The organism is Bifidobacterium choladohabitans, assembly GCF_016102005.1.
GTDB lineage: Bacteria > Actinomycetota > Actinomycetes > Actinomycetales > Bifidobacteriaceae > Bombiscardovia > Bombiscardovia choladohabitans.
In genome coordinates this window covers 806,767-864,437 of the sequence record NZ_JACFPL010000001.1, presented here as the reverse complement: position 1 = coordinate 864,437, position 57,671 = coordinate 806,767, and the positions used below count along the sequence as shown (strand labels likewise).

At 59.4% G+C, this 57,671-nt stretch carries 41 protein-coding genes, 1 tRNA gene and 1 pseudogene (2 of these 43 only partly in view); 18 read left to right on the top strand and 25 right to left on the bottom strand.

Annotated features, from left to right (window positions below):
* On the bottom strand, positions 1 to 1,771 hold the 5' portion of the coding sequence (locus H3S97_RS03560) for a glycoside hydrolase family 3 C-terminal domain-containing protein (RefSeq protein ID WP_332468258.1). The gene continues 1,259 nt to the left of window position 1, outside the view; only the first 1,771 of its 3,030 coding nucleotides appear in the window; it begins with the start codon at positions 1,769 to 1,771; the stop codon falls past the left edge of the window.
* Between the two features lie 601 nt (positions 1,772 to 2,372).
* Here H3S97_RS03560 and H3S97_RS03555 point away from each other — a divergent pair.
* From H3S97_RS03555 to H3S97_RS03540, 4 genes are all read left to right on the top strand, one after another.
* A complete protein-coding gene (locus H3S97_RS03555) occupies positions 2,373 to 2,585 on the top strand; it encodes a hypothetical protein (protein WP_198187675.1) in 213 nt (70 codons plus the stop codon).
* A 32-nt stretch (positions 2,586 to 2,617) separates the two neighbouring features.
* Entirely contained in the window at positions 2,618 to 5,047 is a 2,430-nt protein-coding gene (locus H3S97_RS03550) for a glycoside hydrolase family 3 C-terminal domain-containing protein (RefSeq protein ID WP_198219637.1), read from the top strand.
* Positions 5,040 to 5,711: a hypothetical protein gene (locus H3S97_RS03545; protein WP_198219636.1), complete on the top strand. Its 672-nt coding sequence runs from the start codon at positions 5,040 to 5,042 to the stop codon at positions 5,709 to 5,711. Before H3S97_RS03550 ends, H3S97_RS03545 begins: the two co-directional genes overlap by 8 nt.
* A 152-nt stretch (positions 5,712 to 5,863) precedes the next feature.
* Positions 5,864 to 6,913 carry a glycosyltransferase family 2 protein gene (locus tag H3S97_RS03540; RefSeq protein WP_198219635.1) on the top strand — a complete coding sequence of 350 codons (1,050 nt, stop codon included), beginning with the start codon at positions 5,864 to 5,866 and terminating at the stop codon, positions 6,911 to 6,913.
* On the opposite strand, the gene H3S97_RS03535 is transcribed toward H3S97_RS03540, so the two are convergent.
* From H3S97_RS03535 to H3S97_RS03525, 3 genes are all read right to left on the bottom strand, one after another.
* Positions 6,877 to 8,244, bottom strand: a complete 1,368-nt coding sequence (locus tag H3S97_RS03535; protein WP_198187683.1) for a sensor histidine kinase — start codon at positions 8,242 to 8,244, stop codon at positions 6,877 to 6,879. The two genes, H3S97_RS03540 and H3S97_RS03535, sit on opposite strands and share 37 nt — an antisense overlap.
* Positions 8,241 to 8,951 (bottom strand): LytR/AlgR family response regulator transcription factor, encoded by a 711-nt coding sequence (locus H3S97_RS03530; protein WP_198187685.1) that lies wholly within the window; start codon positions 8,949 to 8,951, stop codon positions 8,241 to 8,243. The genes H3S97_RS03535 and H3S97_RS03530 overlap by 4 nt, the downstream gene beginning before the upstream one ends.
* A gap of 119 nt (positions 8,952 to 9,070) precedes the next feature.
* Entirely contained in the window at positions 9,071 to 10,429 is a 1,359-nt protein-coding gene (locus tag H3S97_RS03525; protein ID WP_029678391.1) for an MFS transporter, read from the bottom strand.
* A 211-nt stretch (positions 10,430 to 10,640) separates the two neighbouring features.
* Here H3S97_RS03525 and H3S97_RS03520 point away from each other — a divergent pair, with 211 nt between their 5' ends.
* Positions 10,641 to 11,594, top strand: coding sequence for a DMT family transporter (locus tag H3S97_RS03520; RefSeq protein ID WP_198219634.1), 954 nt, complete (start codon positions 10,641 to 10,643; stop codon positions 11,592 to 11,594).
* Here H3S97_RS03520 and H3S97_RS03515 read toward each other — a convergent pair.
* The 8 genes from H3S97_RS03515 to dnaA form a co-directional block, all read right to left on the bottom strand.
* Positions 11,540 to 12,655 (bottom strand): VanZ family protein, encoded by a 1,116-nt coding sequence (locus H3S97_RS03515; protein WP_198219633.1) that lies wholly within the window; start codon positions 12,653 to 12,655, stop codon positions 11,540 to 11,542. The genes H3S97_RS03520 and H3S97_RS03515 overlap by 55 nt on opposite strands.
* Positions 12,656 to 12,713: 58 nt before the next feature.
* Positions 12,714 to 13,340, bottom strand: a complete 627-nt coding sequence (locus H3S97_RS03510) for a DUF3566 domain-containing protein (RefSeq protein WP_198219632.1) — start codon at positions 13,338 to 13,340, stop codon at positions 12,714 to 12,716.
* A 104-nt stretch (positions 13,341 to 13,444) separates the two neighbouring features.
* A complete protein-coding gene (gene gyrA / locus H3S97_RS03505; RefSeq protein ID WP_408610422.1) occupies positions 13,445 to 16,072 on the bottom strand; it encodes a DNA gyrase subunit A in 2,628 nt (875 codons plus the stop codon).
* A 134-nt stretch (positions 16,073 to 16,206) separates the two neighbouring features.
* Positions 16,207 to 18,246 carry a DNA topoisomerase (ATP-hydrolyzing) subunit B gene (gene gyrB, locus H3S97_RS03500; protein WP_232356261.1) on the bottom strand — a complete coding sequence of 680 codons (2,040 nt, stop codon included), beginning with the start codon at positions 18,244 to 18,246 and terminating at the stop codon, positions 16,207 to 16,209.
* 292 nt (positions 18,247 to 18,538) lie between these two features.
* Complete coding sequence (locus H3S97_RS03495) at positions 18,539 to 19,036, bottom strand: DUF721 domain-containing protein (protein ID WP_198177078.1); 498 nt, start codon at positions 19,034 to 19,036, stop codon at positions 18,539 to 18,541.
* Positions 19,033 to 20,295 carry a DNA replication/repair protein RecF gene (recF, locus tag H3S97_RS03490; RefSeq protein WP_198219629.1) on the bottom strand — a complete coding sequence of 421 codons (1,263 nt, stop codon included), beginning with the start codon at positions 20,293 to 20,295 and terminating at the stop codon, positions 19,033 to 19,035. Before recF ends, H3S97_RS03495 begins: the two co-directional genes overlap by 4 nt.
* A 29-nt stretch (positions 20,296 to 20,324) precedes the next feature.
* Positions 20,325 to 21,449 carry a DNA polymerase III subunit beta gene (gene dnaN, locus H3S97_RS03485; RefSeq protein WP_045934804.1) on the bottom strand — a complete coding sequence of 375 codons (1,125 nt, stop codon included), beginning with the start codon at positions 21,447 to 21,449 and terminating at the stop codon, positions 20,325 to 20,327.
* A gap of 414 nt (positions 21,450 to 21,863) precedes the next feature.
* Complete coding sequence (gene dnaA, locus H3S97_RS03480) at positions 21,864 to 23,606, bottom strand: chromosomal replication initiator protein DnaA (RefSeq protein ID WP_198219628.1); 1,743 nt, start codon at positions 23,604 to 23,606, stop codon at positions 21,864 to 21,866.
* A gap of 331 nt (positions 23,607 to 23,937) precedes the next feature.
* Here dnaA and rpmH point away from each other — a divergent pair, with 331 nt between their 5' ends.
* The 8 genes from rpmH to H3S97_RS03440 all read left to right on the top strand — a co-directional run bounded on the left by rpmH (position 23,938) and on the right by H3S97_RS03440 (position 32,700).
* Positions 23,938 to 24,072, top strand: a complete 135-nt coding sequence (gene rpmH / locus H3S97_RS03475; RefSeq protein ID WP_015022700.1) for a 50S ribosomal protein L34 — start codon at positions 23,938 to 23,940, stop codon at positions 24,070 to 24,072.
* A 26-nt stretch (positions 24,073 to 24,098) separates the two neighbouring features.
* A complete protein-coding gene (gene rnpA / locus H3S97_RS03470) occupies positions 24,099 to 24,605 on the top strand; it encodes a ribonuclease P protein component (protein ID WP_198219627.1) in 507 nt (168 codons plus the stop codon).
* Positions 24,602 to 24,913 (top strand): membrane protein insertion efficiency factor YidD, encoded by a 312-nt coding sequence (yidD, locus tag H3S97_RS03465; RefSeq protein ID WP_029678380.1) that lies wholly within the window; start codon positions 24,602 to 24,604, stop codon positions 24,911 to 24,913. The genes rnpA and yidD overlap by 4 nt, the downstream gene beginning before the upstream one ends.
* Before the next feature lie 2 nt (positions 24,914 to 24,915).
* Positions 24,916 to 25,938: a membrane protein insertase YidC gene (yidC, locus tag H3S97_RS03460; RefSeq protein WP_045935959.1), complete on the top strand. Its 1,023-nt coding sequence runs from the start codon at positions 24,916 to 24,918 to the stop codon at positions 25,936 to 25,938.
* A 189-nt stretch (positions 25,939 to 26,127) separates the two neighbouring features.
* The gene (locus tag H3S97_RS03455; protein WP_045935958.1) at positions 26,128 to 26,769 is read left to right on the top strand and encodes a Jag family protein; all 642 of its coding nucleotides are present in this window, start codon (positions 26,128 to 26,130) and stop codon (positions 26,767 to 26,769) included.
* Between the two features lie 462 nt (positions 26,770 to 27,231).
* Positions 27,232 to 28,116 carry a 16S rRNA (guanine(527)-N(7))-methyltransferase RsmG gene (locus tag H3S97_RS03450; RefSeq protein ID WP_198219626.1) on the top strand — a complete coding sequence of 295 codons (885 nt, stop codon included), beginning with the start codon at positions 27,232 to 27,234 and terminating at the stop codon, positions 28,114 to 28,116.
* A 2,039-nt stretch (positions 28,117 to 30,155) separates the two neighbouring features.
* Positions 30,156 to 31,103, top strand: a complete 948-nt coding sequence (locus H3S97_RS03445) for a ParA family protein (RefSeq protein WP_198219669.1) — start codon at positions 30,156 to 30,158, stop codon at positions 31,101 to 31,103.
* A 4-nt stretch (positions 31,104 to 31,107) separates the two neighbouring features.
* The gene (locus tag H3S97_RS03440) at positions 31,108 to 32,700 is read left to right on the top strand and encodes a ParB/RepB/Spo0J family partition protein (protein ID WP_198219625.1); all 1,593 of its coding nucleotides are present in this window, start codon (positions 31,108 to 31,110) and stop codon (positions 32,698 to 32,700) included.
* 850 nt (positions 32,701 to 33,550) lie between these two features.
* Here the strand turns inward: H3S97_RS03440 and trxB are convergent.
* A complete protein-coding gene (gene trxB, locus H3S97_RS03435; RefSeq protein WP_198219624.1) occupies positions 33,551 to 34,495 on the bottom strand; it encodes a thioredoxin-disulfide reductase in 945 nt (314 codons plus the stop codon).
* A 109-nt stretch (positions 34,496 to 34,604) separates the two neighbouring features.
* Between trxB and H3S97_RS03430 the strand changes: the two genes are divergently transcribed.
* Positions 34,605 to 34,955 (top strand): hypothetical protein, encoded by a 351-nt coding sequence (locus tag H3S97_RS03430; protein ID WP_198219623.1) that lies wholly within the window; start codon positions 34,605 to 34,607, stop codon positions 34,953 to 34,955.
* A 1,282-nt stretch (positions 34,956 to 36,237) separates the two neighbouring features.
* Here H3S97_RS03430 and H3S97_RS03425 read toward each other — a convergent pair.
* From H3S97_RS03425 to H3S97_RS03405, 5 genes are all read right to left on the bottom strand, one after another.
* Entirely contained in the window at positions 36,238 to 37,440 is a 1,203-nt protein-coding gene (locus H3S97_RS03425) for a D-alanine--D-alanine ligase family protein (protein WP_198219622.1), read from the bottom strand.
* A gap of 3 nt (positions 37,441 to 37,443) precedes the next feature.
* Positions 37,444 to 38,727 (bottom strand): aminotransferase-like domain-containing protein, encoded by a 1,284-nt coding sequence (locus H3S97_RS03420; protein WP_198177090.1) that lies wholly within the window; start codon positions 38,725 to 38,727, stop codon positions 37,444 to 37,446.
* A gap of 243 nt (positions 38,728 to 38,970) precedes the next feature.
* The gene (locus H3S97_RS03415) at positions 38,971 to 43,218 is read right to left on the bottom strand and encodes a murein biosynthesis integral membrane protein MurJ (protein WP_198219621.1); all 4,248 of its coding nucleotides are present in this window, start codon (positions 43,216 to 43,218) and stop codon (positions 38,971 to 38,973) included.
* On the bottom strand, positions 43,215 to 45,428 hold the full coding sequence (locus H3S97_RS03410; protein WP_198219620.1) for a DUF6049 family protein: 2,214 nt from the start codon (positions 45,426 to 45,428) through the stop codon (positions 43,215 to 43,217). The genes H3S97_RS03415 and H3S97_RS03410 overlap by 4 nt, the downstream gene beginning before the upstream one ends.
* A complete protein-coding gene (locus tag H3S97_RS03405; protein WP_198219619.1) occupies positions 45,425 to 46,093 on the bottom strand; it encodes an NUDIX hydrolase in 669 nt (222 codons plus the stop codon). The genes H3S97_RS03410 and H3S97_RS03405 overlap by 4 nt, the downstream gene beginning before the upstream one ends.
* Before the next feature lie 81 nt (positions 46,094 to 46,174).
* On the opposite strand from H3S97_RS03405, the gene H3S97_RS03400 reads away from it, so the two are divergent.
* Positions 46,175 to 47,599, top strand: coding sequence for a CCA tRNA nucleotidyltransferase (locus H3S97_RS03400; RefSeq protein ID WP_198219618.1), 1,425 nt, complete (start codon positions 46,175 to 46,177; stop codon positions 47,597 to 47,599).
* Between the two features lie 82 nt (positions 47,600 to 47,681).
* Here the strand turns inward: H3S97_RS03400 and H3S97_RS03395 are convergent, their stop codons facing one another.
* From H3S97_RS03395 to H3S97_RS03365, 7 genes are all read right to left on the bottom strand, one after another.
* Positions 47,682 to 48,293 (bottom strand): LytR C-terminal domain-containing protein, encoded by a 612-nt coding sequence (locus H3S97_RS03395; RefSeq protein ID WP_198219617.1) that lies wholly within the window; start codon positions 48,291 to 48,293, stop codon positions 47,682 to 47,684.
* 10 nt (positions 48,294 to 48,303) lie between these two features.
* Positions 48,304 to 49,224 carry a 4-(cytidine 5'-diphospho)-2-C-methyl-D-erythritol kinase gene (locus H3S97_RS03390; protein ID WP_198219616.1) on the bottom strand — a complete coding sequence of 307 codons (921 nt, stop codon included), beginning with the start codon at positions 49,222 to 49,224 and terminating at the stop codon, positions 48,304 to 48,306.
* Complete coding sequence (rsmA, locus tag H3S97_RS03385; RefSeq protein WP_198219615.1) at positions 49,221 to 50,102, bottom strand: 16S rRNA (adenine(1518)-N(6)/adenine(1519)-N(6))-dimethyltransferase RsmA; 882 nt, start codon at positions 50,100 to 50,102, stop codon at positions 49,221 to 49,223. The genes H3S97_RS03390 and rsmA overlap by 4 nt, the downstream gene beginning before the upstream one ends.
* A 32-nt stretch (positions 50,103 to 50,134) precedes the next feature.
* Complete coding sequence (locus H3S97_RS03380; protein WP_198219614.1) at positions 50,135 to 51,565, bottom strand: aggregation-promoting factor C-terminal-like domain-containing protein; 1,431 nt, start codon at positions 51,563 to 51,565, stop codon at positions 50,135 to 50,137.
* A 403-nt stretch (positions 51,566 to 51,968) separates the two neighbouring features.
* Positions 51,969 to 52,042 (bottom strand) — tRNA-Thr (locus tag H3S97_RS03375).
* 110 nt (positions 52,043 to 52,152) lie between these two features.
* Complete coding sequence (locus H3S97_RS03370; protein WP_198219613.1) at positions 52,153 to 53,076, bottom strand: DsbA family protein; 924 nt, start codon at positions 53,074 to 53,076, stop codon at positions 52,153 to 52,155.
* Positions 53,077 to 53,137: 61 nt separating this feature from the next.
* Complete coding sequence (locus H3S97_RS03365) at positions 53,138 to 55,090, bottom strand: serine/threonine-protein kinase (RefSeq protein WP_198219612.1); 1,953 nt, start codon at positions 55,088 to 55,090, stop codon at positions 53,138 to 53,140.
* Between the two features lie 154 nt (positions 55,091 to 55,244).
* Here H3S97_RS03365 and H3S97_RS03360 point away from each other — a divergent pair, with 154 nt between their 5' ends.
* The 3 genes and pseudogenes from H3S97_RS03360 to H3S97_RS03350 all read left to right on the top strand — a co-directional run.
* Positions 55,245 to 55,643 (top strand): carboxymuconolactone decarboxylase family protein, encoded by a 399-nt coding sequence (locus H3S97_RS03360; protein ID WP_198219611.1) that lies wholly within the window; start codon positions 55,245 to 55,247, stop codon positions 55,641 to 55,643.
* A gap of 202 nt (positions 55,644 to 55,845) precedes the next feature.
* Positions 55,846 to 56,973 (top strand): ABC transporter ATP-binding protein, encoded by a 1,128-nt coding sequence (locus tag H3S97_RS03355; RefSeq protein ID WP_045935944.1) that lies wholly within the window; start codon positions 55,846 to 55,848, stop codon positions 56,971 to 56,973.
* A 171-nt stretch (positions 56,974 to 57,144) separates the two neighbouring features.
* Positions 57,145 to 57,671: pseudogene (locus H3S97_RS03350) on the top strand (DUF4032 domain-containing protein); its annotated part runs 835 nt beyond the window's last position; the annotation flags it as partial.

Here is a 57,671-nt window from a genome sequence, read left to right as displayed (position 1 = left end):
CACCCTTACGTCCCTCTGGGGCTGTTGGGAAGGTTCCCTTCCAGTTGCTACGTGAAAGCTGGGTGACACCCTGTTCATCCATATAGGCGTTCATGGTCTGGAAACGGTTGCTGGGCGCCTTGAAACCGGCCTTCTGTTCAGGTTTGCCTGTCGGTTCACCCTTGTCGTTGAGCTTGGATTGTGCATCCTTGTCAGACTGCCGTGGATTGTTGCCTTCATAGAACTGGGTATTGGCAACAGTGAACTGGTAGGTGTCCAGGACATCATGGGAATTGTTCTTGAGTTGCAGCATGTAATTCCCGGCCTCCAGAAGATAGGCACCGGTGGAACCGTCATGATTCCTATGGTGGTAGTCGTAGGAAGCCATATCGTCCTCGGAGAACTTCAGTTTGATCTCCTGCCCAGCACCAGGCTGTAGAAGCTTGGTTTTGGCGAAGGCGCCCAGTTCGGTGGCAGACTTCTCCACATGATTGCTCCTGTCATAGTCGGTGTAGGGAGCTGTGTAGTACAGCTGGACGGTATCCTTGCCAGCGACCTTGCCGGTATTCTTTACTTCGACGGTGGCTTCCACCTTCCCGCCGGACACCTGAACATCCTTGAGTTTCCGGTCAAAAGAGGTGTAGCTCATTCCGTAGCCGAAAGGATAGGCCACAGCGCCAGGTTGGACGATGCCGCCGTTCTTATTCAGCCTGCCATAGATGAAATCAGGATCTTCGACACTGGCCGTCTCATAATAGCGGTAGCCAACGTATATACCTTCTTCATATTCGACATAAGGACGATCGATGGTGCCGCGGTTAGCTCCAGGCATGAAATCGCCCAAGACTGATTGATCTTTGACCTTGGTGTTGGTGTAGTGGTATTCACCAAAATTGGCAAAAGTTGGGTCTTTGGTGAAATCGGTCGGATAGGTATCTGTCAAGCGACCGGAAGGATTAACCTTTCCGCTCAGTATCCTGCCAAGTGATTCAAACCCGCGAGAGCCAGTGGTGCCGGTCCATACAATGGCATCAGCCTCAAATTCTCCACCCATAATTGGGGTCAGCTCCATAGGATTTGCACTGTTGAGCACCACAATCACCGATGCGCAGTGATCCTTGGCAAACTTGATTGTGTTCTTCTCCGCTGCAGTCAAAGCCAGATAATGTGGAGTTCCATCGTCATACCCCTGCGTGCGCTTGTCGATTCCTTCGGAACCTGAACGCTTGATGAAAACTATGCCCGTTGTGTCCTTGACCTTGTCAGCAAGAGGCGTATAGATGCTGGGATCATACTCATCGATATGAGCTGACTTCCCCTTGTCCATGATGGCTTGGACCGAGTTCTTGTCAGCATTCAGTGCCTTGGTGCCTGGCGCAGCACCTGGCGACGAAGTCTTAGCTCCCTTCATGGCTTGGACTGTTGCATCATTCACTTTGAAATAATGCTTGAGCCCCTGCTCGGAGGTAATCATCTCCTTGTCCGTCGTAGCCGCTGCCCCACTACCGGAATAGGCTGGGTCCATGTATCCCGCTCCGAAGGGCGAAACTATACTTTGCTCCTTCAAAGGGAGTACACCGTCATTCTTCAACATGACGATGCCCTCATCGGTTACCCTCTGGGAGACGGCATCGCTTTTCGTCTTGGCCTCCTGCATAGAATTGGTGGCCTTGGCGTTGTAAGTGGTGTTCCAGGCTGAAGTTCCCGGGGCTTTCTTAACGACCACGTGGCCCCCACCCAGGTAACTGTCAAGCACACTGGCAAAAGAATTGCCAGCCACGGTCAAAGCCACAGCCAGAGCCAGGATGACCACGATAACGGTGATCCATATCCGCTTGAACGTCCGTCCGCTCATCTTCAGTTTCTTTGGTTTTTCCGATTCCACGATTTCTCCTTGCAGTCTCTTCATTGACACTTGGGGAAAGCACCGACGACGGTCATCAGCGATGAGGAATCGCCCAGTACGTTCCCTAACATCTCAGTTGTTTCGAACACGGTCAGAATATCCATCACTTTTCAAGCAATCTTCGGAAAAAGCACAACCTGTCGCTTTGACACCCTAATCTGCTGGCACCTATCGGGGATTCACATAACGATTCTGCCGGTGTAGTAGTTTCTTACAGCAAGCTTCCATGATTAGGCACGAAAACAAATATTGCGGTCTTAGAGCTTGTAATGAGCCGTATCGTAAACAATCAAAATCCGTATAGGGTTGGACTCCAAAAGCGAAGCATTCCCAGACAATACTGGCAACTCGCGTTCTTACTTAACCTGGTCAATGGTCGCTTGCAAATGGCTTGCTCAATTCCGAAACCCAATTACTCAAACAGTGCACGGGATTGCATGTCTGCGTACCTGGCAAAACCAGCAAAAACAGCTGAAAATTTCTCTCTATGGAACAGCATTTCATGTTGGAGAAGGCGCTGCCAACAACCATTTATGCGCTCAATCGAACAGGTTGGTCTCAAAGTGCTGCACATGGAGGTGTAAACACCGATAATACAAACGAAGCAGAACCGAGCCTTTACCAGAAAACTTCGGTGTTTTCTGAACCTGAAGAGAATTTCGACACGGGTCTTGACCTCTCTGGGAGACTGGCCGGTTAACCACCGAAGGAGTCGTGGAGAGAGGGAACACTATGGAAGTCAAGGATCTGACAGTTCTGGAACGGGCATCGCTGCTCTCCGGAAAATCCACCTGGGCGACCCGAGCCTTGAAGAGGGCAGGCATCCCGAGCATGGTCCTAAGCGACGGCCCGCACGGCCTGCGCCGCCAGACCGGATCAGGGGACAACCTGGGCATGGGCAAGTCCAAGCCCGCCACCTGCTTCCCCACAGCGGGCACCGTGGCCTGCTCATGGGACCCGGAGTTGGCAAAGACCATGGGCCAGGCGCTGGGTAGAGAGGCCAGAAGCCTAGGCGTCAACATGGTTCTGGGTCCGGGCATGAACATCAAACGCAACCCCCTGTGCGGCAGAAACTTTGAATACTATTCCGAAGACCCCCAGGTGGCCGGTCGTATGGCTGCAGGCCTGATCGAAGGCATCCAGTCCCAGGGCGTGGCCGCCACCCCCAAACACTTCGCCATGAACAGCCAGGAGCTGCGGCGCCAGGCATCCGATTCCGTGGTGGACGAGCGCACCATGCGCGAGCTCTATCTGACCGGATTCGAGATCGCCGTGCGCCAGGCCCATCCCTGGGCCATCATGACCTCATACAACATGGTCAACGGCACCTATGCCAACGAGAATCCCCACCTGCTCAAGGACATCCTGCGCAAGGAGTGGGGCTTCGACGGAATGGTGGTCTCGGATTGGGGCGGCTCCAACAGTGCGGTCGCCGCAGCCGCCAATGGCTCCTCCCTGGAGATGCCCCAGGCAGGATACGACTCCGTGCGACAGGTTGCCAAGGCCGTGCAGGAGGGCCGCCTGGACGAAGCCGACCTGAATGCCCGGGCCGAAGAGGTGGCACGGCTGGCCAAGCTGACCTACCACTCTGGCATGGATCCTGATGGGAACCTGACCGCGGACCAGATACGGGACCATCATCAGGTGGCGAGGAGCATCGCCGAGGGATCCGCCGTCCTTCTGATCAATCGGAAGGGACGCCTGCCACTGGCCGCCGGCACCCGGGTCGCCCTGGTCGGGGATATGGCCGAAACCCCAAGATTCCAAGGATCCGGATCCTCAAAGGTCAACGCAGCCAAGCAGGAGAGCATGCTGGACCTGCTCAGGCAGGGCAACGGCGACGGCCTGGAGCTGGCCTCCTACAGCCAGGGCTACGAACGCCATGGCGAGAAGAACCAATCTTTGATCGACCAGGCCGTGGCTGCGGCTGGCCAGGCTGACGTGATCGTCGCCTGCGTGGGCCTGGATGAGCGCAGTGAATCCGAGGGCCTGGACCGCTCACACATGGACATTCCCGGCAACCAGGTCGACCTGATCAAGGCCCTGGGCGCGACGGACAAGCCCCTGGTGGTCGTCCTGGTGGCGGGCTCCCCCGTCACCACCGACTGGATCGACCAGTGCGATGCCGTTCTCTATATAGGACTGTCCGGGCAGGCTGGAGCCTCAGCCACCCTGAACATCCTGACGGGCCGGGTCAACCCCTCCGGCCACCTTGCGGAAACCTGGCCCAAGTCCTATGCCGACTGCCCCAGCGCCGACTGGTACCCCGATCCAGCGCATGAGTCGATCTACCTGGAGGGTCCCTTCGTCGGCTACCGCTACTACCTGACCGCCGAGGTGGAGGAACGCTTCCCCTTCGGCTACGGCCTGTCTTACGCACACTTCGCCTACGCCGATCTGACCGTGGACGACAAGGGGGTCACCTTCACCCTGACCAATGATTCGGACAGGCAGGGGGCCACCGTTCCCCAGCTCTACGTCCAGGCGCCCAAGGGTGGCGTGCTCAGACCAGTCCGCGAGCTGAAGGGCTTCAAGAAGGTCAGCCTGGAGGCCGGCCAGTCAACCCAGGTCCGCATCGACTTCGACCAGACGACCTTCCGGCACTTCGATACGGCCAGCAACTCCTGGCAGGTCGAGTCCGGCGACTGGACCATCATGATCGGCTCCAACGCGCGCAAGATGGAACTAAGTGGACATCTGAGAGTCCAAGGCACCGTCGATCCGCAGGGTCCCGACCCTGCCCTCGGCGCCTATCTGACCGGCCGGGTCAAGGAGGTCGACGATGCCGCTGTGACAGCACTCTTCGGCCACCCGGTGGTCCGACAGGGCGCCGTCAGCACCTTCGGCGTCAACGATCCGCTCTCGTCCTGGAAGGACTCCAGAAGCGCCGTGGCCAGGTTCGTGGCCAACTTCCTGGCCAAGAGCGAGAGCCGCCACGAGGCCAAGACCGGCAACCCCGACCTGAACACCCTCTTCCTGCTCAACATGCCCCCCAGGGCCATGGCCAAGATGACCAACGGGCTGATCGACACGGCCATGGTCGAGGCCATCGTGCGCATTCCCAATGGCCACCTATGGCGGGGGCTGGGCGGATTCATCGCCGGATTCTTCAGGAACATGTCCGCCAACCGCAAGACCGGAAAGGAGCTCAATCATGAGTGATCAGCACAGCCAGCAGGCCGGACAGCCGGCCCAGGGGAAGGCGACGACGGCCTCGCAGTGGGCGATTGTCCGCTGGTGGCGGCGGTTCAGCGACCGGCACACCACCCTGGCCCAGTTCATCGTCTTCTTCATCCTGTCCAACGGGGTCACCGTACTGCAGCTGGTGCTCATGCCCGTGCTCAAGGCCATCTTCAACGGCACCTCCCTGGTCGGCACCAACTTCCAGATCTGGCGCATGGGGACCGTCGGCGGCAAGCCCTACTACCTGTTCGACTACGCGGCCGGATCCATCGGCCACGGCGGCGGGGGCGGCCTGGCCTACTTCCTCGCGGTGGAGATCACCCTGCTGATCGCCCAGGTCATCAACTTCTTCCTCCAGCGCAACATCACCTTCAAGTCCAACTCCTCGGTCTGGAAAGCGGCCTTCTGGTACCTGGTGGCCTATGTGATCATCACCATCATCGCGGCGGCGCTGCAGGGCTGGTACAAGGACCCCATCTACGGCTTCTTCCAGCACACCCTGAACTGGGGCGGCCTGGGGACCACCATTGCTGATCTGGTCACCATGATCATCAACTCGGCCATCTCCTTCTGGGTCTTCTTCCCCATCTTCAAGGTCATCTTCCGTCAGGAGCCCACCGAATCCGAGACGAGCGCCCAGTAAAATTCCGGCCCCACTCCCCCGGCTGTCAATGAACCGGCATGCATCGGCATCCAGAGGGGCGGGGCCTTTTCCTCAAACCCATCATGTACAGTGGTCGCATACAACGGCCGCCGACATACCCGCCGACCCATTCTTTTGCGAAGTGATCGTTCATGACAGCTGACCGCCCGGCCTCCACGAGCCCGCTCGTTCTCACTTTCATCGTCCCTGCCTATAACATGGCCCGGCATCTGCCGACCTGCCTGGATTCGCTTCTAAGCCGGGAGGGGGACGATCTGGAGGTCATCGTGGTCGATGACGGTTCCACCGATGACACAGCGCAGGTGGTGCGGTCATACCGGGAACGCCACCCGCACACTCTCCGTCTGATCAGCCAGACCAACAAGGGCCATGGCGGCGCAGTCAACACGGGTCTGGCAGCTGCCAGGGGCCGCTATGTCAAGGTGGTCGATGCCGACGACTGGGTGGACCCGACATCCCTGGGCCTGGTTCTGGATCAGTTGCGCGACCAGTCGCGACGTACGAATCCGGTGGACATGGTGGTCACCAACTACGTCTACGAGAAGGAAGGCCGCAAGCATAAGCGGGTCATCAACTTCCGCAGCGTCATGGATCCGGGGCGGGTGCTGGACTGGAACCACCTGCGGCGGTTCGGACTGGCCCAGTACATGATCATGCACGCCCTGATCCTGCGCACCGAGGTGCTCCGTCAGGCCCATACCCGCCTGCCCGAGCACACCTACTACGTGGACTTCATCTACTCCTATCAGCCCCTGCCCTGGGTACACACCCTGCTCTACCTGGACACGAATTTCTACCGCTATCACACCGGTCGACAGGGCCAGTCGGTGCAGACCTCGATCATGATCGCCCGTGTTTCACAACTGCTGTTGGTCAACGGGCTCATGGCGGATTCAACTCCTGACCCGGGGACGGTTCCCCGTGGACTCTATCGTTATATGATCCACTATCTGTCCATCAACTGCGTGGTGACCTCGGTCTTCCTGATCCTCTCCCACAAACCCAGCAACTACCGGAACAAGGACATGCTCTGGCGAAGGCTGGAGCACCGCTCCCCCGTCATCGCCTCCGACGTGCGCTCCACCCTGCTCTGTCGGATAATCAACATGCCGGGCCGGCCGGGCCGCCTGGCCATCCGTCTGGGCTATAAGGTCGCCGATGCCGCCATGGGCTTCAACTGATCGCCCTCCCTCGGCAGGAGCACACAGAGGCTGAACCAGTGATGCTCTGTGCGCAGGGTTATCTCGCCCTGGTAACGATGGGCTATGTGCCGGATGGACTTGACCCCGTATCCATGCAGGCCACCGTCTGTCCTGGTCTTGGTGGTCGCCAATTCGCCGTTGCCTTTCCAATTCAGAGGTGAGGCGAAATAGTTTTCGATGCGAATCACCACGAATTGTCCCCGGGCGTACAGAGCCACTTTGATTAGGCGGCGGTCGGGCTCCTTGACCTTCCTCAAAGCCTCGATGGCATTGTCCAAGGCGTTGCCGAAGAGGGTGGAGACATCCATGGGCGACATCCCCTCCAAGAGCGAGCCGTCGGCCACCATGGTCAGGGTGATCCCCTCTTCCGAGCAGATGCGCTCCTTGGTCGACATGACCACATCAAGGATGGGGTTGCCGGTATGCTGCTGCGACCCGTACCGTCCGACCGCAGCCTCCAGCTCCTCGAAGTCCTGGGACTTGCGCTCAGGGTCCATCTGCGAACGCAGGGCGGCAATCTGATGCTTGAGGTCGTGGGCAAGCCTGCCCATGGCCTCCAGATTCTCCTTGGAGCGCATATACTCCCGATGCTGGCTGTAGGCCCGGGCGTTGATTGAGGCCAGCTCGGCGCTGGCATGGCTCTCCCGCAGCTGCTCCTGCTGGGCGTAGAGCATGGCGAACCCACACAGGTCCACAAGGGTGCGGATGTAGAAAATCTCCAGGCCGACCCGACCCGAGAAGGGGGTGTTGGTGGAGACGAAGCTCAGATTGGACATGGCGAAGGTGACCACCGCAATGACCGCGGCCATGAAGACGCTGCGTCCAGGCACCGATGGCTGTGCATCGGCGAAGTTGCGCCGCTCCGCCACCCAGGCCAGCAGCCCTACGCCACCATAGATCAGCACCAACAGGATCAGGGAGGCCGGGTCGTACAGGCTGTGGCTGGCAGGCCGCATGAAAGAGTCCAGCTGCCAGTGCAGGGAGGCAACCAGTTCAGCCAGGACGAAGGCACGGGCCAGCAGATAAGCCCCATCCAACGCGCCCACCCCTGAAGCCAGCATGATGATGGCATACATGCAGGCCACGGCCAGGCACATGCTGATGATCCAGAAGGCGATAGGGAGGGTGCCGGCCCAGTATTGAACGACAACCAGCACGGCCAGACCAGGCAGAAGGACCGCCGCCATCCGAAGGCGGGAGATTCTCGGCCCGATGGCCAACAGATAGACCAGGCAACCCAGCCATTCGCTGATGGCCGTATAGAGCCGGGGTATGTCGGGCAGGGCGTTGAGGATGTGGGTGGTGGTCATGGCCGACCTGCCACGTAGGCGGTTAGAGCCGTCATAAAGGATTTCTTGCGGGGTCGGCTGACCCGCAGCCGCTGACCGGTGGACATAATGCAGTCCTGGTCCTCCATGCCCGTCACATGGGCCAGATTGACCAGGTAGCAGGAGTTGGATCGGAAGAATCCCCGCTGGTCCAGCTGGCCCTCCAGACTCTTCAAGGTGCTGTTCGTGGTCAGCGAGGAGCCCAAGGTATGGATGACGCTGCTGTGGCGGACGGATTCGATGAAGACGATGTCCTTGAGGGGAATCCGGGTGGATCGTGCGCCCTCGGTAATCAGGATGGACAGGTCCACGCGGCCGCGCACCTGGGCGATGGACCGGTCCAGCTCCTGGGAGAAGGCGAACCAGGGCAGGGGCTTGAGCAGGTAGGAGAGTGCGCCCACCTCATAGCCGTTGATGGCGTACTGGGGGGCGGAGGTGATGAAGACGATGACCACCGACTCATCATGGGCGCGCACTCTGCGGGCCACCTCAATCCCGTCCATGGGGGTCATCTGAATGTCCAGAAGAAGGATGTCATACACGGGTCGATAGCCGTCCGCAAAGGCCTTGCCATCGGTGAAGACGCTGACCGACAGCTCTTCCTGGCGTTCCTTGCGGTAGCGGCTCAGGTAATTGACCATGGTCCGGCAGCTGATGGAATCATCATCCACCACTGCGATTCTGATCATCCTGGCGCACACTCCTTACCCCGGCGGCCGAAGACCCATGGCCGTCGTTATCACCGTTCTTCCATGATATCGGAGATGTCCGCATGGCAGACTCCGCTTTCCCGAAGCCGAACTCGGACTCAGTGAGTCTCAACCACCCGTGCGGTCTTGTAGCGCTCGGCCCGGGTCAGAATCAGGAAGCAGATGATTCCCAGCAGGGCAGATACGGCAATAATGCCAAAGCCCACGTTCCAACCCGATTTGCCCACGAGCGCACCGATCCCGTAGGAGGCAGTGGCTTCGCCGAATATGTAGCCGAACAGGCCTACAAACCCGGTAGTACTGCCAATGGCAAAACGCGGCGCCAGATCGATGGTCAGAGCGGCGATCAGCATCTGCGGTCCGTAGACGAAGATGCCCATCAGGGCTATCTCCAGGTCAATGGCCCAAAGGTCACTGGAAGCCCAGTAGCCCAGGAAGACGACCCCCAACAGGGCCATCAGACCTGCGGCCATGCCGGCGCGCTTGCCGTGGAAAAAGTGGTCGCTCATCCAGCCGATCAGGATGGTCCCCGGGATGGCCGCATACTCGAAGAGCGCGAAGCTGGAGCGCGCCTGAGCAAGGGAGAACCCTTTGGCTTCGTTCAGGTAGATGGGAATCCAGTTGAGCACGCCATAGCGCAGAATGTAAACGAAGGCATTGGACAAGGCCAGGACCCAAATGTAGGGGTTGGAGGCCACATACCGTAGGAAAATCTGCACAATGGACAGGTCGGAATGGGTCTGAAGCTTGGCGGCATCAATATTCTCGTCCTCATATTCCTCGGCCTTGTACTCCTGGATGGGCGGCAGGCCTACCGACTCGGGGGTATCGGCTCCCAGCAGCACAACCAGCAGGGCCATAATCAGCGAGATGATCGAGGGGACGAAGAAGATGCTCTTCCACATGTGAGGCCCGAAGGCGGCCAGGGCTACGCCCACAATAGGCGCCACAGTGCCCGAGCCCAGATTGTGGGAGGTGTTCCACATAGACACGAAGGAGCCGCGCTCTTTCTCAGCCCACCAGTTGGACAGCGACTTGTGGGCAGCAGGCGCCCCCATGCCCTGGAAAATACCCAGCAGGACCATGAGCACCATCATGACCCCCTTGCTAGCCGTGGCCCCGAAGATCAGGTTGAGCAGGGCAGACAGGACCAGTCCGGTGGCGATGTAGTAACGAGGGTTGGATTTGTCGGATAGCATGCCCATGACGAACTTGCTGATGCCGTAGGAGACGGCCAGGCAGAGCGTAATCAGTCCGATGTCCGCCGTCGTGAAGCCATAGTTGCGCTTAAGGTAGGGGGAGGCCACAGAGAAGTTGGAGCGGATGATGTAGTACCCTGCATATCCTAGGTAGATGCTGAAGAATACCCGTATGCGATAGGAACGATAAGTCGCAGGAATCTTCTTTTCGGGAACCTTCACCTTGGCAGGAGGGGCTGGTTTGAGAAAAGCAAACATAGTTTGAACTACTCTCTCTCTTTCCTTTTGCAATCAATCGGTCTGCACGCCTATGTGCACAGACTTGACACTGGAACTGCTCAGTCCAGACGCCACATTCGCAGTATAGGACGCCTTGGTGGAACAAGTCGGCATAGGACTCGATAGTCGGATGTATACATGTCTTGCGAATCAATTCTCACTTGTGGACGGGAACGGTTAGAGTCGAAACATGTCTACCTCCGCACCCTCTTCGTCCTGGAAACCCTCCACCTGGCTGGCCCGCCTGATGCTGCTGATGGCCGCGGCCGCCTGGGGAGCCGGATACACCTTCGAAAAGGTTGCCATGGAGACCCTGACCGTGCGCTGGCTGATGGGCATTCGAATCCTGTGCGCCATCGTCATCATGACGCCTTTTCTGTTGCCTCGGCTGCGCAGGACCGGGGCCATACACACCCTGGTGCCGGGACTGATTCTTGGGGTCAGCTACTGGGCGGCCTTCAGCCTGCAGATGATGGGACTGACCACCATTGCTCCGGGCCGCAACTCCTTCCTGACGGCCACCTACTGCATCTTTGTACCCTTCCTGGTCTGGATCATGGCCCGTCGACGGCCGGCCCTGCGCCACTTCGTCGCTGCCGCCATCTGCATCCTGGGCGTGGCTCTGATCTCGCTGCCGGCCCAAGGCGGGGGACAGGGGCTGTCTTTGAGCACTGGCGACCTGCTGACCCTGGCCGGTGCCCTACTCTACGGGGTCAACCTGGTCATCACCGGCTTCCTGACCAAGAAGTTCGATGCGCCCACGCTTACCTACCTGGAGCTGCTCTTCGGCGGCATCCTCTTCCTGGTCTGTGCGCTGATCTTCGATTCCTTCCCCACTGCGGCCGACTTCACGCCCTCAACCCTGGGCTCCATGATTTATCTGACGCTGATCTCGACCCTGATGGCCCAGAACTTCCAGAACATCGCCTTCTCCAGGGTCCCCGCCGCCCAGGGTTCGCTGATCCTGTGCTCAGAGAGCCTGTTCGGCATGATGGTCTCGGTCCTGGTCCTGCACGAGGAGCTGACGGCCACCCATCTGCTGGGCTTCGCCATCATCTTCGCCGCCATCATCCTGTCCGAGGTCAGGCTTCACCCCCGCCGGTCGTCGGGGGATTCCTCCGCACCTGTGTCCTCCTCCCGGTAGGCTGTCCCGGGCAGGAGGTCGTAGGGCATCTGCCGCTTGATCAGATAGAAGACCAGCAGGAGCAGGGCCAGGATGCGCGTTGCAATCTGAACGTTGCCGGTCCAGGGGCCGAAGACTGCCAGGATGACTGCAGTCCTCAGCAGGTAGAAGAGGAAGCGGGACCAGCCATGCCGCTGCTTGGTCTCGACGGTCATGTGGGTGAAGGTGGCGCCCAGCGTCCGTCCACGGCGGGGCAGGGGGATAAGCAGTTCGAAGATCAGCAGCATGGCCAGATCCACCACGGTCCCGAACACATCCAGAGCGGATGTGGCGATCAGCAGCCCGCCAAAGCGGTAGTGGCCATCCAGCTGATAGGTGCCCAAGCGATGGACCGCATAGGTCACGCCCATCCCCAGAGACATGGACAGAATGGTGGCCAGGAGCAGATCCAGAGCCAGGGAGACGGCACGGTGTATGAACCCGGGGTTGGTGACCAGCTGGGCAGCGTCAGCCTGACGGGTGGGAACGAGTTTGTTGGCCGCCATGGCCACCAGGTAGCCGATTATGGCGCCTGAGGTATTCCAGATCAGGTCGTCTACGTCGAAGAGGCGATAGGCGCAGCCCACGATGCCGAAGACCCCGGTCAGCTGGGCCGTCTCAATGAAGAGGGAGACCAGGATGGCGACCGGCAGGGCCAGGATGAAGCGCCAGCGGAAGACCCGCCCCATAATAAAGCCCAGGGGCAGGAAGAAGGCCACATTGAGCAGGATCTGCAGCATGGCCATCCGTCCGCCTGTGCTCAGGTCGGTTAGGAACTGCAGGGGGTTGAGCTGGGGAGTCAGATGATGGGTGGCACAGAAGGCGGCACGATCGTCGGGCATGGGCCAGAGGGTGAAGAAGACCAAGGCCAGCAGGTATAAGACGGTCAGGTAGGCCGCCATGGCTGCGGTCAGCCGCAGCCGGTGGTAGCGGTTGTAAATCAGGGCAAGGATGGGCAGGGTCAGAATCAGCGAGGCAAGGGGCCAAAAGACCAGAGATATGCCGAAGGAGCCGCTGAAATAGTCCAAGTACGTCGAGAGCATAATTCCAGTCTAAAACGCTCCCGGGTCTATCGGCCGATTGACTGCTCCGAGCAGGTGTTCAGTCGTCGCCCAAGGTCACGTGGATGCCGCCCACCAGGGAGCTGACCAGGTTGTACAGGAAGGCGAAAATGGTGACCAGAACCACTACTATGACAATCTCGAAAATGGAGAAGATGGTCACCGAACTCAGGACCGTCCCCAGACTCAGCACCTGGCCCAGATCGAAACCACCCGCGTCCAGACCTGTCTTGGAAATGACCTGGGTCAGGTTATCGAAGAGCCCCATGGCGTTGAGCAGGAACCAGAGCAGGGCAGCGGCCACCACTTGTATGATGCCCCCGGCGATAGCCAGCAGGAAGGTGACCTTGGCCACCGACCAGGGCTCCAGCCGGGTCAGGGACAGCTGCATGCGCCGGGCCCGAGGCACGTGAGGACGCGCCGCCGAAGCCGAAGCCACAGGCCGGACAGGACGGGATGAGGATACCTTGACCGGACCGGCAGCCGAGGCTGTGGTTCTTGCTGAACGTCCCGATGCCGTCCTGCCGGCTGCGGGAGCCGGGGGAGTGGCCGATGATGACCGACGGGACTCGCCTTGTGCGGATTCATCAGCCTTGGTCTTCCCCTTTTGGGACTTACCAGCACCCTGCTTGCCGGCCTTGACCTGCTCCTGATCATCCTGGCTCATCGGCACTCCTTGATCCTTGCGTTCAATGGCCCGCGCATACCGCCGCTGGGCCTGCATGACTTCTTATGAGGCTACCAGTCTTGTCAGACTGGTAGCGGACCAACTCAGTCCTCCTGGGTCAGGCTCTGGCCGTCGCCGGTTCCGGTGGTGGCGATGGGCTGATCCTTGGCTGCCAGGGGAGCGGCGGGAGCCAGGTCACTCTGACCGGCGTCCCCTTCCTGGTCGTCACGTTCGGCATTACGGGCGATGGAGAGAATCTCGTCGCCCTTGTCGGGCTTGGCCAGGGTGACCCCCTGGGTGTTGCGACCGGTCCGCTTGACCTCGGCCACGTCGGAACGGATGACCTTGCCGGACTTCATGATGGCCATAATCTGGTCGTCCTCGTTCACCACCAGGGCGCCGACCAGGGATCCCCGGCCCTCCACCATGGCGATGGCCTTGACGCCGTAGCCGTTGCGGCCCTGCAGGCGGTACTCGCTCAACGCGGTTCGCTTGGCAAAGCCCTCGTCGGTGACCACCAGCAGGTCATCGCTGGACTCACTAGCGATCACGTCCATGCTCAGCAATTCGTCGCCGGGGCGGAACCGCATGCCCTGGACGCCGGCGGTCTGCCGACCCATGGGCCTCAGGGTGGAGTCATCGGCCGGGAAGCGCACGCTCATGCCCTTGCGGGAAACCAGGATGATCTCGTCATCGGCATTGCAGAGGGCGGCACCCACCAGCTCGTCGCTCTGGGGCACCTCCTGTCCCTCCTCGTCGGTAACGGTACCCAGCTCCATCAGCCGCACGGCGATCAGACCACCCTGGCGGGGCGAATCATACTCAGCCAAGCGGGTCTTCTTGACCCGTCCGGTCCGGGTGGCAAGAACCAGATAGTCGGCATCGTCGTAGCCGTGTAGGGAAAGGACCTGTTCGATCCGCTCGCCCGGGCCCAGCTGGAGCAGATTGGCCACATGCTGCCCCTTGGAGTCGCGGGAACCCTCAGGCAGTTCATAGGCCTTGAGCCGGTACACCCGGCCCTTGTTGGTGAAGAAGAGCAGCCAGTTGTGGGTGCTGGTCAGGAAGAAGTGGTCCACCACATCGTCCTCGCGCAATCTGGCCCCGCGGATGCCCTTGCCGCCGCGGTGCTGGGCCCGGTACTCGTCGGCCTTGGTCCGCTTGACGAAGCCGGAGTGGGTGACGGTGACCACCACCTGCTCATCGGCGATCAGATCCTCCACGTTCATCTCGCCCGAGTAGGGGACGATCCGGGTACGACGCTCATCGCCGTACTTGTCGACGATCTCGTCCAGCTCGTCGCCCACGATGGTGCGCTGGCGCTCGGGATGGGCCAGGATGTCGTTGTAGTCGGCGATCTTGCGCATGAGATCCTCGTGCTCGTCCAGGATCTTCTGCCGTTCCAGGGCTGCCAGACGACGCAGCTGCATGGCCAGGATGGCATCGGCCTGGACCTCGTCCACGTCCAGCAGCTCCATCAGACCGGTACGGGCCGTCTCCACATCCTTGGAGGCGCGGATCAGGGCGATGACCTGGTCGATCATGTCCAAAGCCTTCAGATAACCCTGCAGGATGTGGTCTCGATCCTCGGCCTCACGCTTCAGATAGCGGGTGCGCCGCTCGACCACGTCCAGCTGGTGGTCAACCCAGTGGCGGATGAAGGCGTCCAGGCTCAGGGTCCTGGGGACCCCGTCCACCAGAGCCAGCATGTTGGCCCCGAAGGTCTGCTGAAGCTGGGTGTGCTTGTAGAGGTTGTTGAGGACCACCTTGGGCACGGCATCGCGCTTGAGCACCAGGACCAGACGCTGGCCGGTGCGGCCCGAGGTCTCGTCGCGCATATCGGCGATGCCCTGGATCTTGCCGTCGCGCACGGCCTCGCGGATGGAGGAGGCCAGCCGGTCGGGGTTGACCTGGTAGGGCAGCTCGGTGACCACCAGGCACATCCTCCCACGGATCTCCTCGGTGTTAACCACTGCCCGCATGGTGATCAGCCCGCGTCCGGTCCGGTAGGCCTGCTCGATGCCCTTGTGGCCCAGAATGGTGGCGCCGGTGGGGAAGTCAGGCCCCTTGATGATGGCGATCAGGGCGTTGAGCAGATCCTCCTTGGATGCCTCGGGATGCTCCAGGGCCCAGTGCACGCCCTTGGCCACCTCGCGCAGGTTGTGCGGAGGAATGTTGGTGGCCATGCCCACGGCTATGCCGGCTGATCCGTTGACCAGCAGGTTGGGGAAGCGGGAGGGCAGAACCGTGGGCTCCTGGGTCTTGCCGTCGTAGTTGGGGATGAAGTCGACTGTGTCCTTGTCGATGTCACGCACCATCTCCATGGCCAGGGGGGCCATGCGGCACTCGGTGTACCTCATGGCGGCCGCCGGATCGTCGCCGGGTGAGCCGAAGTTGCCCTGGCCGTCCACCAGCGGATAACGCATGGACCAGGACTGGGCCAGACGCACGATGGTGTCATAGATGGCCGAATCGCCATGGGGGTGGTACTTGCCCATGACGTCGCCCACCACGCGCGAGCACTTGTTGTAGCCGCGATCGGGCCGGTATCCGCCGTCGTACATGGCGTAGATGACCCTGCGGTGGACCGGCTTCATGCCGTCGCGGACATCGGGCAGGGCCCGCTCCACGATCACGGACAGGGCATAGGACAGGTAGGATTCCCGCATCTCCTGCTGGAGATCAATGGGCTGAATCCGTTCGCCCTTGAGGAGGCCGTAATCGGTGTTGTCCATCTCCTGGGGGCTGAGCGGCTCGCGAGACCCGTCGGGCAGGTTGAGGCCGTCCTGGTCCGGACTGTTGTCGTTGTTGTTATCGTCTGCCAAAATCGATCCTTAGCTCAAATGGTGAAAAGGGGAGGGCGTCCGTCTCAGGCGTCGATGAAACGGGCGTCGTGGGCGTTGCGCTGGATGAACAGACGCCGGGGTTCGACCTCGTCGCCCATGAGCATGGTGAAGGTCTCGTCGGCCTGCTCGGCGTCATCGATGCGGATCTTCTTGAGGATGCGGTGCTCCGGATCCATGGTGGTCTCCCAGAGCTCCTGATAGCTCATCTCGCCCAGACCCTTGTAGCGCTGGATTCCTTCGCCCTTGGGCAGCTGCCGGCCGGAGGCTTTGCCCTCGGCCAGGACCCTGTCGCGCTCGGCATCGGTGTAGACGAAGCTGTGGGGCCCCTTGGTCCACTTGAGCCGGTAGAGCGGTGGCATGGCCACGTAGACGTAGCCGGCCTCGATCATGGGCCGCATGTAGCGGAAGAAGAGGGTCAGATTCAGGGTGGCGATGTGGGCGCCGTCCACATCGGCGTCGGCCATGATGATGACCTTGTGGTAGCGCACCTTGTCGATGTTGAAGTCCTCGCCGTATCCGCCGCCCACAGCCGTGATCAGGGATTCGATGGTGTCGGACTTCATCATGCGGTCCAGACTGGCCCGCTCCGTGTTGAGGATCTTGCCGCGCAGGGGCAGGATGGCCTGGGTCATGGGGTTGCGCCCCTGGATGGCCGAGCCGCCTGCGGAGTCGCCCTCCACGATGAACAGCTCGCACTCCTCGGGGTCGCTGGACTGGCAGTCCTTGAGCTTGTCGGGCATGCCGGCGGTCTCGAAGATTGACTTGCGACGGGTGTTCTCGCGGGCCTTCTTGGCTGCGATCCTGGCCCGGGAGGCCTCCATGGCCTTCTGGATGATGGCCTTGGCCTGGCCTGGGTGGGCGTCGAACCAGTCGCTCAGCCTCTCGGTCATGACCCGCTGGACGAAGGTCTTGGCCTCGGAGTTGCCCAGCTTGGTCTTGGTCTGGCCCTCGAACTGTGGGTTGGTCAGCTTGACGGAGACCACGGCGGTCAGCCCCTCGCGCACGTCGTCGCCAGAGAGGTTGTCATCCTTGTCCTTGAGGATGTTCTTGTCCCTGGCGTAGCGGTTGATCATGCTGGTCAGGGCCGCTCGGAACCCCTCTTCATGGGTACCGCCCTCGGTGGTCGCGATGGTGTTGGCGAAGGTGTGCACCGACTCCGAGTAGGCGGTGGTCCACTGCATGGCCACCTCGGCGGAGATGCCCAGCTTCAGGTCCTCGGCCTCGAAGTCGATGACCTCGGCCTCCACAGGCGTGGCCTTCCTGACCTTGACCAGGTAGTCCACATAGTCCTTGATGCCGTTGGCGTACTGGTAGCTGACGGACTGGCCCTTCTGCTCCGGGGTCTGCTCCTCGCCCGCCACCTCGTCGCCGGCCTGGTCATTGGGACGCAGGTCGGTCAGGGTGATCCGCAGGCCCTTGTTGAGGAAGGCCATCTGCTGGAAGCGGCTGCGCAGGGTCTCGAAGTCATAGACCGTGGTCTCGAAGATTTTGGGATCGGCCCAGAAGGTCACCGAGGTGCCGGTGCTCTCGTCCGGCCCCATGGCCTGGTCCCTGGACAGGGGAGCGGTGGGCTTCTGGTTGTGGAAGTTCTGATGCCAGTGGTAGCCCTGCCGACGCACCTGGACATCGATACGGGTGGACAGGGCGTTGACCACGGAGATGCCCACGCCGTGCAGACCGCCTGAGACCGCGTAGCCGCCGCCTCCGAACTTGCCGCCGGCATGCAGCTTGGTCATCACCACCTCGACACCGCTCTTGCCCTCGCCCGGCACCTCGTCCACAGGGATGCCGCGGCCGTTGTCGTCCACGCGGATGCCGTTGTCAGGCAGAATGGTGACTTCAATATGGTCGGCGTACCCGGCCAGGGCCTCGTCGACCGAGTTGTCGACGATCTCGTAGACCAGGTGATGCAGGCCCCTAGGGCCCGTCGAGCCGATGTACATGCCGGGACGGACGCGGACCGCCTCCAGCCCCTCCAGCACCTTCAGATCGCTGGCGTCATAATGCTCTGGGGAAAGCGAGTCATCCAGCTGCGCGTCGTCCAGCTGATCCTGGCCCGTCATACCGTCATCCTGAGGCTTGTCCTCCTCATGCTCCCGACCCTCTTGCGGGGTCCGGGACGGGTCAGTGTTGAGTTCTGCCACGGATAGTCCTTTCTGCACCCCCATCGTCGGCCACTGACGACAAAGCGGCTTCCGTTCGTAGTCGAGCGGGGGATCGAGTCATGGTCACCAGGTTCCAAATCGTCCATAAAGGGGCCTTGGAAGCGTTTGACCCTATAACCTATAGATTACCAGCGCTAGGGGACTTTAGGCTTACAGAAAGCTGGCAAAACGGTATTCGCAGATTATGGGTTCACCCGTAGGTGTCGCGTACGCCTCGGCCCGGCGGATCGAACCGTGAACGGCGGAAGCTATAGTTGTGGGGGCCGGTCACCCGGATCTGCTTGACCGGCATGCCCAGCCGCCTGACAATGGTCGCCTTGAGCTGGGGAACCAGGTAGGTCAGCTGGGTGGCCCAGACCGTGGTCTGCGCCTGAATGATCAGCACGCCATCCCGGTAGGAAACCACCCTCGAATGGGCGGCGATGCCGGGTCCCACCACACTGTCCCACTGGTTGCGCAGCCGGGCCACCTTCAGATGGCTGGTCCACCCGTTTCCGGCAGCCAGGCTGGTCACCACGCCTCCAAGTTTGGCTGGGTCGCGGCCGGGCTTGCCAAATGCGTACCAGGCCTTGCGGGAATTGTCCTCCCGCTGCCGACGAGTGGCGGCCCGTCGGGTGCAACCCTCGAAGACCAGGGCCGGCAACCGACGCTGATCCAGGTGCAGTGTCTCAACCATGGGCGCCTTCATGACAGGTCGTTCCCCTCCGCCTCATCCGACGTATCCGAGTCGCCATGGGCCGTCCCTCTGGTTCGACGCAGGTCCTGCATGGCACTGGCGATGGCCGGATCCTGGGCGGCCGGATCGGATGGCTGCACAGGCCTCAGCCCGGACACATCCACCAGCCTGGCTCCCTGTAGGGAGGGAATATCGCTGTCGGCGGCCACGGTGATCAGCACCTGGTCCTGTTGGCGGGCAAAGTCCAGAATCTGGTCCCTGCGGCCCCGATCCAACTGGGCGAAGACATCATCCAGAATAACGATGGGCTCCAGAGAGCGACGATCCTTGACCACCTGCAGCAGAGCCAGCCTCAGAGCCAGGGCCAGGGTCCACATCTCACCGTTGGAGGCGAACTCCCTGGCAGGCATACCGTTAAGGGTGAAAGCCAGATCGTCGCGCTGGGGGCCGATCAGATTGGTGCCCCGGGCCACTTCCCCCGGGTATATCCGTTGAAAGTGACGACTGACGGCCTCGGCGACCTCGGGACCGGTCTGCTTATCGGGCCCGATCTCCTCCAGGGATGGCCGATAGGTCAATCGGGCATCCTGATCGGGGCCTGCCAGCCGACCATACAAATCGCTGAAGGGCTGGTCCAGGGCCTCTACCAGAGCCGCTCGTCGTCGGCTCAGATCCAGCCCGGTGCGGATGAACTGCCCGGTCCATACCTCAAGGCCTGACAGGGCGGCTTCACGCCCATCACCTGAGGGGTCATGGCCCGCCTGGGAGAGCTGCTTGAGCAGGGCGGCGCGTTGCCTGGCCACATGGCGAAAATCCTGCCGAACCTGGAAGTAGTCGGCATCGAGCTGGCTGCCGGCCTGATCCAGCACGGCCCGCCTGGCTGCCGGCTCTCCGGAGACCATCAATTGATCCTCGGGGCTGAAGGTCACGCAGGGCACCCGACCTACCAGGTCACGCTGATAGAGGGACGGCCCGCCGTTGATTCTTCCGCGATTGGCTCCCTTGGCGGCAATGGTCAGCTCATAGTCGGTGGCGGTCCCGTCCTGCTCCAGCCTGGCTCTGATGGTGGCCTTGGACTGCCCACGCTCCACCAGGGGCAGAGAGGACGAGGTCCTATGGCTGCCGCCGGTGGACAGGACCTCGACGGCCTCGACCAGGTTGGTCTTGCCCAGGCCATTGCGCCCCTCCAGAATGGTCACCCCGGGCTCCAGATCGAGGACACAGTGCTCCCAGGAACGGAAGTGATCCAGAACCAGACGGGAGATGTGCACGGCGATTGTTCCTCGAACCTGCCCGGGCGTCAGTTGTTGAAGCGCATGGGTACCAGCAGGTAACGGTAGTCCATGGACTCCTCTGAATCCTGCTCCTGCTGACCGTTGAACTCCACGGCCTTGACCGCCGAGGTCATCTTGATGCGGACAAAGGGCTCGGCGATGGCGCCCAGCCCGTCAATCAGGTAGCTGGGATTGAAGGCCACCGTGATGTCCTCGCCGTCCAGATCCGCCTGCAGAACCTCGTGGGCCTGTGCTTCGTCAGCTGTGCCGGCGCTCAGGGTCACCTCGTTGCCGGAGAAGACCATACGAATGGGGGCGTTGCGCTCGGCTACCAGGGCCACACGCTTGATGGCGTCAATCAGATCCTGCCGGGCGATGACCGCCTGGATGGGGTATTCATCCGAAAAGAGACGATCCACGGCCGGAAATTCCCCGTCAATCAGCTGGGTAGTGGATATCTTGCCGGCGTTTTCCACACCCATGATGGTGGGGTTGTCAGCCTCGTAATCCATGGTCACGTTCTGGTGCTCATCCAGGGACCGGGCGATGTCCCGCAACAGGGAGCCACGGATCAGCATGGAGGTGGAGAAGTCGGCATCACGTGGAGTCCAGGTGAAGCTCGAACGGGACAGCCTGAAACGGTCGGTGGCGGTCATGACCACCTTGTCCCCGGTGATCTCGGTCTTGACGCTGGTCAGGACCGGACGGCTCTCTTCCCGGGAAACAGCGACGATGGATTGGGAGATGGACTGGATAAAGGTTTCGGCATCCACCTGGCCCATGGGCTCGGGCACGGCAGGGAGGTCGGGATATTCGCTGTCGGGCATCAGCTGCAGGGAAAAAGTGGATTTGCCCGAGGTGATGGTCATCTTGGATCCCTCGGTAGACAGGTAGGTCTTCTCTGATGGCAGGGATTTGGTGATGTCCGCCAGCAGTTTGCCCAGCACCAATGCCGTTCCTGATTCGTCAATGCCTGCCTCAATGTGGTTTCTTGCTGAAACCTCGTAGTCGAAGGCGGAAAGCTTCAATGTTCCGTCAGAGGCTTCCATCCTGATGCCTGCCAGAATCGGCGAAGCCGGTCGGGAGGGGATGATGCGCGTGGTCCAGGCCACTGCATCCGAGAGTGCGGATGAATTCACTTCTACTTTCATGGGAGCCTTCTTGTCGACGAATGAACTGGACTCATTCTATCGAATAGGCCGGGTTATGTGGTTGGAGTGAACGGATGTGCTTGAGTGTGAAGATGACTATTGCATAAATATACATAGAGTCATCGTAATAAGCTCGGTGGATGCTGTGGATAAGTTTTCGAATCCTTGCAACGAGGTGGATGAGCATTACCCGGGTGATGTGGATAAGTGGTGAGATTGATGTGAATAAAAGGTCAAGTTATCCACAAGCGAGGATTCTCGGCCAGTTGTCCACAAAAGTCTGGTGGTTATTCGCTACAAATTCACCACTTGTCCCCGAAAAATCGGTGGGTTATTCCCAGGGTTTGCCCACATCCGGGGATAAGTAGGTGGATATCTTTTTCTGTTAATCCACACAGGTATCTGCGTGTCGTATCAGTTCTGAGGCTGCTTGAGCCGGACCGTCAGCTCCATGACGTAGTTGTAAATCTCCCGCTTTTCCTGCATCTCGTTGGATATGCGCGTATAGGCATGCATGACTGTTGTGTGATCGCGGCCGCCAAAGACCTCGCCGATGTCTACCAAGGACATGCTGGTCATTTCCCGGGCCAGATACATGGCGATCTGCCGGGCCAGGGCGATGTTCTTGGTGCGGGTGCGGCCGACGATATCATCGAAGGTCAGATGGAAGTACTTGGCCACCTGGGAGATGATGTCAGTGGGCTTGATCTCCACATCCGTAGAGAAGAAATCCTGCAGCGTCTGTTCGGCCAGGGCCGTGGTGACCGGCTGATTATTGAGGCTGGCCACGGCGGTTACACGGGTCAGGGCACCCTCAAGCTCTCGGATGTTCTCAGTGAAGCGTTCCGCGATCAGATCCAGAACCTCGTTGGGGATGCTGACCCCGTTCATGGAAGCCATCATTCTGAGGATGGCCACCCGAGTCTCCCGGTCTGGCGGCTTGACGTCTACGGTCAGACCCGAGTCGAAGCGCGAGATCAGTCGTGATTCGAAGCCTTTCAGATTCTTGGGCGCCACGTCCGATGCGATGACGATACGCTTGTTGGCGTCATGCAGGGCATTAAAGGTGTGGAAGAACTGGTCCAGGGTGGCTTCCTTGCCCCCCAGAAACTGGATGTCATCGATAAGGAGCACATCCACCTGCCGGTAACGGCGGTTGAATTCTGCGATCTGGCCTGATCCCTGGGTGGAGTTCTGCAGGGCATCGATGAACTCGTTGGTGAATTCCTCCGAGTTGACGTATCGGACCTTGAGCGAGGGATCCTTGACCAGGGCATAGTTGCCGATGGCGTTGAGCAGGTGTGTTTTGCCCAGGCCCGAGCTGCCGTAGATACACAAGGGGTTGAAGTCCTGGCCTGATCCTTCGGCCACGGCCAGAGCCACGGTCCGCGCAAAGCGGTTGGAGTCGCCTGGGACGAAGGTGTCGAAGGTGGCGTTTTTGTTCAGGTGGGTCTGTGGATCGCGCTCCACCCGGTTCTGGCTCATGGGGAAGCGAGGCACGGTGAAGGCGGGCCGGGATGCGGTCCTCTCTGTCTCACTCGGCTGGTCGGCATCAGTGCCTGCCGTTGGCCTCATAGTGGGGGAGGGCTCGGACAGTTCGGCCTGCATATCCAAGGTCATGGGCACATAGGTGCCTTCATGGAAGTCGTTGACGGAAACAATCGGGGACTTGGAGGTTTCAGCAGTCTCGGTCCGCCAGTCCGGGCGGGTCTCCGAGCTGGGAGCTCGGTCGGCGCTGCTCTGACGCCGGTAGTCGCCGTAGGGATCCTCGGCAGGCCTGGGAACCTGACGGAACTCGCCGCTGCCCGGGGCGGAGCTGGCCATGGCGGAGGCGCGTTGGTCGTTCTGCTGATTGGCAGCCTTCTGCTTGGCCATCTGCTCCGGATATACGATTTTGATGGCCGGGAACATTTCCTGGTTGGTGACCAGCTGCAGTGCATTGAGGAGCGGCTGGCTGAGCGGTCCCTGCACAGCCTCCTGGGTGGCCTTGGAGGAGACCCGCAGAACGATGGTGGTGCCGAAGACCGCCTCTGGGGTGATGTCCTCAAGCCAGCCCTTGTCCCTTGAGGTCAGTGAGCTGCTGTAGCGGAGCACCTGCAGGACCGAATCCCAGATTCTCTTGGCCTGGGCAGCGGCATCCAGCGGATCCTGCGCCATCAGTGTGCTCCTCTCTTCTCGACGACGGATTTCCCGGTCTTCCTGCTTCTCTCAAAGTAGACAGTAGCCCATTGTTACACCGACTTTGCGCGGTTATCCACAGGATAGCGTGTTGTATCTGCGCCGAATGTGAATAACAGTGATGTAATTTGTGGATAAGTAAAGATGCTCTTTCTCCCTCTATGACAGGGTTTGTACAGGGTATGGAGCGGTTCTCGCCAGCTGGATGGTGGGGGCTCGTTTGACTCCGTCCCGGCTCATGTGTACCGTGATATAGCTTGACTCATAACGAGCCGTACTCGAGTATGTCTACACACGGGAGCAACGAATTATGAAGAGGACATTCCAGCCCAACAATCGCCGTCGTCACATGAAGCACGGATTCCGCGCTCGCATGCGCACCCGCTCCGGTCGTGCACTGATCAACCGCCGCCGGGCCAAGGGTCGTCGGACCCTCTCCGCCTGAATCGGATCCCAATCCCTTTTCAGAAGGTGGAGCGGCTGAGGAGCCACCGGGAGTTCACGGCGGTGCTCAGGCGACGCCATCGGGTCAGCAGCAGGGATCTGGTCATACATTACTTGATACCCGGATCTGACCGGACGGCGACCCCGCTGCCGGTGACATCGGCTGTGCGTGAAGGGCGGCATGACATCCTGCCTGCAGGCAGACGCCGCATGGGGCTCGCTGTATCCAAAAATGTGGGTAAGGCTGTGACCAGGAACAAGGTCAAGCGCAGATTCAGGCAACTTGCCGGATCCAAGGAGGACCTGCTGCCATCCTCCTGTGATCTGGTCATGCGCGCCAAAACCAGCGCTGCCACGGCCACTTACAAGCAGTTGGAGGAGCAAGTGGACAGGCTCTTCCGTGACCTTATGCACAAGACCGGAAAGACCGCCGGAGGCCTTGATGCACAGGTACAGCCGGGGTTGCAGTTTGTCGACGGGTCCAAGCATCAATTGGTCCAACAGCTTGAAGCCAGTGAAGGATGCAGGGCATGAGCGGCCTGGCATCCCGGGTTCTGCAGGGTGCAGTCCGCTGGTATCAGCGCCACATCTCGCCTCTGTCGCCGCCGAGGTGCCGTTACTACCCGACCTGTTCCCAATATGCTTTGACTGCCCTGAGGAGGTTCGGTGCCTTGCGTGGAACCATCCTGGCCGTTCTGCGGCTACTGCGGTGCACGCCCTTCAACAACGGCGGAATCGATGACGTGCCCCAGAGATTTTCCATCTTCTATCGGTTCTCGTGGTCCAAGGCTCATGAGGAGGCCCGGCTGACCCCCATGGCCCCAGACAAGGAGACGGCCTGACAATGTTCCAGAACAACGACACTTTCACTTTCGATACGGGCATATACGGCTTCTTCTACAAGATCCTGTACCCGATTGAGTGGCTCATGACCTACATCATGACTTACTGCCACAAGTTCCTGACTCTAATCGGGTTCCATAAGGGTCCCGGTGTGGCCTGGGCGCTCTCGGTAGTGATGCTGGTGCTGGTCGTCAACCTGTGCGTCCTGCCGCTCTTCATCAAGCAGCTGCGATCCATGCAAAAGATGCAGGCCCTGCAGCCCAAGCTGATGAAGATCCAGAACAAGTACCGTAACAAGAAGGATCCGGCTAGCCGAGAGGCTATGAGCCGGGAGACCATGAAGGTCTATCAGGATAACCATGCCAACCCCATGGGGTCCTGTCTGCCCGCGCTGGTCCAGGGCCCGGTCTTCATGACCATGTTCTATGTGCTTTCGGCTGTGCCCTTCATCGCCCGGGGCAAGCGGGCGCCCCTGGGGGCCTTCAACCGACAGGTGGCGCGAGAATTCGAGGAGACCACCTTCTTCGGGCTGCGGATTTCGGACAATTTCATGTCCGCACAGGGCGCGGGCCGCATAGTCATCGTGGTCTTCATCGTGCTCATGTGCCTGGCCATGTTCTACTCGCAGTTCCACAACGTCCGGCGGAACATGCCCAGGTCGGCCATGCAGGGACAGCAGTACAAGATGCAGCAGATGATGGCCTTCATCTTCCCGGTCATGTACATCTTCTCAGGCATCTACTTCCCCTTCGCCGTACTGATTTACTGGCTGACCAACAACCTTTGGAATCTGGGCCGAACCCTCTTCCAGGTTCGCCATATGCCCACGCCGGGCTCGCCGGCCGCAGAGAGCAAGGAGGAGCGGGACCACCACCGTGAGAATGCTCGCCGCAAGCGTCAGGGGCTGCCCTCTTTGGAGGAGGAGCAGTTGATGGAGGCCAAGCGGCTTGAGGAGGAGGCCCGCAACAACAAGAACGTCTCCCACCAACGTTCTCAGCCCCACCGCAAGCGTCGCGGCCGTTGAGGCGGCTAATGGCAGTGGTGGCTGGCGTGATGACCCGGCTTTCGGTCGGGCGGATACTGGAGTAGTCTGCAATCATCACGTCCGTGTATCCTCAATACTGGACACTCGATTGGTGACCAGGAATCCGACCAGGAATCCAGTGGACCTGAGGTTATGAATCGGATGTAAACGCGTGTAAGGAGAGCATAGATGTCTCAGTCTCTGGACCAGGGAAAGACCATCGAGCAACTCAATGAGGAGGCGGATGTCGCCGCCGACTATCTGGAGGGGTTGCTGGACATCGTCGATTACGAGGGCGATATCGAGATGGGGGTGCGCAACCACCGTCCGACCGTGCAGATTGTGGCTGACGACGACACGGATATCAGGCATCTGATCGGCAAGGATGGCGAGGTAGTCGATGCTCTTCAACAGCTGACGCGGCTGGCCGTGCAGCAGAAGATAGGGGAGCGCTCCCACCTGATTGTGGATGTGGACGGTTTCCTGCGGCGCAAGCGCGAACATCTTCGCGAGCAGGCCCTGGACGTGATTGACGAGGTCCGTGAGTCCGGCGAACCTGTCAATATGAAGCCTATGAATTCCTTCGAGCGTAAGATCGTCCATGACATGGTCCGCGAGGAGGGGCTGAAGTCACGCTCCCACGGCGAGGAACCCCACCGTTACGTCACCGTCTACCTGAAGGCCAAGAGCGAAGACGAGGACCTGCCTGACGATGTTGAGGATGAGCCAGTCGGGTATGATGCCCCGCTGGACGCGGATGAGACAGACCAGGTCGATGATTCGGCTGACTACCCGGCTGATGACGATCCTGCGGATGCCGATAGGCAGTGATTGCCGAGCCATGTAGGACTACGGGCCGATGAAGTACTTATGATGTCGGCCTTTTAGATTGGTTCACTGTTTGACGCAATCGTACTGCCTAAGATTCTTGTGTTATTTACCAAGACTGTGCTATTTGGCAGGTGTATTGTGCCATCAGTCAGCTGTATAGTGCTGTCAGGCTCATGATGGTTGGTTTGCCATGCTGTTTGATTCCGATGCCCTCGGTTGGTGATCCTCTATCAGAGACTGCGCCTATGCTGTTTCCGATGGGATACTGATATTCGGCTCTCGATGCGCTTTTGCGGTTGAAAACCTCACGTCGGTAATAGCACACGTTGGTAAATAGTTTTAGGAATCCAACGGTTTTCGGTTCTGGCAGAGTGAAACCTCGCTGTATACGAGACAGCATGACGCTGTCGTGGTCTGTGGCTGTAATTGACTGGGCGTCAAATGTGAATGTGAGGAGTTGAAATGGCTGTTGTGGATGATGAGCTGAACGATAGTCCCCTCTTAAGCCAGGTGCTCGGCGATGCTCTGGTACCCATGCAGCGTTTCCACGATAAGATCTTGCGTGAGGGTGTGGAGAGGGGCATCATTGGCCCTCGCGACGAGGATATTATTTGGGAGCGGCACATACTCAATTCAGCTGCTATTGTCCCTTTCGTGCGAGAGCGATTGACCACTGACAGTCAGACGGCGACAGTGGCAGATATTGGTTCCGGTGGGGGCTTCCCAGGCATTGTACTGGCAGCTTGCCTTCCGCAGTGCAAGGTTGTCCTAGTCGAGCCAATGGAGCGGCGTGTAACTTGGCTGCAGGAAGTTGTTGATGAGTTGCACCTGGCTAATGCGGTTGTGCTTCGTAAGCGTGCAGAGGATCTGGCCCCAAAATCACCCCACGCGTCGACGCGGCATAACAAAAAAGGTTCACAAAGTCGCCGCCACGGTCGTCGTAGAAGCGAGGAACAGCCCGTTTCGGTCTACGGACGTCGAGATTCTTCAACCTTGGCTGCAGTCAGAAATGATGACAGTCAACAAGATGTAAATGGCCATGACTCCTCGGGGGTAATGGGGAGAGAAGGTCTAGCAAACGCCGACTCCAATCCCTCAGTACCTCAGACTTTCGATGTCGTGACGTGCAGAGCTGTAGCTCCCATGACTAAGCTCGCCGGATGGACTTTACCTCTTTTGAGATCGGGAGGTCAGCTTATTGCTCTTAAGGGCCGTTCGGCACAGGCTGAGCTTGATAAGGCTGCTAAAGAGATAAAAAAATGTCATGGAGAGAATCCACGGGTTTGCCAAGCTCCAGTCGCTCCTGGTCTTGAGGATACTCATGTTGTTCTTGTGGACAAGCGCTAAAGCGCGACGCTTATATGACATTATTTAAAAAATATTATGTCGGAGACTTGGCTCAATAGAGAAAAAGAATTTGATTGCTAAGAGAATACATTATCAACCCCTAGCACGGTGCCTTGCTGAATAACTGATAAGAAATGACTGATTAAGTCATACCAGATTTAATTGGTTTTCTCCAAACGGGATTGACAGATAGATGATTGATCGAGATGGATCGATTGTTTGGTCATAAGGAAATGTAAGCATATCGTTGATTTATAGTGTCTGTCATGGATGTCTTTGAAGTCCGAATTTTCCTGGATTTTCCGAAATCAAGTCTAAGCTAGTGCAAAACATGCACATTTTTCAAATTTATAAATACTATATATATTTGAAATATGTGAGTTCTGTCTCTTGAATATTGAGCAACACGCAGCGACTCTATTGTTTTGCCAGCAAGTATTATTCTATTCCGAGCTTGGCATCCATACATTAATTAGTTATCCGATTCTATGAGGTTTATCCTGGAATTGGATGTACCGCTACCCTTCCCATGTTGCATAAGACTCCCTGGAGATTGCGTCGTTTCGCTGCTTGGTGATCTATGAATTTACCTGTTTCATATACTCGACTGTTGTAGTTATTTTCGTCTTGCTGTAACCATATACATGTTTCCTCTACATCAGGGGAGTCTTTCGTGTCTAAATCTGAGTGTTGATCTTTTCGGTCTCTTTATCAACCGTATAGAGTTATGTCGTCGCTGCAAATGTATCAGGATTGCATGAATCGGCGTTTTATCCAGACTGAATCAGTTTTAGAATCAATCCTTACTATCAAACCTTCCCGCGGTATCTGGAGTAGCTTGTCAACCGAATGAAGCCGTATAAGAGATATTCTTCGGTTTGAGAGGCGGTCACTAAAGAATGTTTCACGTGAAACATCGTAAAATCAACAGCTGTATTGACCTGCAAAAGGTAGAGAGGGCTTTATTAATAACGAGCGTGATAGATCAAAATGACTTCGCTGACTCTTACGAGTAGTTATAAGAGTGACAGTATGTTAGGAGAGAATGCCATTTGCTGCTTTCCGATCTTGTGGGATCTCTGCACAGAACATTATTCAGCTTGAGCAGTTCTTAGTGTACGATTTCTGCATACAGATTGATCGTAATGTTTCACGTGAAACAATTGGTATTTAATTCAATAAACAAGTTTGTGTATTGAAGCACAAGCGAAAGAAAGTTGTTATATTATTAAAACCCATCATAGATAAGGTTGGCAATGGTCTGAATGCGCAGATGATTGTTCTTTAGCTATAACCTCATGGAGTTGAATATAATTGCTGACTGGGCATAGTCGAATCTTGTTTAACAGAGTCCAATTCTCCTTTGAAAAACTAAACATTCAGTGTTGTCTACTCAAGCAAGTATCAGTTGGTGCTCGCACATGTACAGCTTTTGGAAATAAAAGGACAAAGCGAAGTACTCTGACCGTTTGAACTGACAATTAACTTTACAAGAATACTTCCCGGGCAACAAAGATGTTTCACGTGAAACACTATTCTGCTGTACTCTTGTATAAGATTTTCCATCTGGAGCTTAATTGGAGAGTTCCAGCAGCATATAAAACAGCATTCCAACAGGTGGATGCCATCATTGATTATAACCATGAAGGTTCCTGCTTATATTCACGACGTAGGAGATTTATTGATTCGCTATTGTTAAGTTATGCACAATTTAGACCCGGTGATCGAGTTATCCACATCATCGTTTGTATGCCGTAGCATCGGGCGTGATGCGGCAGAATTGTCAATAATTGCAAGGCAAAACCAATAATTTAGAGAAAGGGTCGATCTCATATGCGCTGATGGAGCTATCCACACTTATCCACAGTTATAAACAGTGACGGTGTATAACTTGCGGCCGTTCTGACATGTCCAACTAGGACGGGAAAATTGAATGGTTATCAAAAGGAGGAAGGTTCGTGACCGCATCGAAGAAGGTGAAACCCGTTTCGAGAAATACCTCGGAAGGCGGTGAGCAGTCCACGCCGAACACATCAGGTATGGAGACGGCAACGGATATTCTGAATCGAATATTCGCTGACGGGAACGGTTCGGTGTCTGGTGCGGAGATGGCAGATTTATCTGCACGCTATCAGGCCTTACGCCAGGCTGAATTTCCTCACCCTACAAAGACCCGCTTTATTGCCGTTGCAAATCAAAAAGGCGGGGTGGGGAAAACCACTACCACCGTTAATTTAGCGTGTGCTTTTGCTGAATTTGATCAACGTGTGTTGGTCATCGATATGGATCCGCAAGGCAATGCTTCCACTGCACTGGGCGTGGCTCACGAGTCCGGGACGCCATCAACATATGATGTGCTAGAGGGTCGTCTTGGTATCGACGACGTTAAGGTGGTTTCCCCTGAATTCCCGAACCTTGAGGTTGTCCCATCGTCGATTGATCTGAGTGGTGCTGAGCTCGAAGTTGCTGATATGCCCAACCGCAATCAACTCATGAAAAAGGCAGTTGCGGACTATCTCAAAGTCTGCCATCACCATTATGACTATGTTCTCGTTGATTGCCCGCCCAGTCTTGGATTGCTGGTTCTGAATGCCATGTGTTCAGTCAATGAGGTATTGATTCCAGTGCAAGCTGAATACTATGCCCTCGAAGGATTGCAACAATTGCTGCATACCATAGGGCTTGTTCAGCAGAGCTATAATCCCTATCTGGTAATCTCGACCATGTTGTTGACTATGTATGACAGACGGACACTGCTCAGCAAGGAAGTGTTTGACCAAGTCAAGGCGCATTATCCAGAGATAGTGCTTAATACGACCATCCCTCGCTCAGTCAAAATCTCTGAAGCTCCTAGCTTCCGGCAAAGCGTCGTTACCTACGATCCTAAAGGGGCCGGTGCTATCGCATATGAAGAGGCAGCGTTAGAAATTGCCCAGAGGTCCGAGCAAGTGCTGGAACATATTGCCAATAGAAGACAGGGGGAGTGAGGACATGACAAGCCGTTCACGGTTGGGCAAGGGCTTGGGGGCTTTATTCCCCGCCCTGCCAGGTGAAGATGACGAAACCAATGCTGACAAAAGTCGGCAACAAGATAACGAAGTACAGAATTCAGGTAACAAGCAGCCTACTCTTCAAGGCTTGCCTACGGAATCGGACGGACAACAGCGCCAAGTGAGGGACGCCTCGGAAAAAGACAAAGCCAAAAGAGAACACAGTACTGCGCATTCGGGTCGTGCAAACTCTCAACTAGCGGCTACGGCAGCATCTTCTAAGAGCGGTCACAAACGTTCCAACACGGGACAAAGGCGTGTAAGCATTTCTGAGTCTCTCGGCGCGGATGTTTCACGTGAAACATCCACTTCGAAGAGGACTACCAAGCGTCGGCCTGTCCCGTCGATCAGCAGCCTGGAGCACCCAAGCGATCTATTCTTTGGACCTACGACGACAAATGTTTCACGTGAAACATCGTCCATGGTGGAATCGAGCGAAGGTGTCGACCGTCAGGCAAATGAGACTCGGCAAAGCACTAACCGTGCCGGTGCTGTTCGCAGTGATAGCGAGCCAAATAAAGCGGGGAACAACAGCCAAGAGGAGTTGAAACCCGTCCAAGGCGGGTACTTGGCCGAGGTGCGTGTGGACGATATTAGGCCAAACGCTCAGCAACCACGGCAAATCTTCGATGAAGATGAGCTCTTGGAGCTTTCCCGCTCCATCAAGGAAGTTGGTGTATTGCAGCCCATAGTGGTGCGAAGATCAACTCTTGCAGACCGTCCAAGAAAAATCGAGGATAAAACAACCTCGGTTGACAGTGCGGAAAGTAAATCCAAAGCATTTGACATTGAGACCAGCAAGGAACAATCGAGTCAGGGTTTAAACCATAGAGAGGCGAAGCTGCGGCAAACAACCCATTATGAAATCATAATGGGTGAGCGTCGTTGGCGAGCTACTCGATTGGCTGGCCTGGAAACCATACCGGCAATTGTGAAAACAACGAGCGATGACGCCATGTTGCGTGATGCCTTGCTCGAGAATCTTCATAGAGTAGCTCTTAACCCGTTGGAAGAAGCAGCCGCTTATCAGCAAATGATTGACGAGTTTGGCTTGACTCAGGACGGTTTGTCCAAGTCGATTTCTAAGTCCAGACCTCAGATCACCAATACACTTCGGTTGTTGAAGTTGCCCCCAAGTGTGCAGAAAAAAGTAAGCTCAGGTGTGTTGTCAGCTGGACATGCCCGCGCCCTGCTTACTTTGCCGGATGAAAAGTCTATGGCTGCTCTGGCAGACAAAATCATTGCTGAGGGTTTGTCGGTAAGATCAACCGAGGAACTTGTCGCGTTGCAGACAGGGCAGGCGAAGGAGAAAGCAAAAAAACCTAGGGTAAACGCCTGGGCGGATAGTCCTGTGCGCCAGGATCTGGAAAGTCACTTCGATACCAAAGTGGCTATTAAGGGCACTAAAAAGCACGGAAAAATTGAAATCGTATTTTCTTCGCCTGAAGACATGGACCGTATCGTTGCCATTCTTTTGGAGAAGAATCAATCCACAAATAATGACATTGGTTCGGGCGATAAAGGTTGGGTTTGATACATACTTTGATCCCAATCTCAAAATGCGACTGTAAGGGTTGATCGACTAAACCCCTTCGTTAAGGCAAGCGATTGCTTCAAGCCCAGTCTGGTTTTGTCTGAGCTGATGAGCAACCGCTGTTTTTGTCTAAGTATCGGAATGATTCGGCAGTTATGAGCATGTACCATTCAAAGATCTCAGAGCCCGTACTGAAAGGTAGTGTGAAATCTACATATTGCTGGCAGGGCGTGAATTGCGACACCTGTTAAAGAATTAGCGTGGTTATAGCGCCATGTAACTACTTCTGGGTAGATCGGTATCTCAAAGGCTCGGTATCTCAAAGGCTCGGTATCTCAAAGGCTCGGTATCTCAAAGGCTCGGTATCTCAAATGCATAGCTGTCGATAAAAAGATGAGTGTGTTCAAGGGTGAGATATACAGTGAGTCGATGATTGATTAGCTGGTTGGCATTATCGGATGGTTGTTTAGGTATGTGTCAGTTGGTTAGTTAAGTTCTTCTGGCTTTTATGCGGCTTTTGAGGAGGAATGGCTCTTGTCCAACAAGAAGTTAACAAACCTCAGCAGGCGAGGTTTGTAGGGTTTTCGATGTGGCAATGGGAGGGAGGGGGCCGATTGTGGGATGTCGTCTCAGTGGAACGTGTCTTTTATGTCAGCAGGGAGCAATTGGAGCAGCTTTAGGATTGGTCGTGTTCCTATTGAGTGAGATGTCCGGCTGCGGTCAATGGAGAACTAAGAAAACTTGACAGCCAGGAACTTGATAGACAGTTGCGCATAATCGATAAACGAAGTGCCTGGTAATTGTAAACTACCAGGCACGTGGGTTATTGTTTGCGGGGGCGTATCAGACCTTATCGGTTATCCAAGCTCGTAAGATATTCCTGAGCATCCAGGGCAGCACGGCAACCCATGCCAGCGGCGGAAATGGCCTGACGATAAATCTTGTCGGTGACATCACCAGCGGCAAAGACTCCAGGTACTGAAGTCTTCGTTGACCCACCCTCGACCTGAATATAGCCATCCTGATCCAGATCAACTTGGCCATTAAGGAAAGCGGTCTGAGGGGTGAATCCAATGGCAACGAAAACTCCGTTGGCTGGAATGGTGGACTGCTGGTCAGTGGCTGTATTGTGCACATCCAAAGAGATAACGCCACTGTCGTCGCCGTTGATTCGCGTGACGACCGAATCGAGAAGGAAGTTGATCTTGTCGTTGCCCTCGGCGCGATCCACCATGATTTTTGAAGCGCGGAAGCCTTGGCGACGATGGATCAGTGTGACGGAAGAGCCGAAACGGGTCAGGAAGTCCGCGTCACCCATGGCAGAGTCCCCGCCGCCAACAACTACGATCGGCTTATCCTTGAAGAAGAAGCCGTCGCATGTTGCGCAGTAGGATACTCCTCGTCCTGAGAACTCGCGCTCGCCAGGAATATCCAATTTCCGATATTGCGAACCAGTGGTGATGACGACGACTCGAGCTTGGTATTCTTGGCCTCCATCGGTAGTGATTCGCTTGACGTCTTGGTTCAAGTCAACTGAAACGACATCATCATATTCTATCTGAGCACCGAAATGTTCGGCCTGATCGCGCATCTGATCCATAAGATCGGGGCCAAGCACTGCTTTAGGGAATCCTGGGAAATTCTCTACTTCCGTCGTGTTCATAAGCTGACCGCCGGGCGTTAGGGCTCCAGCAATAACGAGTGGAGCATATCCAGCTCTGCCAAGATAAATGGCGGCAGTGTATCCTGCGGGTCCGGACCCTATAACAATGGCATCATGAACAGTTTGCTTCATAACGCCACTGTATCCATTTAGGATGACTGGGCCACACGCGGTGGGCGAAAAGGGCGCTACTTATCTCACAGTCAGTCGGGTTCTGATAGGAGCAGGCTATCCTTGAACCATGGAGAAAACCGTGATAGTAGCCATCGTGACCAATATTGGAACGATTCTGGTGCTGATTTGGTTCATGCTCCGAGTTGATCGGTTGCTGCGGGAGCACCCCAGCCACCAAACAGAGGATAAGCGCGAGGATGACAGCTGGCATAGCTGGCGTTTTTGGAATCCTCCAAGTCCTGATGAGAATGGCGACGACTTGGAGGCTGATTCTCCGATAACAGACAAAAGCCCTGGGGCTGATGAAGATGTGACTGCTAGGACTGACGACCGGTATGTACCCGCTACTCAGGAAGGACCTAGTCAAAGTTCTTCACGCGTATCGGACAAGGGCGAGGAAAGCAGCAGAGACAAGTAAGACATATCTAGCCAGGCCATAACGTAGACGGTTCGAACACTGTGGGGCGCAGTTTCAACGGCTAGCTTGATTTTGCGAAGGTATGGTCTTCAACGAGGACGGATGCGCTTGGATATGTGTGTGCCCTCTGATTTGCAGGGTATCTATGTGCTTTTGTCTATGAGCTTCGCAGTGGGCGAGGTTGAGCAAACCGCGCAAGCAATATGACCCGATGGATTAATTCTGATAGGAAGATCGTGCTCTTAACGATGAGTATGAACGACTCGGGGGCAAATGAATAGGTACAGCAATGCCGGTGGCGGAATGGCAATTTATTGGTGCGGACTCAGCTTTCGCTTGAGGTTCTTGATGGCCAAGTAGAGAGGGTTCGATTCTCAAAGATGCAAAAGCGGCGATGTATATATCTATATATATATGCAGTCATGTCTACCTGACAAACATCTAGGCAAAGCATCCTGTGCTGGCTGATGCGGCACTCGTGGCGGTTACGATCCTACGAAGGTTGCGATCCTATGAAGGTTGTATTCGCTTTCATCCGTCCTATATCTTTATTCGACTCACGCTTTTAACAGGCAGGATTCGCCGTCAATCGTAAGCGCTATGCCGTGTGGGACCCTCGTTGGAGTCGATGAAGCAAGTTGTTCGCCCCAGAATGTTTCACGTGAAACATTCGATGCCGACCATGATTGCATGCATGGGTGTGAAGCGATAACAGCAGTCTGTTATGAGTCGAGTCCTGGAGAGTGACCGGCCAATCCGACCTCGGCAATTGATTAGACTGCAGCACTTCTGCAAGTCAGCCTTGTCAACAATAAAAAACAGAGATCTGATTGAACATACCTTTGGGTCAACGTTGGCTTTGGCTGAGTAAAGGTGAAGTGGGGAGTAAAGGTGAAGTGGGGAGTAAATGGGAGGTGAAGCGTAAAGGGGAAATGGAAAGTCCAGCTTTACGCATAGAGGGAGGGAGATAACCGACCATGCGTGGTAAATGGTGAACAACCGGCATTTGATTGCCAGAGAAAAATGATAATCAGAATAATGAACGCGGAATAGAGCATCGGGTTTAATGATTACAAACTGCTAGTCCATACTGTGCCAAACAGTTAGTGCACATGTGTGTAGGGTGCCCGCCTTGCGTACTATCTGCTGCTCTGCATGTGTTTGCAAGCTAGGTATATTGCAGGTCCGCCTGTTGTATGGTGTGCAATTTGCGCAATATGCATCAGACGGACCTTGTTTGTGAAAACCGAATGATAAACAGAGCCAGGCAGGCTTTGAAGTCTCAGTCGGTTCGCTTTTGATTCAAAACTGATTGAACCAATGCAGTGTATAGCTCCGGTAGCTTGTAGCCGGCAGCCAAGGCTGATTGTGGCAGAAGCGAGGTGTCCGTCATGCCGGGCGCCACGTTGGACTCCAGGAATTGTGGCTGTCCTTGGGCATCAACGATGAAGTCGGTGCGTGAGATGTCGCGGAGCCCCAGAGCCCGGTGGGCGGTCAGCGCGGCATCGTTCACAGCCTGTGTGGTCTTGGCATCCAGTCGGGCTGGAACATAGAACTCCGTCGGGCCGGGTGTAGAACGAGCCTCGAAGTCGTAGGTGCCTGAGGGGGTCCAGATTTCAAGCGGAGGCAGAACCAGGGGGTGTCCGTCGAATTCGAGGATGGACACGGAGACCTCGGTGCCAGTGACGGCCTGTTCGATCAGGGCCACATCACCATAGGCGAAGCAGTTGATCAACGCCTGAGTGAGCTGGCTCTGTTCAGTCACCATGGTGCAGCCCATGGCTGAGCCGCCCATGGTGGGCTTGATGAAGAGCGGGAGTCCCAGCGAACCCAGAAGCATATCGATAACGGGTTCGACCCCCAGCTCGCGGAACATGGATTCGGGCAAGGTCACGGAATGCGGAGTGTGCAAGCCGGCCATGCGGACAACGTTCTTGGCGATGGGTTTGCTCCAGGCGGTCCGAGAGGCCTTGGCCCGGGATCCGATGTAAGGCAGTTCCGCCATCTCCAAGACATCACGAATGGAGCCGTCTTCGCCGTTGGCACCGTGCAGCAGAGGCCAGACCAGATCAGGACGGGTCTTTTCATCTGTCAGGTAGGGCAGGAGCGAGCCATCCATGTCGTGGACATGGACCGTCCATCCGGCCTCCTCCAGGAATCCCTGGACTCGATGTCCCGAGCTGATGGAGACATCGCGCTCATGGCTGAGGCCGCCGCAGATAACCAGGAGGGACTTATCAGCACGCTTGGTGGCCTTGCTCGCCAGAGAGATGACATCGTCCATGGTGAACGGCGTGGCCTCACGGGTGGAGCGATGCGAGGTCCGTCTGGCTCTTTTTGTCACTTCGCCAGCACCCATGGCCGTGGTGTTGTCCGGGCCGGCGAGTGTGGTCGCCGTCGCACTCGCGGTTGTCTTGGCCTTGCCGGTTGCCGGGGTTTTGCCGCCGGTCTGCTGCCGTGGTGTCTTGCTGTGCTTGGCCGCCATGATTCAGCCCCTTTCCTTGCCGCTGTCGGGCTCGAACAGCCGGACGGTGGCGAGTTCGTTCTCGATGACCGTGGACAGTCTGCGTATTCCCTCTCGGATCCGATCGGGAGTGGGGTAACAGAAGGACAGGCGCATATGGTCCGCACCCTCCCCGTTATCGTAGAAGGCTGTGCCAGACACGTAAGCCACCTTGGCGGTGATCGCCCTGGGCAGCATGTCCTTGGCGTTGAGCCCCTGGGGTATCTGCAGCCAGATATAGAAGCCACCCTTGGGCTTGAGCCATGAACAGTAGGGCAGGTATTCCTTCAAAGCCTCGTCCATGGCATCGCAGCGTTCCTTGTACATCCCCCGGTAGTCGTTGATCTGTGACTTCCAGTCGAAGTTGTCCAGATAGGTGGTGATGGTCATCTGGCTCATGTTGGAAGGACAAAGGATGGCTGACTCGTTGGCCAGAACCAGCTTCTGTCGGATGCCAGGAGGTGCAACCATCCAGGCCACGCGCATACCCGGAGCGATGATCTTGGAGAAGCTACTCAGGTAGACAATGCCCTCGGAGTCGTAAGAGCGCAGGGCCGGATAGGTCTGGCCGTCGAAGGCCAGCAGTCCATAAGGATTGTCCTCCACAATGAGCACATGGTACTTTCGGGCGATTTCGATGATTCGCGGCCTCCGCTCGACGCTCATGGTGGCGCCGGCAGGATTGTGGAAGTTAGGCACGGTGTAGAGGAACTTGACCGCCTTGCCTTGGCGGCGCTGCTCCAGAATGGTCTCCTCCAGAGCCTCGGGGATCAGCCCGTCGCCGTCCATGGCCACGTTGACCACATCGACCTGGAAGGATTGGAAGACGCCCAGGGCACCTACATAGTTGGGCGCCTCAGCCAGCACTACATCGCCGGGGTCGCACATGATTCTGGTAATCAGGTCCAGTCCCGATTGGGAACCGTTGACGATGACCACATCATCCGGCTGGACGTCCTTGATGCCTTCCAGCTCCATAATGGGCAGCACGTCTTCGCGCAGGTGGGGATCGCCCTGTGCCGATCCATACTGCCAGGCCACCTGGCCCTTGCTCCGCAGCATGTCGCCAAGCTGGTCGGCCAACTTGTCGAAGGGCATCCGCCCCAGGTAGGGCATGCCACCCGCCAGGGAGACCACCTCGGGCCGGTTGGCCACGGCGAAAAGGGCACGAATCTCGGAGGCGCGCATCTGCTCGGCTCGTGTTGCATAGGAGCTGTACCAAGGATCGTTCTTGATGACCTTGGACGCGATATTGGGATCATCCGCCATAACTGACTTCCGCCTTCCTGCCGCCGTTGTCTAAGGAAACTGTATTACCTGTAGGCGCTATGTAGGAGGAAAAATCCAACACATTACCATTTCGGTACACCCATAGTATCGGCATGTGGATGGGTGGGCGGTCATGTCTGCTGATGGGGTCCATGGGGCTTGCAGGCAATTTGCGGCCGACAAATGGTCTATGGGTCGATGTCAGGATGATTCGCCTTTGTTGCCGTCGACCCACAGTCATGCTCAGAAAGCCTGAACTGAAGTGAAGCGCAGGCTGTTTCCCGGCATGCCGTCCATGGGCACCCAGACGACCAGGTCCTGAGTCGTCACCGCCTCGCGCAGGGTGACCTGGGTGGTGCCCGAGGCATCGAAGCTGAAGTCGGCCAGAGGCTGTCCCTGGTTGGGCTGAGCCGCCGTGGAATTCGCATAGACCTGGGCATGACCGCCGCTCTGAGGCGCGACGATGGTCAGGCGGGAGACCTCTTCCGGCTGGGTCAGGTGCATATACCATCCATAGCCCTGCAGGCCGGCAGGCTTGTTGAGGAAGAGCTGGCGGCTGGTCTTGTAGGCCGTGGTGTTCTTGGGCTTGGGCGGATCGGGAACCTTGCCGGCCTCCTTGTCAGCGTGGCTGACCTTGTCTGCATCAGCATCCGCGCCAGCCTGAGCCTGATCGTTGTCATCGCCATTGCCATTGCTGGAGGGGGATGCCTCCTCGTCCCCATTGGTCTTGCCGGGGAAGGGCACGTTGGACATGACCGGCCAGCCACCCTCACTTTTGCCGACCTTGGATCGGGATCCGGTAATGGTCGAGAGGGCCCAGACCAGGGCCACCACAACGATTACAGCCGCTATGGCGATGACCACCGAGCGAGTCGTGAAGCGGCCGAACAGACGGGTGTCAGCCATATCGGCCTCGTCGTCCAGATCCTTATCCTGCTCATCGTCGGGAAGTACCGAGTAAGTCACCGGCACAGGCATGGAGTGGATTTCAGGCGTGAAGCTGGGGGGCAGCGGCTCCATGACTGTGGTCTGCTGCTCCTCCTCGTCGAAATCAGGGCTCTTGGAGGATCGGGCTGTCTGGTCAGGTGCCTTGCCGGGCGCCTTGGTCTTGTCCGAAGCAGCGGCGGAAGAGGAGTGTTCATTCCGGGCTGCAGGTTCTCCACTGCCTCCGACAAGAGGTTCGGCGGCCTCAGCTCCTGTTTGGCGCGCACGCGAATCGACGTTGCCTTGTGGAGCGCTCAGGTTGGATGTTGCCTTGGTGGCCTGGCTGTTGCCGTCCGCCGCACCATTCTCCTGACCGCTGGACTTGTGGAAGTCCCATTGGGAGAAGCCTCGCTCCACGGGATTGTTGGCAGTCACGCCGTTGCCGCTGAGAGCCTCGGACGGTTTACGCTGATCGTCTTTGACGGTCGGCATCCGTCCGGTCACAGCCTTGGACTCTTCCTCATTCACGGCTGCGGGTCTGGCCGCCGTAGCTCTGAGTGCGCTCACATCCATGGCTGCGGTCTTGCGGGAGGAGCTGTTCAGCGAACGCAGCCGCTGGCGCTCGTCAAAGAGCGAGAAGAGGTCGGTATCCGTATCCTCCGGATTGAGCATTTCGATCTCGCTGCGGCCGGGGAAGAGCAGTTGGTTGGTCTTCCAGTGCGGCTCATGGTGGGATACGGTCTGCCTGGCAGGCAGGGCCGAGGAGGTCAGCCCCTCGGGAAGCGGGAGTACGTTCTTGGGGTCCACTGGACGCAGGGCGACGGACTCGATGGAGGCACGGCCGTCCAGTCCGGGCCAGATCAGATCGCTGTCGGTCAGCTCCTCGGGCGGGACCCAGGGGCTGAGCAGGGCCGAGAGCTCCGCCAGGGTGACCAGCGGAACCGGCACGGTTCCCTGCTCATTCGCCAGGCCCAGCCCGCGCATGCAGATGATTTTGAACTCTTCCGGGGCCTGTTTGGGCAGCTCCTGCAGACTGGGCTGCCGTCCGTCCTGGTCGGGTCGGCGCGTCAGCATGGCATAGAGCACGCCGGCCAGCTCTCGTATGGCATACTCCTCGTTCGTCAACCCCGTCTCAGTTGAGACTGACGGGTGCTCGAGCATAGGCGATATGGGTGCATCTGCCAGGGTGATCGAGGCCGGGGCCAGCCTGATGGTGCTCGTGGAGACCGCATAGTCGACCATGCCTGCGGCATGCAGGGTCCGCATGGCCTCCGTGACTTCTCCCATGATGGTGCCGATGGCCCGGTCGCTGAGCGTTTCCCCGGCGGGTCCGTGCATGTAGTCCTTCAGGGACATGCCGGCATCGGGGGCGGTGACGATCAGGGAGACCTTGTCACGAGTGTGCAGCTGATAGACCGGGGTGAAACGGCGATCCTTGCTCAGCGCCAGGCTTGAGGCGTTGATGTTGATCCGGTCCATGCAGGTGGAATCCCCCGCGATGAAGAGCTGGCAATCCCTGTCCAGGACCTTGTCCTTGGCCCGCCAGGCGCTCAGACCGTTCGCGCGGCGGAGCAGGGTGACCAGGGTGTATCTGCCGAGGATGGTGTCTCCGATATGCGCGTTCATAGTTGCCGAGCTCTCATCAGAAGTGGGGCGCCGCCTGTAGTCGGCGACACCGTGGTGGACCTTGCTGTTCCTAGGTACAATCCTAACGGGTTGCGGGGTCGGGGGAGCCGGTGGAGGTCCGGCTATCGCGGATTCTCCATCAGCGTCGGACTCACGGGCCTCCTCGAAGTTCTCCAGTGCTGCGTCCATGCCGGGCAGAGCGGAGTCGGGGGAGGAGGAGTGCACCACCCTGACCGAGCGGTCGGCCAGCCGGGAGGGTCGCTCCTGCAGTGCGTCCAGGCTGCGGACGGGGTGCCGGGCTGTCCTGCCCAGCCGACGGGCCAGATCGACCAGGAGCTGAATGAATTCCTCAGTGCGCAGGGCTACCAGGGTCACGACATAGATGACCGCCGTCAGCAGGGTGATGACCACGCAGATGAAGAGCGCCTGCACCCAGCTCATGTGACCCTGCCGGCCCTGAATCCAGGCGCCGACCAGGTGGGTCACCGGGGTTTTGACCGTCAGGGCGGCCGCCAGGGCCAATCCCGCAGCCAGGAAGGCCTTGGCGTAGGTGATAAGAATCCGCCGCTCGTCCAGATTTCCCTGGAAGGGGCTGCGCAGCATGTGAGCCAGGACAGGGAAACTGAGGAGGCTGCTCAGGGACAGGCTCAGTCCTACCATCGCCGCCCAGTAACGGGGAGGCAACAGGCGTATGGATACCAGAAGCACTGCCACCTGGATGGTGTTGGAGACGGCCGCGAAGATGAAAGGATGCCGGCCATCCTCGAAGGCGTAGAAGCTGCGCTGAATGAGCAGGAAGGCGCTCGTGGGAACCAGCCCCAGGGAAAGCGTTATCAGCGGTCCTGAGATAAGGACGGACTCGTGGACGCTTACCGAGGGCAGCAGGGCTCGGGTGATGGGCACTGGAATGGCCAACAGGACTGCGGCGAAGAAGAACATGACCAGTCCGACGTTGCGCAGGGCCTGGCTCAGATCATTGCGGGCATCCCCGATGCGGCCGTCAGAAACCGCCTTGGACAGCTTGGGGAAGAGGGCCGTGCTGACCGAGACGGCCACCAGCGAGTAGGGCAGGATGAAGATGGTGTAGGCGTTCTGATAGGAGCCGTTGCCGGCGATGTCAAACGGGTTGCCCTCCAGGGGGGCGCCGTTGTTGACGCGGGCATTGACCACGTTGGCCAGCTGGTTGATGACGACCACGCACATGCTCCAGGCCGCCACCGAGCCCATGGATCGCAGGCCGATTCCGCGCAGGCCCCAGCGAGGACGATAGCGGAAGCCGCTCATGATCAGGGGGATAAAGAGGACCAGCGCCTGGAAGGCCACCCCCAGGGTCCAGGCTCCGGCGGTCAGGGCCACCTTGCCGTTGTCCCAGAAGCCGACCGGCTGATTGCGGGCGTTGCCGAACAGGAAGATGAAGGCCAGGAAGCCCAGGCAGCTGATAACGTTGGCGCCCACCGAGCTCCAGGCGTATGCGGTGAACCGGCCCTTGGCGGCCAGGATCTGCCCCAGGACCGTGTAGAGCCCGTAGAAGAAGACCTGGGGCATGCACCAGAGCGTGAAGGAGTTGGCCAGGGCCCGCTGTGCCGGGTTCCACTTGGAGTTCAGATAGATGGTGGTCAGCACCGGAGTGCCCAGCATCAGCAGCAGGGTCAGCAGGGCCAGCAGGACCATGGCGACCGTGATCAGCTTGTTCAGCCGGTCTGCTGCGTCTCGCTCCTTGAGGGTACGCACAATCTGCGGGACCAGGACGGCGTTGAAGATGCCGCCCGAGATCAGGGTGAACATGACCTGAGGGATCATGGCGCCGGTCTGGTAGGCGTCGGCCGCGATTCCGGTGGTCCCTATGGCGGCTGCCAGCAGGATGGTGCGGATCTGCCCGGTCACGCGGGAGGCCGCGGTGCCCGTGGCCATGATGGCGGAATTGCGCCCTACGGAACTCATTCGTCCGGGTCCTTCGTACGGTGGAACTGCCGCCAGAGCCCCAGGAGTCCCAGGAGCACGGCGATGACAATGATGATCAGGCCGCTCATGTCACTCAATCGCAGATTGCTGGTGATCTGAGCCCGGCGCACCTGGCCGAAGGGACGGCCCTGGCTGTCCAGCAGGCCGATGTCTACGTTGGCTCTGCCGGCTGCGGCCACTCTGACCTTGAAGGTCACCTGGGCCTCGGACCGGGCGGGAATGACCGCCTCCGCCATACGGGAGGTGACGATCTCCATGGAATCGGTTCGGGCGCTGATGCGGGCGTGGACGGGATAGGGGTGGCTGTTGCTGACGGTGACGGGCATGGAGGCCGTCTCGCTGACGACGTTCAAAGACTCGCTGGGTGTGATGCTGATGCCGTCCAGGAGCCGGTGGGATATGGCCTCGGCCTGATCGGCCAGACCAGAGGCGGCTGCGGTTCCGCCCAGGGATTTCAGGGCCAGATCGTCGTGGGCGGCGGTCAGCTGGTTCAGCCACTGATGCGGATCCTTGGGCTGGCGGGCGGTGGTGTCGGCATCCTGGCGGGCCAGGGCCTGGCTGTCGGTCTTGCCTGCTGAGGCGCTGGCGGTGGGTTGGGAATCATGCCTGTCGTCAGCCAGGATGGAGGTGGCGAATCGGTCGATGTCAGCCCGGCTGGCAATCAGGGAGTCCAGGGTGCCTGTCGGGCCATCGCCGTGTCTGGCGCTGCCCTTGGCGTTGCCGAGCTCCAGGGCCTTGAGCAGACCCGAAGATCCGCCGGTAAAGTCGGGCGCCTGCATCAGGTTGTCCATGGAGACCAGTTTGATCCATGGGGCATGCTCCAGTTCGGTCATGATCCTGTCTGCCTGTTGGGTGTCCTGATCGGCGTCGAAGCAGACCAGGAGGGAGCGTTCGGCGTAGGGTTGTTCCATCTGATAGAAGGCGCTCTGGGCTATGAACCGGGCCGTCTGCCCGGCCTGGGTCTGCTCACCGGTGGCACGTGTGGAGCTTGGGTGACCTCTGGCCAGGTTGCTGAGTTCGCGCTGGGCCGACAGGACGGTTACCTTTCCGGCCTTGGTCTCGATGGTGTACTTGCCGGTGTGGGCGGAGGTGCCGGCGCCGACCTCGAAGCCCTGGGGGGCGATGACCGTCTGATATCCGGCACGGCGGGCCGCAGCGATGGACTCCATGGTCCACTCCTGTCGGCCCTGCCAGGCGTACGCGCCAGGCGCCGTGTCAGCATAGAGCTTGGTCGCGGTCTGGGCGCTCCAGGAGTCGGGGGTGACTCCAGCCTGGGTGTAACGGTCCTGGTTCTGGGATGCATACCCGGTGATGTCGAAGTCGGCCGGCTGAATCAGCCCTTGTATCTGGGGACGGTTGGCGAAGGCGGGCAGGTAGACCGGGTCGCCCAGGGCTTGCAGGGACCCGTGTTTGGACAGCAGCTGGCTCTGGTCCTCCTGGCGGCGGGTCCCCTGGCGGGTCAGTGTCACGCTCCGGTTTTTATCGTTGCCCGGGCCTGACGCGGATTCGGCATTGGACTGGGTCATCAGCGCCGTCATGGCCTTGTCGTCAATGTTCCAGTCCGAGGAGGTCAGCGGCAGGACCATGGTCAGGGACAGGGCGGGGGTGCCTGCAGTGGGCAGGCCATCCCAGGTCCGCGTAAGAAAGGTGAATACGTCGCCCAGGATCCGGCCCTGATCGTCGCTCAGGGAGAGCCGGACGGGCTTGGGTCCCCAGCTGGTCATCTTCTTGATCGCGTCTTGATCAGCCGGTACGTTGACTGCGACCTCGGTGCTCTGCCCGGCCGGAATCGTCGGTACTGTCTGCGTACCCAGCACGTCCGGGGTGGGGATGCGGGCGTGGCCTTCGGACCAGGTCTGCATGTCGGCCCGTGAACTGAAGGAGTAGAGGGCGCTGGTGGACACGCTCAGATGGGCATTCTCCATGGGTTGGTTCGCGGTGTTGGTCACCGCAGCGCGCAGGGCGTAGCCGGACTGGTCGGTCACCACTGGCGTCGACCAGCGCAGGGCTACCTCGGCTGAGCTCTGATGACTGGTGGCAGCCAGGGCTGGTGTCGGATGCCAGGGAGTCATCACCAGGGCCAGCAGAAGGATGGTCGCCAGCAGGACTCGGGTCCACCGGGTCCACCGATTGAAGGCATGAATGTGCTGGCTGGTGCGCCCGCTCGGGCGCAGGGGGGTCTGGATCATGGCTGTTTTTTGTACTTCCTTGCGTAGAGCCAGGCTATTTTACGCTCATTGGGATAACTGAGCACTGAGGTCAGGTCTGAGAAGTCCACCCAGATGGCATCTTCGGCCTCATGATCGGGGTCACCTTCCACGCTCAGGGATCCGCCGATCATCCGCAGGACGAAATGATGGACCAGCTTGTGGACCCGCTGATTGGTCCCGGTGAACCAGTAGTCGATGGTGGCGATGGAATCGGTCACCCTACCCAGTATCCCCGTCTCCTCGTGGACCTCGCGCACCGCAGTCTGCTCGGGTGTTTCCCCCTTCTCGATATGCCCCTTGGGCAGGCACCATTCCAGGTGGCCAGAGCGGGAGTGCCGGGCGATGACGGCCACCCGGCCATGCCGGTCAAAAATCAGCCCACCCGCCGAATATTCGCGCACCACCGGCAGCTCCTGGGCATCCAGGGAGGCAAAGGTCGAAGGTCCCGAGGCATGCTTGTGCCGGGGCATGAGGGCAGGTGTGGGAGCGTCATCCTCGGTCTGTATGCGCTCGCGGATCTGCGGATCCAGACGTTCGCTTACAGTCTCCACCAGGTGGTCCCGACTCTGCTGGCCGCGGGCATGGGTATCCGCAGAATCGGCGCTATGTGCAAGCATGCGCGCCATGTCCGCGGGCGTAATCATACTCCAACTTTACGTAAGGTAATGTGCAGGTGGGGTAACGGTATGCTAGTAGGCGCATCAACTCCGTAGGAAAGGGTGAGCGTGGATTTCCAAGTCTGGCCGGAGGCCATCGAGCTCGGGCGCCTCTTCGCCGAGCAGGGATTTGAACTGGCGTTGGTAGGGGGTCCTGTACGCGATCTGCTCCTGCACCGGCCCTCCCACGACCTGGACTTCTGCACCTCGGCCAGGCCCGAGCAGTTCGAGCCCATCCTGCGTCACTGGGGGTCGGGCTTCTGGGACATGGGGCGCAAATTCGGCACCCTGGGCGCGCTGCGGCGGCGTCCTGACGGCACCGAGGTCAAGGTGGAGGTGACCACCTACCGGCGAGACACCTATGATCCGGACTCCCGCAAGCCCGAAGTGGACTATGGGGACAACCTTGAGGGCGACCTTTCACGGCGCGACTTCACCGTCAACGCCATGGCCCTGCGGGTGCCCGACCTGGTGTTCGTAGACCCCTACCGGGGGGCCAACGACTTGGCCAAGCAGGTGCTGCGGACCCCGGTGGACCCCCGTCAGTCCTTCGACGACGACCCCCTGCGGATGATGCGGGCCGTGCGGTTCGTGGCCCAGCTGGGATTCACCATCGCCCCGGAGACCGCAGAGGCCATCACCCGCATGACCGATCGAATCAACATCGTCTCGGCCGAGCGGATTCGCGACGAGCTGACCAAGCTTATGCTGTCCGACCACCCCGTGCAGGGCATTGAGGCTCTGGTGCAGTCCGGCCTGGCTGACATCGTTCTGCCCGAGGTGCCGGCTCTGCAGCTGGAGATAGACGAGCATCACCGGCACAAGGATGTCTTCGAGCACACCCTGATGGTGGTGGACCGGGCCATCGCCCTGGAGACAGGACCTGACGGACCGGTACCCGCCCCGGACCTGACCCTGCGCCTTGCCGCTCTACTGCACGACATCGGCAAGCCCGCCACCAGACGCTTTGAGCCCGGTGGCAAGGTCAGCTTCCATCACCATGATGCAGTCGGAGCCCGGTTGGCCCGCAAGCGCCTCAAGGCCCTGCGCTTCGACCACCACATGATTGCCGACGTCTGCGACCTGATCTCCATGCATCTGCGTTTCCACGGCTACGTGGACGAGCGGTGGACCGATGCGGCCGTACGCCGTTACGCCCGGGAGACCGGCCCGCTTTATGAGCGTCTCAATCGCCTGACCCGGGCCGATGCGACCACCCGCAACAAGCGCAAGGCCCAGGTCTTCTCCTCCGCCATGGACGAGTTGGAGGACAGGGTGGCTCAGTTGCGTCGGCAGGAGGATCTGGATGCCATCCGGCCCGACTTGGATGGACGACAGATCATGCAGATCCTGGATCTTAAACCCGGACCGCAGGTGGGACGTGCCTATCAGCATATGCTGGACTACCGCATGGATCAGGGCCCGGTCGACCGGCAGACAGCCGAGCAGGAGTTGCGGGACTGGTGGCAAAGAGAAGGTGCTGACCAAGCCTGACCCAGGTCGTACCCTTCCGGGCGGGCGCTCTTGGTCAGGAGACTGCGGATGTTGAATCCGGCGGTACGCCGGATCTGCGGTGTCAGGCCTTGGGAGCCTTGGGCAGGTTCTTCATGGAGGAGGGGTCGGCCTGGCAGCCCTTGATGGCTTCGATCTTGCGGCCTACGACAGAGTTGCTGTCCTCGTCGTCCAGATCGGTAAAGGTGGCCCCGATGACCACGTCGATCAAATCGTCGTTGCGGTCGTCCATGATCAGAACCGCATCGTTGAATTGGGATCCCACTGTGTAGCCACGGTCAATGGCTGAGGCTCCGAAACGTATCTGGGTGCGGGCGGTCTCGGTCTTGCCCGGATAGTCCGCCACATCCTGCATGTTGAATCCCCGATTGCGCAGGGCTGAGGCCAGGGCTGTGGCCAGTCCGGACTTGTTGGTTCCGTTGAGCACGCGCACGCGGATGTCGGGGTGGTTGACCAGCTTGGCATTGTCGGGTGGGCAGGGCACGGCGACCCCATAGTTGGGCTTGGCGATGGTGGCGTGTTTGGCGGTATGCCCGATGGACCCGAAGATGATCAGTCCGCAGATGATCAGGATGGCCACTAGTGCGCTGACGACTATGGTGAAGACCATCTTCTGCCGCCGTCGCACGAACTGCCTGCGGGCCTCGCGCTCGTCGAGTGGTTCGGGATTCGTCATGTTGCCTACTCTACTGTCCATGGGTGACTCGCAGGGGGATTATCCTGGGCAGGACTGGCGAGTCAGCCTCGATGATCCTGTCCACGGCATTCTGCTCCCCCCAGAGCCTTATCAGTGTGCTTGCCTGCTCGGGGCGAGGGGCCATGACCACCACAGAGGGGCCCGATCCGGAGACGAAGGCCGGACCGGTGCCTGCCCGCCGGGCGAGGTCCAGGGCCTGGCGCGAGCGCGGGTGCAGGGTACAGGCGGTCTCCTGCAGGTCGTTCAAGTCGTCGGAGCCGGGTCCGATCAGATCGAAGGCCTTGTAGACCTGGGCGGTGCTCAGCTGGTCCTCGTAGGCCCCGATCAGGAGGTGCCCGGTCAGCCCGGCCCGGGACAGCCGCTGGGCTTGCAGACCATCCGGTTCCAGGGGTTCCAGAATCTGGCCGAAGCCCGTGCCCCTGCTGAGCCCTCCATGCAGGCAGAAGGGCAGGTCTGCGCCCAGCCCGGCGGCGATACGATCCAGTTCGGCGGCAGGCATCCCCAGATTCCAGAGCCGGTTCAGCCCCAGCATGGTTCCGGCGGCATCCGCTGACCCGCCGGCCAGTCCGGCACCCACCGGTATCCGTTTGATGATGTGGATGGCCACATCAGGCTGGTGTCCGGTGGCCTTGGCCATGGCCAGGAGGGCCTTGACGGCCAGGTTGGCATGTGGATCGGCATCACGGTGGTTCAGGTCGCCCAGGTGATCGCCCTCCAGGCTCAGGCGGAATCCACTGCCTGGTTCTCTCCGGCGAAGTTCGACTTTGTCCCAGATTCCCACGGCACTGTATATGGTGTCCAGGCGGTGTTGCCCTCCAAGGTCGGTTCGCGTCGGGCCGACGCGGAGCCTCAGATTGATCTTGGCGGGACAGTAAAGGGCAACGCCCTCCCTCCTGGCTGCCGGGTTCACGCGGCCACCTCGCGGCGGGCCTGCTCCAGGGCGACGAACTCCTCGATGGTCATGGTTTCCCCCCGGCGTGCAGGGTCGATGCCTGCGGCCTGGAAGGCTTCGGCGGTCACCAGGCCCTTAAGTGCGGCGTGCAGGGTCTTGCGGCGCTGTCCAAAGGCGGCATCGATCAGGGCGAAGACCTCGGTCCTCGTGCCCTCGTCCCCGCGCCCGTGTCCATCCTTGTCCCGCGTGAAGGAGACCAGGGCCGAGTCCACGTTGGGGGCTGGCCAGAAGACATGGCGCCCGACCCTGCCAGCCTGGGCGGCATGCCCGTACCAGGCCAGCTTCAGGCTGGGTACGCCGTAGACCTTGGAACCCGGGGCGGCCGTCAGTCGGTCCGCCACCTCCTTCTGGACCATGACCAGAAACCGGTTCAGATTGGTGAACCGGGCCAGGAGGGTCAGAATGATCGGAGTGGCTACGTTGTAGGGCAGGTTGGCCACCATGGCCAGGTCGGCGGCCGTGCCCGCGTCGCCTGCCAGCTGAGGGGTCAGGGTCAGGGCATCCCGGTTGATTACGGTCAGCCGGTCCAGGCTCTCCGGCATGCGCTCGCTGACGGTCTGCGGCAGCTGTCGGGCCAGAACGGGATCGATCTCGTCGGCGGTCACCGGGCAGCCCGCCTCCAACAATCCAAGAGTCAGGGATCCCAGACCAGGACCCACCTCCAGAACGGGCTGGCCAGATTCCACCTTGGCCAGACGGACAATCCTGCGGACAGTCCCTGGATCGATGACGAAGTTCTGCCCCAGCCGTTTGGTGGGGTGGATGCCGATCTGGTCGGCGAGGCGTCGGATGTCGGCTGCTCCCAGGAGGCGGTCGCTTTCGGTTTTAGTGTTCATGTCGGTTCATTGTTCGTGGATGTGGTTCGGGATTAGTACGAATTATGCCGTTTTTGGTATTGCAGTGCTGTACTAGGATTCCCGTACCGCTGCGCAATGTAGTAGAGGCCCCAATCGATCTGGACAGCGGCATCGTCATGCCAGTTGGCTCCAAATAGCGCCATCTTGGAGCCGGGGTAAGCCTGGGGAATGCCGTAGGCGCCTGAATTTTTATTTTCGGCATACCAGAGCCATCCTGATTCCCTATTCCACAGTTCCACTAGAGCCGTGAACTCCGAACCCGTCCATCCGCGCTGGGCGGCAGCACCACCGGCATAGGTCTGAGCTAAGTCCACACTGGCGTGCCAAAGACCATTTGGAGATGGGTTCGGTGCTGGAGACGGGGCTGGTTTGTCCTCGGGCTTGCTTGAGGTGGTCGGTTTATCCGGCTTGCTTGGTTGTGCCGGCTGCGTGGTCTGCGGCGGCTTGGTCTGTGTTGGCGCAGGGGAGGGTGTCGTTGCCGACTGCGAATCCTTGCTGGGCGAGGGGCTCGGAGATGGTGTCTTCTGCGCCTGTTGGGAATCCTTGCCTGTGTCCTTGGACTGCTGCCCGCTGTTCTGTCCCTCCTTCGGCTTGTCGGGACCGACGGCCACCACCTGATCCACCGGTATGGCCACGGTCTCCTCCTTGATCACCTGCTCCGATTCGGCCTGTCCGTCCACGTAGGTGACCTGGATGGTCTGCAGGCGTCGACCTGCTACGCCTGCCTGCCGCATCTGGGTCTGACCGGGCGCCAGGCTCGGGTCGACCACGGTCCTCGTAGCGAAGGGTATGGGGATTGTTTTTTGAGTGTTTCCGTGGGTGACCCGTTGGACCCGCAGCACGGTGGTGCCCTGGTCATGCTCCACGCTGACCCGGTCCTCCTTGCCCAGCACGATGCCCTTGGAGTCCAGGATGGAGGCGGCTGGAAGCTTGCCGTCAGGGGCTACCGAGGTCTTCCCGTCAGCTATGACCGTGACCGGCCCTGTCTGGTTGATGACCAGACCGCCGGTCAGTTGGTTATAGACGTTGTCCACATCCACGGTGACCTTCATGGCCTGCTTGCGGTTCTCCTCGAAGAATCCCAGCAGCTGGTCCATGCTGGTGGCCGTAGTCCAGAAAGGCACCCGCTGGCCCTGGATGACGATGGTGGTCTGGTAGGCGGAACGCACGGTGACCGCCGCATGGTTGCGCAGCTGGCCTCCTGAAGTGGAATCGACCAGGTCGTGGGTCTTGACCTTGATCCCTCGCTCGCGCAGCAGACCGTCCACGCTGTAGGCGTAGGTGGTCACCATTCTGGTCTGCCCGTTGACGCTCAGCGCCACGCTCTTGCGCGCGGCTATGCCGAAGGTCAGGACCGTGGCCAGAACGACCAGGAGGGCACAGGAGACCACGCGGATTCTTCTGAGCACGACGAAACGCCGCGGTGTCCAGCGTCTGGCCATGTGCTCGCCTCCCTGTTCCTGCCTTGTCTGTACCCGGCAATTCTAACGGGGCGGGCATGGAGCGAGGCCACACAATTCGCAAGGTCGGGCAAACATCCACATTTGTCGCGGACGGGTGGCAATAAAAAAGCCGACCTGGCCGTCATCGGTCAGTCGGCTTTTCAAGACCCGGGCCCTGGGCCGGCGGATCAACGTCAAGAGGACGGGAATGAAGGGGAATGCTCCCGTCCTCGAATACGAACGGAGATGGTTGGGGAAAAGCTCCGTTCGTACTTCGGAGAACGAGCCTCCGAAATGACTTACTCGAGGGAAGTATTTGCAATTATCCAGGTAATGTCCATTATTATAGCCTGCCCGGAGACAAAGCCGGATAGTCGGATTTAATGGTTCGTTCCTGGCGTAGAGCCTCCTGTCAGAGTCGAACTGACGACCTGCCGCTTACAAGGCGGCTGCTCTGGCCAACTGAGCTAAGGAGGCGGTCCCGGTGGTCCATTACAGCATTCCGGGCCGCGGTACGGAATGATATCGTACCATCACCGTGTCCCCAAGGGGACGCTGGGCGCGTAATTTCTCTCGACCTGCCCGGTTCAGCTCAGTGAGCGCGGTTGGCCGGAGGCGCCGATGGCCGGCATGGCGCCCTTGACGCCCACCTCGGACTGGTCCAGGCCCAGAGCCTTGAGCAGGCCCGAACTGTAGTCCAAGCCCGCCCGGGACAGGTTGCCCAGCTCCCAGTAATTGCCGTTGATGCGGACCGTGGGCGTGGTCATCTGCCCCTTGTTGGACCCGTCGGGATTCCAGAGCTCCTTGCGCAGGGGGGTGTAGGCGTCCATGGCCTTGATCCAGGCCCGGTAGCGGCCCTTGACCGCCTGGTCGGCCACCTTGGGATCAACCCCGGCCTTTATGGCCTGCTGGCGGATCTTGTCGTTGCTGACGGGGTGGTAGTCGGACTCGTCCGGTTGGAAGTCCTTGGCGTAGAGATTGGCGATGAAGGGCAGCAGGTGTTCGGGGTCGTGCTGGGCCACGTAGATGGTGGCCGTGCCCGTCCTGGTCGAATAGTTGTCGGTGGAGAGCCGGTCCATGAAGCTCATGGGGTAGATGACCAGGTTGATCTGTCCGGCATCCACCAGACCGGTCAGGGTGGAGTCCAGCCCGCGGTGCAAAGCGCCACAGCCTGGGCACATGAAGTCCATGTAGATCTCCACGGTCGGAGCCTTGGCCACCGGCTTGCCCAGCCCCTTGGAACTGATCAGGAAGCCGCCCTGGTCATTGGCGGCCGAGGGCTTTTCCTCGACCTTTGCGACGGCCTGACGAGCCTGCTCCAGGTCCTCGGTCTTGACCGGGCGATGGCTGCGCCAGTACAGGAATCCGCCCAGAGCGATCAGGGCGATGAGCACCACGGTGACGATGACGCCGATCATGGTCTGCTGGCGGCGCTCCTTGGCCTCCTGGAGCCGCCGGGCCTCTTCCTGGGCCTTGAGCGCGGCCTTGCGGTTCTGCTTGCCCTTGGACATGACCTGGATCCTTTCCTTGGCGTACTGAGCATAGTGTAGCCGCCAGGGGTGGAGCACGGCCTCAGGCGCGCAGGAGGTGGATGGGGGCCCAGTCCATGGAGGGTTGGGCTATCAGCCCGGCAAGGAGGACGGCAATGATCAGCAGCCAGATCAGGAGCAAAATCCACCTGCGGCGGGGGCTGCCCGGCACCTCGGGGTCCTGGCGGCCCAGGGGAATACGGCCTGCCGCCAGACGCAGGACCATGTTGCCGCTGTCGGCCTTGGGGGTTGATCGGGCCTGCGTGGGCAAGGTCGTCAACAGCCAGCCGACCATCGTCGCCAGGGCCATGGCCAGTCCGCCGGTGGACAGGGGCCTGGCCGCCGGGAGGGGGAGGGCCAGCAGGTGTTCGCCCAGGGTCAGGCCTGCGCGAACGGTGGTGAGGGTGCCGGCCCAGGTCAGCGGCAGGGCCACCAAGGCTTGGACAAGGATTATGCCCGGCAGGCGGAGCAGGGCGGCCGCCAGGCCCTTGAGCAGGTGCCAGGGGAGGGCGGCCACGTTCAGCAGACGGTCGGTGCCCCGCCTAGGACCGTTGCGGCGCAGCTCCCGTTCGATCTGGGCTTTTATGCTCCATCCTGCGGTGCTCAGGACCCACAGAAGGATTCCGGCGGCGACCAGTGCCGAGACCGGGGCCAGGGCTGTCAGCAGGGCGGGAAAAAATCCCAGCATGACCAGGCAGGGGGTTCCGGCTTTCAAGTAACGCAGACGTCGCATCTGTGCGGGGGGCTGGTCTCCCAACCAGTGGGCGTTCGCCTCGTTGCGGTATCCGCTGGGCAGGGGCTGTGCCGGTGGCAGCGGGTCCTGAACAGTGGTGGCCTGCAGATCTTGGCGGTCGGCCAGGGGTTGTTGATCCTGCCAGATCTGGGTCTGCTCCTGCTGCTCCGAGTCGGGCAGGAGGGTCGTCTGTTCATCGACTTCGTCCTCGGTCGGAGGTCGTGACCAGGCCGTCCGTGGACTGTCTGGATCGGCCTGTCTGATTGGTGGCATGGGCATGGTGGCCGGTTCAACGACCATGGTGGGCGAGTCGGCCTGCCCCTCAGCCCCCGAAGAGCCGGCGCCAAAAGGGCGCATCGTCTCCTGACTGCCCGTATCCTGGTCGTCTTGCTCCCCCTGCCAGGCCTGCGGATCCATGGCATCCCGGCTGATGGCCTCCAAGAGCTCCTGGGGTGTGCAACGCGCGCCTCGGTCGGGGGAGAGGGCCGAGCGCAAGGCTCTCATGGTGCCGGTGGGTAGCCCGGACAGGTCGGCATTGCCTGAGGCCTCCCGCTCCAGGACCGCCATCATGGGTTTGTCGCCGAAGACCGCCCGTCCGGTGGCCGCGTAGGCCAGAACGGCGGCCGTGCTCCACCAGTCGGTTCCCTGATCGGCCTCGGCTCCGTCGATGATCTCCGGGGCGATGAAGCCGGGGGTCCCCATGACCAGCCCGGTCCTGGTCACGTGGCTCTGCCCCTGGCCCATGGCGATGCCGAAGTCCACCAGCACCGGCCCCGAGACCGAAATCATGACATTGGTGGGTTTGATGTCCCTGTGGACGATGCCCGCCTGGTGGACGGCTGCGACGGCATCGGTCAGCTTGCGTGCCAGCCGCTCCAGGTCGTCGCCACGATAGGGGCCGTTGACCGCCACATCGTCGCGCAGGTTGCGCCCCTCGATCAGCTCTGTCACGATGAATGCCAAGGCATCATCAAGTTCCATATCCACGATCCGGCAGACTCCTGGATGACGGATCCGCTGCAGGGCCAGAGCCTCGCGTCGCAGGCGCTCGCGGGCCGAGGCACGGTCACGTTCGTCAGGGCTCTCTGACGAGACCTGGTCCTCCTCCAGGGATTCCCGCAGAATCTTCATGGCGTAGTCCTGGCCTCCGCCATCCCGTGCACGCCAGACGGACCCCATGGCGCCGCCGCCCAGGGGCTCGATCAGGGTGTAGCCCCCGACCAGCCGTCCCGGCCTTAGGTCCAAACCCTCAAGATCGCTCATATCTCCATTGTGCCCCGACTGGTTGAAAAGCACCTGATTGCGGCCCCGGTTGTTTCGCCGCGTCCGAGGCCGCCAGCGGCATAATGAGCAAACAGGCGTTGATACAATATTCTCGGCGGGAAAATATGCAAAACAACAGAAAGAAGGGGCTTCCATGGAAGCTTCGCGCTTTGAAAAGGGATCCGAGGCCTTGGCCGCTATTGACGGCAAGGGGGGCCAGGCTGTCATCGATTCGCTTCAGGATATAGCGCCGGACCTTGGCCGTTGGATTGTCGAATTCGCCTTTGGCGACATATACACCCGGAAAGGACTCGATCTCCAGCAGCGTGAGCTGGTCACCATAGGCAGCCTGGTGACCCAGGGTGACACGGCCCCGCAGCTGGCCGTTCACATACAGGGAGCCTTGAATGTCGGGCTGAGCAAGGCGGCCGTGGTCGAAGCCATACTCCAATGTGCTCCCTACGTGGGATTCCCCAGGGTCATCAATGCGATCAACGTGGCCAGGACGGTCTTCGAGCGCGATTCCGAAGATTCCGACGAGCCCAAGGATTGAGTAGGCGAGGGTTCGCACGTCGAATTCGGACCTTGGTGTATAGTGGACACTGGCTCAAGGGAGAGTTTCTCTTAACCACAAAATAGAAAACCGTCGCATGGCCATGCCGATGTCGGTGTTGACCCCGGGACGGAAACCACAGTGAAAAACAACCCTTCACTACGGATCGTTCGGCACGTACCTGCCGATGAAAGGATGAACAATGGCAGAAGTGGTATTCGACCACGTCACTCGTATCTACCCGGGCAACGATGAGCCCTCGGTCAGTGACCTCAGTCTGGACATCAGAGACGGTGAATTCCTTGTTCTGGTTGGGCCTTCCGGCTGCGGAAAGTCCACAACCCTGCGCATGCTGGCCGGCTTGGAAGAGGTCAACAAGGGGCGCATCATGATTGGCGACAAGGACGTGACGACCATGCAGCCCAAGGACCGCGACATCGCCATGGTCTTCCAGAACTACGCCCTTTACCCCCACATGACCGTGGCCGACAACATGGGCTTCGCCCTGAAGATCGCCGGCACCCCCAAGGACGAGATCCGCCAGCGGGTGGAGAAGGCCGCCGAGGTGCTGGATCTGACCGAGTACCTGGACCGCAAGCCCAAGGCTCTGTCCGGTGGTCAGCGTCAGCGTGTGGCCATGGGCCGCGCTATTGTGCGTCAGCCCAAGGTCTTCCTGATGGACGAGCCTCTGTCCAACCTGGACGCCAAGCTGCGTGTCCAGACCCGTACCCAGATTGCCGCCCTGCAGCGTCAGCTCAACGTCACCACCCTGTACGTGACCCACGATCAGACCGAGGCTCTGACCATGGGCGACAGGATCGCCGTCATCAAGCTGGGCGTCCTGCAGCAGGTGGGCGCGCCTACCGAGCTTTACGATCGGCCCGAGAACGTCTTCGTGGCCGGCTTCATCGGCTCGCCTTCCATGAACATCAACATCCATCCCGTGGTCAACGGCCAGGCTAAGATCGGCGAGGACACCATCAGCCTGCCTCGCGAGGCCGTCGACAAGCTGACCCCCGAGGACCAGGGCAAGATCGTCGTGGGCTTCCGTCCCGAGAATGCTTCTCTGGCCGGTGCCGACGAGCCGGATGCCTTCTCCCTGAAGGTGGCCAACGTGGAGGATCTGGGGTCCGACGGCTACATCTATGGCAACATTCTGACCGACAACAGCGTGGCTGAACAGGCCATCGTCATGTCCGACCAGAACAAGCTGACCACCATCCGTGTCAACCCGCGTGATCTGCCCAAGGTGGGCGACGTGGTCAAGATTCACATCGATCCTGAAAAGATGCACCTGTTCTCCCCGGCCAGCGAGCTGCGGCTGAACTGAGCGTTCCTGTGACCCTGTGGCTCGGCCATGGTTTCCCGCCGAGCCGCAGGGCCCGTATCGATCATTGATATCATCTCCTTTCCTTGTTGACCGGGTGACCAGGAGCCCCGCGCGGCGCATCCGTGCGGGGCTCTTCCCGTATAGGATGGGCGGCGATGGGATGGATGAAGCATGACTAGCGTGAACATCAACCGGGCGACGGCCTCCTCTCTGGACCCTCGTGCCCTGAAAGCCACCTCGATAAAGACCACGACCGATCCCTCCTCCGAGCAGGAGCCGGCCGCCCTGCACATCACGGCCACCAGCTCCAACCCCAGGATGTTCACCCTGCCCTGGGAGCGGCCGCTGGCCACCTGGCCCCGGGATTTGCTGGCCAACCTGCCCAGGGGTATCTCCCGGCACGTGGTGCGCTTCGTTCACGTGGGCGACGATGTCTACGCCATGAAGGAGATCACCCAGCGTGTGGCCGAGCGTGAGTATGAGCTCCTGCGCAAGCTGCAAAAACTGGAGCTGCCCACGGTCAACCCCATCGCCGTGGTCACCGGTCGGCACACCCGCGAGGGCGAGCCGCTTGAGGCCATGCTGGTCACCCAGCACCTGAAGTTCTCACTGCCCTACCGTGCCCTCTTCGCCCGTAATCTGCGTCCGGATACTGCCGAGCGCCTGATCGATGCCCTGGCGGTCCTTCTGGTTCGGCT

Bases quoted from the DNA above. Each gene is read 5' to 3' on its own strand.
- dnaN (WP_045934804.1), bottom strand. From the start codon at position 21,449: ATGAAAGTAGAAGTGAATTCATCCGCACTCTCGGATGCAGTGGCCTGG.
- H3S97_RS03430 (WP_198219623.1), top strand. From the start codon at position 34,605: ATGGAGAAAACCGTGATAGTAGCCATCGTGACCAATATTGGAACGATT.
- H3S97_RS03440 (WP_198219625.1), top strand. From the start codon at position 31,108: ATGACAAGCCGTTCACGGTTGGGCAAGGGCTTGGGGGCTTTATTCCCC.
- H3S97_RS03495 (WP_198177078.1), bottom strand. From the start codon at position 19,036: ATGAAGGCGCCCATGGTTGAGACACTGCACCTGGATCAGCGTCGGTTG.
- gyrB (WP_232356261.1), bottom strand. From the start codon at position 18,246: ATGACGGGCCAGGATCAGCTGGACGACGCGCAGCTGGATGACTCGCTT.
- H3S97_RS03360 (WP_198219611.1), top strand. From the start codon at position 55,245: ATGGAAGCTTCGCGCTTTGAAAAGGGATCCGAGGCCTTGGCCGCTATT.
- H3S97_RS03370 (WP_198219613.1), bottom strand. From the start codon at position 53,076: ATGTCCAAGGGCAAGCAGAACCGCAAGGCCGCGCTCAAGGCCCAGGAA.
- H3S97_RS03525 (WP_029678391.1), bottom strand. From the start codon at position 10,429: ATGTTTGCTTTTCTCAAACCAGCCCCTCCTGCCAAGGTGAAGGTTCCC.
- H3S97_RS03450 (WP_198219626.1), top strand. From the start codon at position 27,232: ATGGCTGTTGTGGATGATGAGCTGAACGATAGTCCCCTCTTAAGCCAG.
- H3S97_RS03395 (WP_198219617.1), bottom strand. From the start codon at position 48,293: ATGACGAATCCCGAACCACTCGACGAGCGCGAGGCCCGCAGGCAGTTC.
- H3S97_RS03455 (WP_045935958.1), top strand. From the start codon at position 26,128: ATGTCTCAGTCTCTGGACCAGGGAAAGACCATCGAGCAACTCAATGAG.
- H3S97_RS03420 (WP_198177090.1), bottom strand. From the start codon at position 38,727: ATGGCGGATGATCCCAATATCGCGTCCAAGGTCATCAAGAACGATCCT.
- H3S97_RS03365 (WP_198219612.1), bottom strand. From the start codon at position 55,090: ATGAGCGATCTTGAGGGTTTGGACCTAAGGCCGGGACGGCTGGTCGGG.
- trxB (WP_198219624.1), bottom strand. From the start codon at position 34,495: ATGAAGCAAACTGTTCATGATGCCATTGTTATAGGGTCCGGACCCGCA.
- H3S97_RS03510 (WP_198219632.1), bottom strand. From the start codon at position 13,340: ATGAGCCAGGATGATCAGGAGCAGGTCAAGGCCGGCAAGCAGGGTGCT.
- H3S97_RS03410 (WP_198219620.1), bottom strand. From the start codon at position 45,428: ATGATCCAGACCCCCCTGCGCCCGAGCGGGCGCACCAGCCAGCACATT.
- H3S97_RS03520 (WP_198219634.1), top strand. From the start codon at position 10,641: ATGTCTACCTCCGCACCCTCTTCGTCCTGGAAACCCTCCACCTGGCTG.
- H3S97_RS03545 (WP_198219636.1), top strand. From the start codon at position 5,040: ATGAGTGATCAGCACAGCCAGCAGGCCGGACAGCCGGCCCAGGGGAAG.
- gyrA (WP_408610422.1), bottom strand. From the start codon at position 16,072: ATGGACAACACCGATTACGGCCTCCTCAAGGGCGAACGGATTCAGCCC.
- H3S97_RS03415 (WP_198219621.1), bottom strand. From the start codon at position 43,218: ATGAGTTCCGTAGGGCGCAATTCCGCCATCATGGCCACGGGCACCGCG.
- H3S97_RS03555 (WP_198187675.1), top strand. From the start codon at position 2,373: ATGGAACAGCATTTCATGTTGGAGAAGGCGCTGCCAACAACCATTTAT.
- yidD (WP_029678380.1), top strand. From the start codon at position 24,602: ATGAGCGGCCTGGCATCCCGGGTTCTGCAGGGTGCAGTCCGCTGGTAT.
- rsmA (WP_198219615.1), bottom strand. From the start codon at position 50,102: ATGAACACTAAAACCGAAAGCGACCGCCTCCTGGGAGCAGCCGACATC.
- H3S97_RS03515 (WP_198219633.1), bottom strand. From the start codon at position 12,655: ATGCTCTCGACGTACTTGGACTATTTCAGCGGCTCCTTCGGCATATCT.
- dnaA (WP_198219628.1), bottom strand. From the start codon at position 23,606: ATGGCGCAGGATCCGCTGGATGCCGCTGCCCAGGCCAAGAGAATCTGG.
- yidC (WP_045935959.1), top strand. From the start codon at position 24,916: ATGTTCCAGAACAACGACACTTTCACTTTCGATACGGGCATATACGGC.
- H3S97_RS03380 (WP_198219614.1), bottom strand. From the start codon at position 51,565: ATGGCCAGACGCTGGACACCGCGGCGTTTCGTCGTGCTCAGAAGAATC.
- H3S97_RS03425 (WP_198219622.1), bottom strand. From the start codon at position 37,440: ATGGCGGCCAAGCACAGCAAGACACCACGGCAGCAGACCGGCGGCAAA.
- rpmH (WP_015022700.1), top strand. From the start codon at position 23,938: ATGAAGAGGACATTCCAGCCCAACAATCGCCGTCGTCACATGAAGCAC.
- H3S97_RS03540 (WP_198219635.1), top strand. From the start codon at position 5,864: ATGACAGCTGACCGCCCGGCCTCCACGAGCCCGCTCGTTCTCACTTTC.
- H3S97_RS03355 (WP_045935944.1), top strand. From the start codon at position 55,846: ATGGCAGAAGTGGTATTCGACCACGTCACTCGTATCTACCCGGGCAAC.
- H3S97_RS03550 (WP_198219637.1), top strand. From the start codon at position 2,618: ATGGAAGTCAAGGATCTGACAGTTCTGGAACGGGCATCGCTGCTCTCC.
- H3S97_RS03535 (WP_198187683.1), bottom strand. From the start codon at position 8,244: ATGACCACCACCCACATCCTCAACGCCCTGCCCGACATACCCCGGCTC.
- H3S97_RS03445 (WP_198219669.1), top strand. From the start codon at position 30,156: ATGGAGACGGCAACGGATATTCTGAATCGAATATTCGCTGACGGGAAC.
- H3S97_RS03530 (WP_198187685.1), bottom strand. From the start codon at position 8,951: ATGATCAGAATCGCAGTGGTGGATGATGATTCCATCAGCTGCCGGACC.
- H3S97_RS03405 (WP_198219619.1), bottom strand. From the start codon at position 46,093: ATGATTACGCCCGCGGACATGGCGCGCATGCTTGCACATAGCGCCGAT.